General features: G+C 48.7%; 46 protein-coding genes and 4 tRNA genes (2 of these 50 running past the window's edge). 22 read left to right on the top strand and 28 right to left on the bottom strand.

Features of this window, described 5'->3' with window-relative positions; translation table 11 throughout:
* From GRF55_RS05135 to GRF55_RS05115, 5 genes are all read left to right on the top strand, one after another.
* A protein-coding gene (locus GRF55_RS05135) for a glycoside hydrolase family 2 TIM barrel-domain containing protein (RefSeq protein WP_220369445.1) crosses the window boundary here: on the top strand, positions 1-817 show its 3' end. The gene continues 2,321 nt to the left of window position 1, outside the view; the window shows 817 of its 3,138 coding nt (coding positions 2,322-3,138); the start codon falls outside the window, past its left edge; its stop codon occupies positions 815-817.
* A gap of 30 nt (positions 818-847) precedes the next feature.
* Complete coding sequence (locus tag GRF55_RS05130; RefSeq protein WP_220369444.1) at positions 848-3,205, top strand: glycoside hydrolase family 3 N-terminal domain-containing protein; 2,358 nt, start codon at positions 848-850, stop codon at positions 3,203-3,205.
* Positions 3,206-3,603: 398 nt separating this feature from the next.
* Positions 3,604-4,761: an NAD(P) transhydrogenase subunit alpha gene (locus GRF55_RS05125; protein WP_220369443.1), complete on the top strand. Its 1,158-nt coding sequence runs from the start codon at positions 3,604-3,606 to the stop codon at positions 4,759-4,761.
* 66 nt (positions 4,762-4,827) lie between these two features.
* On the top strand, positions 4,828-5,130 hold the full coding sequence (locus tag GRF55_RS05120) for an NAD(P) transhydrogenase subunit alpha (RefSeq protein WP_220369629.1): 303 nt from the start codon (positions 4,828-4,830) through the stop codon (positions 5,128-5,130).
* On the top strand, positions 5,127-6,668 hold the full coding sequence (locus tag GRF55_RS05115; protein ID WP_220369442.1) for an NAD(P)(+) transhydrogenase (Re/Si-specific) subunit beta: 1,542 nt from the start codon (positions 5,127-5,129) through the stop codon (positions 6,666-6,668). The genes GRF55_RS05120 and GRF55_RS05115 overlap by 4 nt, the downstream gene beginning before the upstream one ends.
* A 68-nt stretch (positions 6,669-6,736) precedes the next feature.
* On the opposite strand, the gene GRF55_RS05110 is transcribed toward GRF55_RS05115, so the two are convergent.
* The 8 genes from GRF55_RS05110 to GRF55_RS05080 form a co-directional block, all read right to left on the bottom strand.
* The gene (locus GRF55_RS05110; RefSeq protein ID WP_220369441.1) at positions 6,737-7,327 is read right to left on the bottom strand and encodes a YigZ family protein; all 591 of its coding nucleotides are present in this window, start codon (positions 7,325-7,327) and stop codon (positions 6,737-6,739) included.
* A 116-nt stretch (positions 7,328-7,443) separates the two neighbouring features.
* A complete protein-coding gene (locus GRF55_RS05105; protein ID WP_220369440.1) occupies positions 7,444-7,719 on the bottom strand; it encodes a hypothetical protein in 276 nt (91 codons plus the stop codon).
* Position 7,720: 1 nt separating this feature from the next.
* On the bottom strand, positions 7,721-11,224 hold the full coding sequence (locus GRF55_RS05100; RefSeq protein WP_220369720.1) for a hypothetical protein: 3,504 nt from the start codon (positions 11,222-11,224) through the stop codon (positions 7,721-7,723).
* 1,294 nt (positions 11,225-12,518) lie between these two features.
* Positions 12,519-12,773: a hypothetical protein gene (locus tag GRF55_RS05095; protein WP_220369439.1), complete on the bottom strand. Its 255-nt coding sequence runs from the start codon at positions 12,771-12,773 to the stop codon at positions 12,519-12,521.
* Between the two features lie 10 nt (positions 12,774-12,783).
* Complete coding sequence (locus GRF55_RS05090; RefSeq protein WP_220369438.1) at positions 12,784-16,503, bottom strand: leucine-rich repeat domain-containing protein; 3,720 nt, start codon at positions 16,501-16,503, stop codon at positions 12,784-12,786.
* Positions 16,504-16,760: 257 nt separating this feature from the next.
* Complete coding sequence (locus GRF55_RS11820) at positions 16,761-17,096, bottom strand: four helix bundle suffix domain-containing protein (RefSeq protein WP_370626752.1); 336 nt, start codon at positions 17,094-17,096, stop codon at positions 16,761-16,763.
* The gene (locus tag GRF55_RS11815) at positions 17,096-17,326 is read right to left on the bottom strand and encodes a four helix bundle protein (protein ID WP_370626751.1); all 231 of its coding nucleotides are present in this window, start codon (positions 17,324-17,326) and stop codon (positions 17,096-17,098) included. Before GRF55_RS11815 ends, GRF55_RS11820 begins: the two co-directional genes overlap by 1 nt.
* Positions 17,327-17,452: 126 nt before the next feature.
* Positions 17,453-19,201 carry a phospho-sugar mutase gene (locus GRF55_RS05080; protein ID WP_220369437.1) on the bottom strand — a complete coding sequence of 583 codons (1,749 nt, stop codon included), beginning with the start codon at positions 19,199-19,201 and terminating at the stop codon, positions 17,453-17,455.
* Positions 19,202-19,341: 140 nt separating this feature from the next.
* On the opposite strand from GRF55_RS05080, the gene GRF55_RS05075 reads away from it, so the two are divergent.
* The 7 genes from GRF55_RS05075 (at position 19,342) to GRF55_RS05045 (ending at position 26,643) form a co-directional block, all read left to right on the top strand.
* A complete protein-coding gene (locus GRF55_RS05075; RefSeq protein ID WP_220369436.1) occupies positions 19,342-19,647 on the top strand; it encodes a DUF4491 family protein in 306 nt (101 codons plus the stop codon).
* Complete coding sequence (rlmH, locus tag GRF55_RS05070) at positions 19,637-20,107, top strand: 23S rRNA (pseudouridine(1915)-N(3))-methyltransferase RlmH (RefSeq protein ID WP_220369435.1); 471 nt, start codon at positions 19,637-19,639, stop codon at positions 20,105-20,107. Before GRF55_RS05075 ends, rlmH begins: the two co-directional genes overlap by 11 nt.
* Before the next feature lie 291 nt (positions 20,108-20,398).
* On the top strand, positions 20,399-21,076 hold the full coding sequence (locus tag GRF55_RS05065) for a cell division ATP-binding protein FtsE (protein ID WP_220369434.1): 678 nt from the start codon (positions 20,399-20,401) through the stop codon (positions 21,074-21,076).
* A gap of 6 nt (positions 21,077-21,082) precedes the next feature.
* A complete protein-coding gene (locus GRF55_RS05060) occupies positions 21,083-22,411 on the top strand; it encodes an aspartate kinase (protein WP_220369433.1) in 1,329 nt (442 codons plus the stop codon).
* On the top strand, positions 22,408-23,541 hold the full coding sequence (locus GRF55_RS05055) for a glycosyltransferase (RefSeq protein WP_220369432.1): 1,134 nt from the start codon (positions 22,408-22,410) through the stop codon (positions 23,539-23,541). Before GRF55_RS05060 ends, GRF55_RS05055 begins: the two co-directional genes overlap by 4 nt.
* Positions 23,538-24,656 (top strand): hypothetical protein, encoded by a 1,119-nt coding sequence (locus GRF55_RS05050; protein ID WP_220369431.1) that lies wholly within the window; start codon positions 23,538-23,540, stop codon positions 24,654-24,656. Before GRF55_RS05055 ends, GRF55_RS05050 begins: the two co-directional genes overlap by 4 nt.
* Positions 24,657-24,660: 4 nt before the next feature.
* Positions 24,661-26,643 carry a fructose-1,6-bisphosphatase gene (locus GRF55_RS05045; protein WP_220369430.1) on the top strand — a complete coding sequence of 661 codons (1,983 nt, stop codon included), beginning with the start codon at positions 24,661-24,663 and terminating at the stop codon, positions 26,641-26,643.
* Between the two features lie 320 nt (positions 26,644-26,963).
* Here the strand turns inward: GRF55_RS05045 and GRF55_RS05040 are convergent, their stop codons facing one another.
* Positions 26,964-27,773 (bottom strand): DUF5715 family protein, encoded by an 810-nt coding sequence (locus GRF55_RS05040; RefSeq protein ID WP_220369429.1) that lies wholly within the window; start codon positions 27,771-27,773, stop codon positions 26,964-26,966.
* Between the two features lie 160 nt (positions 27,774-27,933).
* Between GRF55_RS05040 and GRF55_RS05035 the strand changes: the two genes are divergently transcribed.
* Positions 27,934-29,637 carry a glutamine--tRNA ligase/YqeY domain fusion protein gene (locus tag GRF55_RS05035; RefSeq protein ID WP_220369428.1) on the top strand — a complete coding sequence of 568 codons (1,704 nt, stop codon included), beginning with the start codon at positions 27,934-27,936 and terminating at the stop codon, positions 29,635-29,637.
* 17 nt (positions 29,638-29,654) lie between these two features.
* Complete coding sequence (locus GRF55_RS05030) at positions 29,655-30,278, top strand: DedA family protein (protein WP_220369427.1); 624 nt, start codon at positions 29,655-29,657, stop codon at positions 30,276-30,278.
* On the opposite strand, the gene GRF55_RS05025 is transcribed toward GRF55_RS05030, so the two are convergent.
* From GRF55_RS05025 to nspC, 10 genes are all read right to left on the bottom strand, one after another.
* Positions 30,262-30,870 (bottom strand): 4'-phosphopantetheinyl transferase superfamily protein, encoded by a 609-nt coding sequence (locus GRF55_RS05025; protein WP_220369426.1) that lies wholly within the window; start codon positions 30,868-30,870, stop codon positions 30,262-30,264. The two genes, GRF55_RS05030 and GRF55_RS05025, sit on opposite strands and share 17 nt — an antisense overlap.
* Positions 30,871-30,878: 8 nt before the next feature.
* Entirely contained in the window at positions 30,879-32,198 is a 1,320-nt protein-coding gene (gene gldE, locus GRF55_RS05020; RefSeq protein ID WP_220369425.1) for a gliding motility-associated protein GldE, read from the bottom strand.
* Positions 32,198-32,608, bottom strand: a complete 411-nt coding sequence (locus tag GRF55_RS05015) for a single-stranded DNA-binding protein (RefSeq protein ID WP_220369424.1) — start codon at positions 32,606-32,608, stop codon at positions 32,198-32,200. Before GRF55_RS05015 ends, gldE begins: the two co-directional genes overlap by 1 nt.
* A 15-nt stretch (positions 32,609-32,623) precedes the next feature.
* Entirely contained in the window at positions 32,624-33,166 is a 543-nt protein-coding gene (locus GRF55_RS05010) for a hypothetical protein (protein ID WP_220369423.1), read from the bottom strand.
* A gap of 35 nt (positions 33,167-33,201) precedes the next feature.
* Positions 33,202-33,274, bottom strand: a tRNA-Gly gene (locus GRF55_RS05005).
* Positions 33,275-33,350: 76 nt separating this feature from the next.
* A tRNA-Leu gene (locus GRF55_RS05000) sits at positions 33,351-33,434 on the bottom strand.
* Between the two features lie 28 nt (positions 33,435-33,462).
* A tRNA-Leu gene (locus tag GRF55_RS04995) sits at positions 33,463-33,544 on the bottom strand.
* A 75-nt stretch (positions 33,545-33,619) separates the two neighbouring features.
* Positions 33,620-33,692: transfer RNA gene (locus tag GRF55_RS04990), tRNA-Gly, on the bottom strand.
* Positions 33,693-33,872: 180 nt separating this feature from the next.
* Positions 33,873-34,361 carry a hypothetical protein gene (locus tag GRF55_RS04985; RefSeq protein WP_220369422.1) on the bottom strand — a complete coding sequence of 163 codons (489 nt, stop codon included), beginning with the start codon at positions 34,359-34,361 and terminating at the stop codon, positions 33,873-33,875.
* 882 nt (positions 34,362-35,243) lie between these two features.
* On the bottom strand, positions 35,244-36,410 hold the full coding sequence (gene nspC / locus GRF55_RS04980) for a carboxynorspermidine decarboxylase (protein WP_220369421.1): 1,167 nt from the start codon (positions 36,408-36,410) through the stop codon (positions 35,244-35,246).
* A gap of 168 nt (positions 36,411-36,578) precedes the next feature.
* On the opposite strand from nspC, the gene GRF55_RS04975 reads away from it, so the two are divergent.
* The 3 genes from GRF55_RS04975 to GRF55_RS04965 are packed head-to-tail and all read left to right on the top strand — an operon-like array spanning position 36,579 to position 38,711.
* Positions 36,579-37,184: a thiamine phosphate synthase gene (locus GRF55_RS04975; RefSeq protein WP_220369420.1), complete on the top strand. Its 606-nt coding sequence runs from the start codon at positions 36,579-36,581 to the stop codon at positions 37,182-37,184.
* 40 nt (positions 37,185-37,224) lie between these two features.
* Positions 37,225-38,163 (top strand): ribose-phosphate pyrophosphokinase, encoded by a 939-nt coding sequence (locus tag GRF55_RS04970; protein ID WP_220369419.1) that lies wholly within the window; start codon positions 37,225-37,227, stop codon positions 38,161-38,163.
* An 11-nt stretch (positions 38,164-38,174) separates the two neighbouring features.
* Entirely contained in the window at positions 38,175-38,711 is a 537-nt protein-coding gene (locus tag GRF55_RS04965; RefSeq protein ID WP_255563840.1) for a peroxiredoxin, read from the top strand.
* A gap of 100 nt (positions 38,712-38,811) precedes the next feature.
* On the opposite strand, the gene nqrF is transcribed toward GRF55_RS04965, so the two are convergent.
* From nqrF to GRF55_RS04935, 6 genes are read right to left on the bottom strand one after another with little or no spacing between them, the layout of a single operon-like run.
* Complete coding sequence (gene nqrF / locus GRF55_RS04960) at positions 38,812-40,080, bottom strand: NADH:ubiquinone reductase (Na(+)-transporting) subunit F (protein ID WP_220369418.1); 1,269 nt, start codon at positions 40,078-40,080, stop codon at positions 38,812-38,814.
* Positions 40,081-40,087: 7 nt separating this feature from the next.
* Positions 40,088-40,714 (bottom strand): NADH:ubiquinone reductase (Na(+)-transporting) subunit E, encoded by a 627-nt coding sequence (nqrE, locus tag GRF55_RS04955; protein WP_220369417.1) that lies wholly within the window; start codon positions 40,712-40,714, stop codon positions 40,088-40,090.
* Positions 40,715-40,717: 3 nt separating this feature from the next.
* Positions 40,718-41,341, bottom strand: a complete 624-nt coding sequence (locus GRF55_RS04950; protein WP_220369416.1) for an NADH:ubiquinone reductase (Na(+)-transporting) subunit D — start codon at positions 41,339-41,341, stop codon at positions 40,718-40,720.
* Between the two features lie 4 nt (positions 41,342-41,345).
* On the bottom strand, positions 41,346-41,960 hold the full coding sequence (locus GRF55_RS04945; RefSeq protein ID WP_220369627.1) for an FMN-binding protein: 615 nt from the start codon (positions 41,958-41,960) through the stop codon (positions 41,346-41,348).
* Between the two features lie 2 nt (positions 41,961-41,962).
* On the bottom strand, positions 41,963-43,123 hold the full coding sequence (locus tag GRF55_RS04940) for an NADH:ubiquinone reductase (Na(+)-transporting) subunit B (RefSeq protein WP_220369415.1): 1,161 nt from the start codon (positions 43,121-43,123) through the stop codon (positions 41,963-41,965).
* Positions 43,124-43,150: 27 nt separating this feature from the next.
* Positions 43,151-44,494, bottom strand: a complete 1,344-nt coding sequence (locus GRF55_RS04935) for a Na(+)-translocating NADH-quinone reductase subunit A (RefSeq protein ID WP_220369414.1) — start codon at positions 44,492-44,494, stop codon at positions 43,151-43,153.
* A gap of 219 nt (positions 44,495-44,713) precedes the next feature.
* Between GRF55_RS04935 and GRF55_RS04930 the strand changes: the two genes are divergently transcribed.
* Positions 44,714-49,165, top strand: a complete 4,452-nt coding sequence (locus tag GRF55_RS04930) for a translocation/assembly module TamB domain-containing protein (protein WP_220369413.1) — start codon at positions 44,714-44,716, stop codon at positions 49,163-49,165.
* 340 nt (positions 49,166-49,505) lie between these two features.
* On the opposite strand, the gene GRF55_RS04925 is transcribed toward GRF55_RS04930, so the two are convergent.
* Together GRF55_RS04925 and miaA are read right to left on the bottom strand one after the other, a co-directional pair.
* The gene (locus GRF55_RS04925) at positions 49,506-50,441 is read right to left on the bottom strand and encodes a diacylglycerol kinase family protein (protein WP_220369412.1); all 936 of its coding nucleotides are present in this window, start codon (positions 50,439-50,441) and stop codon (positions 49,506-49,508) included.
* A 13-nt stretch (positions 50,442-50,454) separates the two neighbouring features.
* Positions 50,455-51,387, bottom strand: a complete 933-nt coding sequence (gene miaA / locus GRF55_RS04920) for a tRNA (adenosine(37)-N6)-dimethylallyltransferase MiaA (RefSeq protein ID WP_220369411.1) — start codon at positions 51,385-51,387, stop codon at positions 50,455-50,457.
* Positions 51,388-51,501: 114 nt separating this feature from the next.
* Between miaA and GRF55_RS04915 the strand changes: the two genes are divergently transcribed.
* Positions 51,502-52,311 (top strand): RNA methyltransferase, encoded by an 810-nt coding sequence (locus GRF55_RS04915; RefSeq protein WP_220369410.1) that lies wholly within the window; start codon positions 51,502-51,504, stop codon positions 52,309-52,311.
* 101 nt (positions 52,312-52,412) lie between these two features.
* On the opposite strand, the gene serS is transcribed toward GRF55_RS04915, so the two are convergent.
* Positions 52,413-53,702 carry a serine--tRNA ligase gene (gene serS, locus GRF55_RS04910; protein ID WP_220369409.1) on the bottom strand — a complete coding sequence of 430 codons (1,290 nt, stop codon included), beginning with the start codon at positions 53,700-53,702 and terminating at the stop codon, positions 52,413-52,415.
* Positions 53,703-53,915: 213 nt separating this feature from the next.
* Between serS and GRF55_RS04905 the strand changes: the two genes are divergently transcribed.
* The 3 genes in view from GRF55_RS04905 to GRF55_RS04895 are tightly spaced (at most 41 nt apart) and all read left to right on the top strand, a layout consistent with a single transcriptional unit that may run on beyond the window.
* Positions 53,916-55,934, top strand: a complete 2,019-nt coding sequence (locus tag GRF55_RS04905) for a transketolase (RefSeq protein ID WP_220369408.1) — start codon at positions 53,916-53,918, stop codon at positions 55,932-55,934.
* A gap of 41 nt (positions 55,935-55,975) precedes the next feature.
* Positions 55,976-56,416: an RpiB/LacA/LacB family sugar-phosphate isomerase gene (locus GRF55_RS04900; protein WP_220369407.1), complete on the top strand. Its 441-nt coding sequence runs from the start codon at positions 55,976-55,978 to the stop codon at positions 56,414-56,416.
* Between the two features lie 40 nt (positions 56,417-56,456).
* Positions 56,457-57,671 carry the beginning of a transglutaminase family protein gene (locus GRF55_RS04895; RefSeq protein ID WP_220369406.1) on the top strand. Its footprint extends 1,410 nt past the window's final position, so only the first 1,215 of its 2,625 coding nucleotides appear in the window; its start codon is at positions 56,457-56,459; its stop codon lies off the right edge, out of view.

The following is a 57,671-nucleotide window of genomic DNA, read 5'->3' as shown; positions in this document are numbered from 1 at the left end:
GCAGCCGAACTTTTGGCGTGGCCCCACTGATAACGACTACGGAAATGGTCTTCCGGCAAGGTGCCAGATATGGAAAGAGGCTTCCCGCAACTTCAAGATTCAAAGAATTTCGGCAAAGAGCGGTGGACATCAAGCGACCATCGATGTTGATTATCTCCTGCCAACAGGAAATTCTTTCATCGTTCACTACACAATATACTCTTCGGGAGCTGTCAAAACCCACGTGAATTACGAGCCTGCCTCTGCTGACACGCCAGAGATACCACGCGTCGGCATGCGCTTCCGCTTACCACGACAATTCCATCAGGTAGCCTATCAGGGAAGAGGTCCCGAAGAAAACTATGCTGACCGCAAGCATGGAACGCACGTCGGAGTTTATCAAACCACTGCTGAAGAGTTATATTACCCTTATATCCGACCACAGGAAAATGGTCATCACACCGATGTTAGCTGGCTGCAGCTGACTGATGAAAACGGGAAGGGGCTAACCATCTTTGCCGACTCGTTGTTTGAATTCAATGTGTTGCGCAATAGCGTGGAGGACTTCGATAGTGAAGAAACGACTAGTCGCCCCTATCAGTGGAATAATTTCTCTGCAGAAGAGATTAAAAACCGAGACGAAGCAAAAGCTAAGAACAGACTGAGACGACAGACCCATACGAACGATATTATTCCACGCAATTTCGTTGAAGTGTGTATCGATGGAAAAATGATGGGAGTTGGTGGTTACGACTCATGGGGAGCCCGTCCTGACAAACAGTTTATGATACAGGCAGACCGCCCTTTCAACTTTGAATTCACAATCATACCAAGATAAAGACTTAACAATAGAAAAAAGAGAAACATCATGAAACGATTTTTATTATTTTTCGGATTTTGTGTCATCTGTTCCATAACCGTCAGTGCACAAAAAAAGTTTCCTTACCAGGACGCATCACTGCCCGTTGACCAACGGGTGGACGACCTCATCGGCAGAATGACGCTTGAAGAGAAGATTGGACAACTTCGTTGCACACTGGCATGGGACTATTATTCCATACAGGGTAAGAACGTCGTCCCTTCGGAGAAATTCAAGAAAGATATTCGTGAGGGAAATATCGGAATGTTATGGGCAACCTATCGGGCAGACCCCTGGACCCGGAAATCGCTTGAGAATGGACTCACACCTGAGCTGGCAGCTAAAGCCGGCAATGCCTTACAGCGTTACGTGATAGAGAACACCCGACTGGGCATCCCGCTTTTTCTCGCTGAGGAGGCTCCTCACGGTCACATGGCTATCGGTGCCACCGTCTTCCCAACAGGCATCGGCATGGCTGCCACCTGGTCGCCGGAACTGATTGAACGCGTCGGTGAAGTCATCGGAAAAGAGATTCGCCTTCAGGGAGGACATATCAGTTACGGTCCTGTGCTCGATTTGGCTCGTGACCCTCGCTGGTCGCGTGTGGAAGAGACTTATGGTGAAGATCCTGTGCTGACAGGAGAAATCGGAGCGGCGATGGTACGGGGAACTGGTGGTGGATTGCTCCATCGCCCCTACTCCACGCTCGCCACGCTGAAGCATTTCATCGCTTACGGCACCACGGAGAGCGGACAAAATGGTGCTCCGTCATTCATCGGACAACGAGAACTTCTGGAGAATTTCCTTCCACCATTCCGGAAAGCGATTGATGCAGGAGCACTGTCGGTGATGACGTCATACAATTCAATGGACGGCATCCCCTGCACGGCAAATGGCTATCTGCTGAACGACGTCTTGCGCGGAGAATGGAATTTCCGCGGATTCGTCGTTTCAGACTTATATAGTATTGATGTCATGCACAATAACTATCACGTCACCCATAGTTTGCAGGAAGCGGGCATCCAGTCGCTTCAAGCCGGTGTTGATGCCGACCTCGGAGCCAATGCCTATGCTTTATTGGGTGATGCGGTACACAAAAACCTCATCCGTGAGAAGGACATCGACACTGCTGTCCGACGCATCCTTCGGCTGAAATTTGAGATGGGGCTCTTTGAAAATCCATACGTGGAGCCAAAAAAAGCTGCTAGGGAAGTGGGAACGGCACAGGCTAAAGAAGTGGCATTGCAAACGGCACGCGCTTCTGTCACGCTTCTGAAAAATGAACAGCACATCCTGCCATTGAAAAAAGACATGCACGTTGCTGTCATCGGACCAAATGCAGACAACTGCTACAACATGCTGGGCGATTACACGTCTCCGCAACCTGACGGGAAGGTCATCACCATCTTGGACGGAATCAAGAAAAAAATCGGTGCCGAACATGTAATTTATGCGAAGGGATGTGCCGTGCGCGACACGACGGAAAGTAACATTGCCGAAGCGGTTAATGCCGCCCGGAAAGCCGATGCCGTCGTCGTGTGTGTTGGCGGTTCGAGTGCACGCGACTTCAAGACAAGCTACAAGGAGACGGGAGCAGCCATTGCTGATACGAAAACCATTAGCGACATGGACTGCGGAGAAGGGTTTGACAGAGCTACGCTCGGAGTGCTCGGACATCAGCAGAAGCTGATGGAAGCTCTGAAACAGACAGGCAAACCGCTTATCATTGTTTATATTGAGGGACGACCGTTGGAGAAAAATTGGGCTCACCGGAACGGCGATGCCCTGCTGACTGCCTATTATCCCGGCGAAGAGGGTGGAACTGCCATTGCCGATGTACTGTTCGGCGACTACAACCCCGCAGGCAGATTGCCGGTTACGGTACCTGCCAACGTAGGACAAATCCCGGTTTACTATAACAAGAAGGCGCCTGTTCCACACGACTATGTGGAGATGAGCGCCAAACCGCTCTATCCTTTTGGTCACGGTCTCAGCTACACCTCGTTCGAATACAGCCATCTGCAAATCACACCTGCGGCAGACGGGAAACAGTTCACGGTGAGTTGCAATGTGAGAAACACAGGAAACTACGATGGTGATGAGGTGGTGCAACTCTATCTGCATGACGAGATTGCCTCCACCGTACAACCGCTCAAACAGTTGAAACATTTCAAGCGCATCCATATCAAACGGGGTGAAAGCACAACCATCAAATTCCTCCTGACTGATGAAGACTTGTCTGTCATCGGAAAAGACATGAAACCTGTCATCGAACCAGGTGATTTCACCATCATGGTGGGAGCCTCCTCTGAAGACATCCGACTGACGGGAACACTCACGGTCAAGAACGACGGACATGGGAATTAGCCACCCGGCTGCTTTTGCATATTTATGCATAACAGAGGCTTTCGGTCTGTGTTTTGCAAACACCTGAATTTCAGCACGTTAGAATGGGCTTTCCAAAAGTGCCACTTTCGCACTCCAAAAGTGGCACTTTCAGGAGCTGAAAGGGGAACTTTTGCAAGCTAAAAGTGGCACTTTTGGAAAACGAAAGTTCAACTGCATATTTATACACCCATTCCTGTATGTTTATGCAGGCATGTTTTGGGGGTTATTTTCACCGAATTCACGTGATTATTCACATCATTGGGAAACACAAATGTTAATAATATGTTAAATGTATGGTGTAAGCGCTCATGGCAAACATAAAAAGCGTACATTTGTAGCATGAAAAACATCTTATAACTTAATATAAAATTAAACTTATGATTATTGGTATTCCAAAAGAAATCATGCACGACGAAGCTCGCGTTGCATGTACACCGGAAACCGTCGAGAAATTTGTCAAAGACGGCTTTGAAGTATTGGTTGAAAAAAGCGCCGGCGATGGTGCACTCTTCTGCGATGATGAGTACATTCAGGCTGGTGCCAAAGTGATTGACAACCCGCAGGAGATCTATGACAAGGCTGAGATTATCCTGAAGGTGAAAGAACCGCTGTTCAACGAGAAGTTGGGTAAGCACGAGGTGGACATGATGCACAAAGGTCAGTACCTCATCACTTTCATCCACCCTGCCTCACCGGTGAACCACGAGATGGTGAAGAACCTCTCTGCCAAAGGCGTTACTGCCATCACATTGGATGGTATTCCTCGTATCTCTCGCGCACAAAACCTCGATGCTCTGACATCCATGAGTACCTGCGCCGGCTATAAGGGAATCCTGATGGCTGCCAACCACCTCACCCGCTTCTTGCCCCAGATGTTTACCGCTGTAGGTAAGATTGAACCGGCTAAGGTGATGGTTATCGGTGTGGGTGTTGCAGGTCTTCAGGCACTGGCTACGGCTAAGCGCCTCGGTGCGATTACTTATGCTGCCGACATCCGTCCGATGGCTGCCGAGAACGCTGGATCGCTGGGTGCCAAGGTGACAGATACGGGTGTTCCCGCAGAGCTCGCTGTCGGTGAGGGTGGCTATGCCCTCCGTCTGCCGGACGATGTTCTCGTCGTTGAGCGTGAGAACCTGAAAGAGACGATTCAGGAGATGGACATCGTGTTCTGCTCTGCCCTCATTCCGGGCAAGGTGGCTCCTATCATCATCACCGAAGAGATGGTGAAGGGCATGAAGCGTGGTTCTGTCATCGTTGACATCTCCATCGACCAGGGCGGTAACTGCGAACTGACCCCGAAGGGTGGCATTGAAACGAAGCATGGTGTGACCATCATGGGCGTGAAGAATATTCCAGGCGAGCTGCCGACCAGTTCTACTTGGATGTTCTCCAACAACATGTACAACCTCGTGAAATACCTCGTGAAGGACGGCAAGATTGAACTCGACCGTTCTGACGAAGTGGTTGCTAAGAGTCTTGTCTGCATCGACGGCGAACTGGTTCATGCCGGTGCTCGTGAGGCAATGGGACTTTAATCAGTGGAAAATTGACGGGTGAAGGGTTTCATGCCCTTCACCCTTTATTATAACATATGTAATATGATCAACCCTTGGATTTTGATACTCGTTTTCGTGGTATGCACGGTAGCGGGTTATTTCATTATTAAGACGGTCCCCAGCCTGCTCCATACCCCACTGATGTCGGGTATGAACGCCCTGTCGGGTGTCACACTGGTCGGTGCTGTCACTGCTACGGGCTTTGCCTTGCAGAACGGCTCGGGCGTGCTGGCACAGATTTTTGGCGTACTGGCTATCGTGCTGGCTACCGTCAATGTATTCGGAGGCTTTGGAGTGACCCACAGGATGCTCCAGATGTTCAATAAGAAGAAAGGAGACAAGCAATGAGCATCATACAGATTATTCTCAGTGCGTTACTCTCGGTGGCTGTCCTGGTCGGCATCTCAATGATGAGCAAGGTCAAGACATCCGTCAACGGTAATCTCCTCTCTGCACTTGCCATGCTGGTCGGTGTGGTAGCGACACTGCTGTTCAGTGGCGTGGTGTCTGCATGGACCATCTATCCTGCCATTATCATCGGTGCACTCATCGGTAGTGTGATGGCTCGCAAAGTGCAGATGATTCAGATGCCGCAGGTCGTAGCGCTGTTCAACGGACTCGGTGGTGGTGCATCGGCATTTGTCGGCATCCTCTCTGCTTCGGGCATGGGATTCAGCAGCGAGCAACTTTTCGAAATAGCAATGAATGGCTATGAACCGTTCGTACGGTTTACGTCGCTGTTGGCTATCGCCGTCGGTATGATTACGCTTGTCGGAAGCCTTGTAGCTGCCGGTAAGCTTCACCGCGTATTGCCGCAGAAGCCCATCGTTTGGCAAAATCATTCTGCCATCACCATGCTGCTGCTCATACTTACCGTGGCATGTATCATCGCAGGCATCTTCGTCGAAGGTCCTTCCACACTGCTCATCATTGGCAGCATTGTCTTCTCAGCACTGTTCGGACTGTTCTTCTCCATACGTGTAGGCGGTGCCGATATGCCCATTACCATTTCGCTGCTCAACTCCCTCTCGGGTGTGGCAGGTTCGATTGCCGGTATGGCTATCAGCGACATTTTCCTCGTAGCCGTCGGAGGCATCGTCGGAGCTTCGGGACTACTGCTCACACAAATCATGTGTCGTGCGATGAACCGCAGCCTGCTCAAGATTCTCATTCCGCCCACCGTCCCTGCTCCGGCACAGACGAAAGCGGTCGAAACAAACCAACAAGATGAAGAATATAAAAAACAATTAGAAAATAGAGTTATGCAATTAGAAGAAAGAATCAAGAAACTCGAAGCCATCGTCAGCGAGCTTGAGGCTCGTGTGGGTACGCTGAATGCCCAGATGGAAGCAACCCCGGCAACAGCAGAAGAAACCGCTGCAGCATCACCTGCCAGTGTACTCGCTGCCGCCAAAGACGTAATCATCGTACCGGGCTACGGTATGGCACTCGCACAGGCACAACACCTCGTGAAGCAACTTGCTGACACCCTCGAAAGCAATGGTGCACGCGTACGCTTTGCCATCCACCCCGTTGCCGGACGTATGCCGGGACACATGAACGTATTGTTGGCAGAGGCTGACGTGTCTTACGACAAGCTGTTCGAGATGGAAGCCATCAACGACGACTTTGCCAAGACGGATGCGGTCGTAGTCATCGGTGCCAACGACGTGCTGAATCCTGCCGCACGCAATGCAGAGGGAACACCCATCTACGGCATGCCGGTACTCAATGTGGACGCAGCACCAGAGGTCATCATCTGCAACTACGACCTCAAGCCGGGTTATGCTGGCGTGGAGAATCCGCTCTACACCCGCGAGAAAGGCGTCTATCTGGAGCTGGGCGATGCCAAGCAAACGCTTGCAGCCCTCATCAAAGGAATTTAGCAAAAGTCCCTAAGGTCCCTAAAGACCTTAAAGTCCTTAAAAGAGCACTCCCCTAAGAGCTTCGGCTTTTAGGGGAGTTTTGTTATTGCTTTCTGAAGTCGGTTCCTGAGCGTTTCGGCATCATTCTTCCGGATGGCGAGCGTCATCTCGCAGGTGTTGTCGAAGTGTTGCGAGACGATGCGCGGGCTCATCTCCTTGACGATGCGCATCACGTCATTCATCAGCGTATAGTCAAATTGAACGGTGACAATCTCCTCCACCTGCTTCACCACGATTTCCGTATGGGCAATAGCATCGGCGGCAGCGGTGCGATAGGCAACAATCAGTCCGCCCGTACCGAGGTTCACTCCGCCATAGTAACGCACGACGACTATCATGACGTCCGTCAGCTCATGCGAATTGATTTGTCCGAGAATCGGTTTGCCGGCTGTGCTCGATGGTTCTCCGTCGTCGTTCGCCCGAAACTCCGTCCGTTCGGCGCCGAGCATATAAGCATAGCAGACGTGGCGCGCATCATAGAACTTCTTGCGGTAGCCGTCAATCAACTCCTTCACCTCCTCCACCGTCGTCACATGGTGTGCGAAAGCAAGGAACTTACTACGTTTCTCGCTGTAGAAGCCCTCCCCTGTCTTTTCTATTGTCTTATATTCATCCATCAAACTCAATCATTTCTCCTTAAAGTCCCTAAAGACCTTAAAGCCCTTATCGCTAAAAAACTTCACGGATGAAACGAGTGATTCATTTCATCCGCGAAATCATTTATGCGATTGTCTTTTTATCTTTTCGGTGTGAAGCCATACGTCCAATCATCGTCAAAGAATCCTCTTGGCAGCTTGTCGGGATTTGGTTTCGTTGAACTGAAGTTCGGATCCCACAAACCACCGTCATCATCAGAGCCCCAATTCGACTCTTCGTAATCGGTCCGTTTGCCATAGTTTTCATCTGTCCATTCAGTAAATTGACTGGGAGTATAAAGAAGTCGTTTTTCACAAAAAACGATTGTTGATTGCGGACTTATATATTTTTTCCTTTCCATCATCATTCCTTTCATTTTACTGTTTTACAACAACTTTCTTTCCATTAACAATATAGATACCCGGAGCCGGTTTGCCGATCACGCGGCGACCTTGCAGGTCGTAAACAACCTGTTCCGTCTTTTCAGGTTCTGTCACAACGGTTCGGATGCCTGTTACTTCACCATCGCCGAAATAGAACGCGCCACCTTCTTTCGAATTATTGAAGTTGCCAGCTTTCAACGCATCCTCCAAGTCCTTACCAGTGATGAAGCAGCGATGAGCAGCTACCACGGTGCCATTATATCGCCAGAAGCCTAACTTCAGCGATACGTTTCCGTTGCCATCCGGAGCTTTTTGGCGACCCAGAGTCAAAACCGACATTACCCCAACGGGCTTATCTACCAGCGTACCGCTCAGGATATTATCCTCCAGATATGTTTGCATTTCTCCGCCATTCTTCAGGTCCACCCATTTCTCAGGGTATGTTGCCGGATCATATTCAGGTCGATAGATTATGTTCTCTTCATCCACACCATGCAAAACAGGACTCAATGTACTCACATCAATCCCCTCCTTTTCTGCATACGCCTGTGCTATTTCCTGCTGTCTGCTAAAGTCTTCCCAACCTTTAAAGTCGAAGTCCCATACGGTCTTGAACGAATAGAGTCCGGCTGCTGTTTCCGACTTAACAATAACCGGGGTTCTTGCAGGCAGCACCTCGCCTGGCACGCCAACTTCCTTCAATATGAGCTGTGCGTCATAAGGGCTTTCGGGCTGACCTATTTCCTTATAACCTTCTTTAAGACCGGTAACCACATAAACCTTCACGCCATCAGGAATGAGGGCATCGTAGTCGAGATAGATGGTCGAAGAATAATAGTTGGTACCCGTGGGATTGCCCGTAGCACTTTTGGTTGCTGGGTTGATGTTCAGGATATACGGCCAGATATGTGCACGGATTTGGATGTGATTATCCAAGACACCAGATGGCTGACCGTTATTAAACTTAGTGTCGTATTTATAAGTTAACACCTTTCCATAGAGGTCCTGGTCTTTCACTTTTCCACCGTTATCGCTTTTAATTTCATCTTGGGAATGTAGGAAAAGGTGTTCTGTCGTATGTCCGTCAGGACAAACCGCATTATACCCCATCCGTTCGCTAAAATGTTCAAGGGTACCCATAAACGGATTGGCTTCCTCTGCAATCTCATTGGTACCTGCATTGGCATCCTCAATTGATGGGTAGAGTCCTACAGTATTGTCAAGCAGGTGATCAAATCCGCCACCATTAGGCAGCAACATTGCAATCCAGTCTTGCGAGCCGTCTTCAGCTTCTCCCTTTATCGCCTCCACATTCAGGAATCCCACCTGCATCACACCACCAGCCATATTCCAACCCCATTTTGAGCCAGTTTTCTGACCCGTGACAGGAAGTTTTGAGAGATCCAGCGTCAGGAGCATATTGTTCTCACACTGGAACGATGTAAGCCCAGTCAACCCGCTATGTATGTCAAGTGTTTGCAACAGGTTGTCTGCCACCTGTAGCGTGACCAATGCTGAGCCAAGATGTGTCGTATTGACGTTGCTTATCTTATTGGTGAAAACATCTCGAACAATTACCTTCTCATTTCCATTTTCATCTTTCATCCTTGAAGCAGATGCTCCGCCGTTAACCTGTATATTCGCCAATTTTGCGATGTCGGTTGCCGTTCGTCCGGTGCAGGGCATTGTCAAGAAGTCAAGGTCTGTCAGGCGATTTCGCTTGGCATTGAACGAAGTAATGCTGGTGCATCCGCTCAGGTCAACCGTTTCAATCTGGGTCTGCTCAACCCAGAAATGTGTCATTTTGCTACAATCGCGCACGTCAATGGTATGCAGCGGACTATTATAGTTTACAAATCTCGTAATATTGCATCCCTTGGCATAAAACTCCCGCAACGGACTTTCATTGTAGTTTAGTGAACCATCAGCACTTAGCCATATTGCGATGCTGCCTAATCCCGTACCGCTGATATCAAGAACTTCGAGCTGATTATAATAAAACTCACCCTCTGAATGCCAAATAGCTTTTCCCTCTCCAGTAAATTTACCATAATAATTCTTTGTGTCAACACTGCTGTATCCTAAGAAAAGCCCCGTTTCTGAACTTAAAGTTGGAGGAGCATATTTATAGGAAGTTATCTTGGTATGATTAGGAATGCGAAGTTCTTTCGTCGTTGAATTTAAAAGATTGATGGTATTCAAATTCATGGCGGCATTGGTCAAATCCAACTTCTGTACACCTGAATTCATGGCATCGATTGTTGTAAGGTTCGGCAAGGTCTCAGAGCCTGAAGCTGCACCGGTATTGAAGATAACTCCCTTGTGTCCTTCGGTTCCATCGCCCCACTCGACTCCTTTGTCATAGCAATACAAAGTATTAAGAGCACTACAATTCGAGATATCAATCTCATTTACGTTTATGAGAGTGAGAGTTTTGAGGCTTGTTTGGGAGCCTAAATTTACCACCAAATCAGGACTTCCCGTACCTTCTAAGGTAAATGAAGAACCACTGAGATTAGGAAGAGTCACACCCGTTGCGCCAATCACCTTGAGCCAAGTCAAGCCTGAGCACCCACTGAGATCAATATCTTTTTCATCTTCGTTCGTCACATCTATGGTCAGTGGATTTTTATTTTTTAGCAAGTCCGTAACATTGCCTCTACGTATTGCAATAAACCCTGACGGAACGAGCAAATCGGCACCCGACGTTCCCCATGTCATCTTACCATAATCGAAAGTGACTTTCGTCAGACCTGTATATTTCGTCAGGTCCAAAGAGGTAATATTCGTTCCTACGATATTCACTTCTCGCAAATATGGGGAATTGGCTGTTTTTGTTGTCACGGTTGTCAGATTTGCCGAACCGCTCACATCCAATATGGAAACGTTAGATGAGGCGATATTCAGCGAAGTCAGCGCCGTATTTTTTGCCGTCAACGTAAAACCGGCAGTAGAACCAGTGGGAACTGTCCAAGAGGTCAGCGCCGTATTACTGATATCCAGACTCGTTATTTTAGTCTTTGCTGTAGAATTAGTCCATGTCAACGAACCCAGTTTCTTATTCTTTGAAAAGTCGCCTACTATCGATGTTGCACCAGACGAGTTCGCATCCGTAAATGAAGTCAGATTCGGAAAATATTCTATACCTTTATAAGTGAGGTTTGCATTATCACCCCCATTAGTAGCATTAAATGAAAAACTTGTTTTCTCCTGCAACGTACTCCAATAGATTTTACCATCAGTACCAGCATTACACTGATTCCTTATCCAAGGTCTGAAATTAGAATGAGGAACAAAATACAAATTAGCATTAACACCATCTATCTGCATACCAATATCATTATTTGAGGCAACATAGATATACCAACTGCTTTTGTTTTCCAAATCCGTATCATCCGTCAGGTATTTCAATCCCGTATCAGAATCAGTCACCACCGTCTGCGCCAGCATGCTCATCGGCATAATCATCAACAATAGAAAGAGTAATTTCTTTTTCATGCTTTTATATAATTTTAAGTTTATTATTATTCCGTTCTTGTTTTCCCATATATATATTATATAAGATGTGCAAAGGTAAGTAATAAGTTTGGTATGTGAATGTTTTTTTTACAAATTTTCTCTACTTTAAAAGGTTATTTAACCAAATAGAACGTAAGATTAAATATTATTAACCTAATTCCATCGCTAAACGAAGAAAAGAATTAACCTAATTCGGACGGAATTGACACCCCACCCCAACCCCTCCCCTAAAATGGGAGGGGAGCGCCTGACGGAAGAAGATACTAATCACACTCCCCTCCTCTAAAATGGGAGGGGAACGCCTGACGGAAGAAGATACTAATCACACTCCCCTCCTCTAAAATGGAAGGGGAGCGCCTGACGGAAGAAGATACTAATCACACTCCCCTCCTCTAAAATGGAAGGGGAGCGCCTGACGGAAGAAGATACTAATCACACTCCCCTCCCCTGAAATGGGAGGGGAACGCCTGACGGAAGAAGATACTAATCACACTCCCCTCCCCTAAAATGGGAGGGGAACGCCTGACGGAAGAAGATACTAATCACACTCCCCTCCCCTAAAATGGAAGGGGAACGCCTGACGGAAGAAGATACTAATCACACTCCACTCCTCTAAAATGGGAGGGGAACGCCTAGCGGAACAAGATACTAATCACACTCCCCTCCCATCGCCGAGGGGAGGGGTCAGGGGTGGGGTCGCCTGTTCGGGTCGATACATCGATCGCCCCCTACAAACGCCATATTTGAATTAAGAATGATGATTAGAGATTGTTTCCTTCCGTCAGGCGTTCCCTCCCTTTGGGAGGGTTAGGGAGGGGCTCCTTTTCACCCGCATAAACATACAGGAAAGGGCGTATAAATATGCAGTTGAACTTTCGTTTTCCAAAAGTTGAACTTTCACCGTCTAAAAGTTGAACTTTTGCAGCCTGAAAGTTGAACTTTTGCAAGCTAAAAGTTGAACTTTTGGAAAGCACCTCCTAACCCACTGACTAACAACAACTTCCACGCCGAGCAGCAAAACCTCCACCTATGCATAAATATACAAAAGCGAAGTTTTAACCGGAGACTCTAAAGACCTTAAGGACCCTAAGGACTTTAAAGACCCTAAGGACTTTAAAGACCCTAAACTCCTTAAAGACCCTAAACTCCTTAAACTCCCCACCTCCCCCACCGCAAAAAAAATCGCGGATGAAACGAATCGGTGAGTTACTCCCTTTTCGTTTCATCCGCGAAATCATCTATGCGACAGGCTTCCTATCGGCTCAGCGTGAAATTATTCGTCCAATTCGTTTTCAAAAAATGCGTTCGACAAATTGTTGTCATCTGGGTCCGTCGAACCGAAGCCCGAATCCCATCCGCCGCCGTTGCCGTTGCCTTCTTCGTCTTTCCAATCCGACTCGTCGAAGTCGGTCTGTTTGCCGAAGGCTTCATCAGCTCCGGTAGAGCCAGGTAAAATAGTTTCCAACAGGTCCTTATCCATGTATGGAATCGTCTCTATTTCGGGTTTTAGATATCTCTCTTTTTTCATACCGTCATCGTTATTTTATGACAACTTTTCTGCCCATGTTGATGTAGATGCCGGGCTGCGTCGGGCGACCGTTCAGACGGATGCCTTGCGGTGTGTACCAAGCGTCGTCAGCAGGATGTGAATCGTTGTCGATGTTCTTAATTGCGGTGGTCTCGTTGTCTTCAGAGAAATAGAACGTGCCACCATCCAAAGAGGTTGAACCGGTTGCTGCATAGAAATCATCGCCGGTGATGATGCATCGATGAGCAGCAACAGTTGTTCCGTTATACGGCCAGAAGCCTATTATCTGCGTTCCCTTCTGTGTTTCATTTGCCAGCACCAATACCGATCTCCTTGTAACGGTCGTGTCAGCTTTCTCATACATATTGAAGTTTTTATCCTCCAGATCCGCTGTGCTGTATTTCTTTCCTGCGATACCCGTCAACAGGTTTTTCACGCCATCATTCGCAAGTTTGGCCTTGAGTTCGTAGGCTGCTGCAACACTGCGTTCATACTCCGGTCTGATGATTCGCCCGTCTGTTTTCTGCACGCCATGCAGAATCATCGGCATCTCCGTTTCATCAAAACCTTCAATCGTCGCGATATTTTCCCAGCCTTTTATTTCCTTGAAGTCCCATGCCGTCTGAAAGTCATAAAGCCCGGCTGCCTTCTTAGACTTCACGAACACCGGTGTATAAGCCGGCAGGATGACGTTATTTTCAGGTTTGGTCAGGTCAATGCTCGGGTCGCTCAGGTCAACATCGCCTTTACCGAACGGGAGCATGTCAAACTGCTTGTCAACAGCAGTTCCTCCGCCATATATGACTTTCGTTGTATCCGTGACGCCGGTAATGTAATACACCTCAACTCCCTTTGGAATCACTGCGTCATAGTCGAGATAGATGGTGCTTGAATAATAGTTAACTCCCCTTGCCTTGGACTGAGTTGACAAGGTCCTGTGATTCAGGTTCATAATATAGGGCCAGATGTGCACACGGACGTCTATATGCGCGTCAAGCGTATCGGCTTCATTAATTTTTATACCTGTCGGCTTGCCGTTTTCTATCGTCTGGTTATAGCCGGTGTTATATCTGTATTTCAGAACTTTTCCGTAGAGATCCTGGTCTTTGTATCCCATTTCATTCTGCGAATGCAGGAAGATGTGCTCTCCCGTGTGACTCGGATCAAATTTGGCATCCAGAAACTCCGTTGCTCCGGCATGCTTTGCCAGGGAGTCGGTCTCTTCCACCTTGCACATCCAAGGATCTGCCTCGCTTGCGATTTGGGCAGAATCTTTCAGCTCACAATAGAGGTTTGGGTACAAGCCCAAGGTATTGTCCATCTTATGGGTATAGCCCTTTGTCGGCAAGTTGAGTGCCACCCAGTCTTTTGCACCTGTATCGAGCGCTACACCGTAATTGCCTTTTATCGTCTCCACATCCAGGAAAGCCACCTGCGGACTCCATTGACCATCCTCCAGATCTGTATGATTCAAAGACGAGAGGTCCATGGTCAGAATCATGTTGTTTTTCACGGAGAAATGTGTCATGCCTGAACCAAGGTTGCTGATGTCCAGATCGGTAAGAAGGTTGGCTTCGCAGTATAATCCCTTGAACGTTCCGTTTTTCAAGTGTGAGAGGTCCAGTTCTTTGATGCGGCTGGTGATAAGCATCGGCTCGCCGTCATATTCCCTGACAACTCGGTTCCTGTCTGTTAAGATCGTATATGAACCGCCATTTACATGCAAGAATCCCAGAGCCTCGATGGCAGCCTGCGAACGCCCTTCACTGGGTTTCAGAAGAAAGTCCATCGTCTCCCAGGGATGGCGGTCTGCGATGAATTTATAGAGACTTCCGCAATTTGACAGCTGCACGTCACCATTACCGGTCAGGCGACCTTGGTTGATAGCAATCTTCTTCAAGTTGGTGCAATCATTGACAATCAACTTGTTCAGCATGCTGTTCTGGCATGCGATATGCTCTATGGCGGTGTTTCCCGTCAGGTCCAGCTCCTCCAAAGCCACATATATTTCATAATCCTCTGCGCCACCAATCTGTCCCGGGTTCAAGCGCAGAATGGAGAGCCATGCATCCAGATCTTCATCGTACTCTGTCTGCAACCGCAATGCATTGCACCGTTTCAGTCTCAGCACACGAAGTTTGTTTCCTTCACTGAAGAAGGTCTTTCCTTTTTCAGGGGCAGTGATTGACTCCTTGCCATCTCCAGTGAGTGCCGGATAAAGACTGAGCGTGGACAAGCTTGCATGATCAGACAAGTCGAGCAACTCTAATGGTGCCCACCAAGACTTGAAGTCCTCAAGGTTTGGAGCCTCGTTATGCGACAAGTCCACCGTTTTGATTCCTGAATTAGAAATATTCAACAACTTCAGGGCACCATTGTCTGCCGACAGTTTCAACTCTTTTGTGGAATCACCATTACAAATTAAATTGACCAAACTTTTACATTCTGATACATCAACAGATTTCACATCAATCACATCAAGAAATTTCAATTGTTTCATACCCGAGAAATCAACCTTAGCGATATTGGGGCTACCTGTCAATCTGACTGTAAGCGCACCTGTCAGATTTTTAGGCAAAACAAGACCACCGCCGGCGGTCAGCTCTACACCTCGCAGATTAGAGAAGGAAGAAAGATCCAAGGTTCCACCTTCCTCCGGCGAGCCAGTCCAATCCCTTATAACCCAGTTTTCTTCATCTGCACTCAAAATCAGATTTCGCGTCGGTGCATCACCATCGTTCGTCTGTCGGAACCCCGTACCGTCATATTTCATATAGCCTCCGGTTCCAACCAGACGGATATAGTCTGACAAATCCCACGGGTCGGCATAACTGTAATTGCCTGAAAGATATGTCCCGGTATTGCTGACATCGAGATATTTCAAAGAACCAGTGTTGGTAGGCAAGGTCAATTTTGATGTAAATTGTGATGATGACACATCGAGTTCTTCCAAATAGGCATACCTTGCAAGATCCAACGTGGACAGCCCCGAAACCCCGGACAGGTACAGGAACTTCAATTGATTATCATTATCAGGCAGTGTCAGCGACGTGAGGTTCAACCCGTTGGCTGTAAGCGATTGCAAGTTACTGCACGAGCTGACATCCAACGATGTAAGACCGGAATTGGTCACATCCAAGACTCTCAAACCTCTCAAGCTATTGAAATTGATGCCAAAAGATGAAATATTTATATCCCGCGCAATAAAGTTTGCAAGCGTATTTACCGAGCCCGAAGGGATAGACAAACTTGTCAATTTTGTATTGCTGATATTCAATTGAGACAATCTAATCGTTGGCTGCGTAAAGGTCAAGGTCTCCAACTTTGTATTTTTCGACAAATCCAACTTTACAGAAGCAGCACCGGATGAATTAATAAGTAATTTTTTCAGATTGCGAAAATACTCTATCCCTTGATAATCATCAAAATTCTTCCATCCAGACGGATCTAGCTCCTCAATAGCATCAAGATCCGTCTTATACCATTTAGGATTATTGTTGTTCCACTTCCCCCGAAAATTACCTCGCATACCTGGACCCGGGATAAAATGGGTATGAGCGAATACTCTGCCATCCTCAGTGGTGATATTACCAGAACCTGCAACCCAGATGTATGGTCCTTTTCCATCTTGGTCATCAAGATATTCCAGACCATCAATCGTTACGACAACGGTTGCCATCACGCTCATCGGCATAAGCATCAGCAACAAAAAGAGTAATTTCTTTTTCATTTTCTGTATGATTTTAATTTGTTCTTATTCCGTTTTTGTATTCCCTATATTATATAAAGATGTGCAAAAGTAAATAATAAGTTCGATACCCAAACAGTTTTTTACAACTTTCGGTAATTTTGAAAGGTTATTTAACTAAACGGGTGGGCTATTAAGGATTATTAAGAAAATAACTGGGAGGACTGGGAAGGCTGGGAATCTTGTTTGAGGTCGTAGTGCTCTCAGGACTCCCAGCCTTCCCAGAGCTCCCAGTCTTCTCACCCTTTATTCCTATCTCGCCATTGTTTTCTTGCTTGCGACATTTGTTCGCGGATGCCGCCATGCCGGAGAAAGTCGGCTTTAAGTTTTTCGATTAGTCTTTGTAGAAGATAGTCGGTCTGGTGGATGAGAATCAACGCGATATTTGCCACCGTCTCATCGTCACGCATCTTGCAAACCTTCAGATAGTCAGCCGGACGGCTGTGTGTCTTGCACCATTCACGCGCTGACTGGCATCGCGGATCGTCAGTCAGCCACGGCACCCTGTCGTGTGTACGCAGATAGTCCTCATAATCTTCCTGCAATTCACGAAGACTTGCCTTTGCCACATTCATCAATTTGATGTTGTTTCCATCGAGGTGGTGCCTGCCTCATTTCCTTCAGCGATATTCTGTTTCCCCGAGCGCGCTGCCTGTTTCATCTGATCGACTGTACGGTCGCCTGTTTTCGGAAGGTAGTGCTCAATAAAATAGCAAGTCAAATCATAAATGCATTCCGCCTTCTGAAAGACGACCAACTTTTTGTAGTCGCCTTTCGAACGGAGAAAATCATTGGCTTCAAACATTGTTTCTGGTTTTAATAATTAATGGGAAGTCTGGGAGGGCTGGGAAGTCTGAGAATTCTGAGAATTCTGGGAATCTCGCTTAAATCGTAGTGTTCTCAGGGCTCCCAGCTCTCCCAGTGCTCCCAGCTATACTCCCAGTTCTTTCCTGATTTGCTCTATCTTCTCGCGGCTGGCGGCGAGGCAGCGCTCATAGCAGCCGGCGCAACGCATGGTGGAATCTTTCACCTCGAGATAGAATTTGATCTTCGGCTCGGTACCCGATGGGCGGACGCTCACTTTCGTACCGTCCTCGCAGAACCACTGGAGCACATTGCTCTTGTCGGGCATCGCGAGTTGCTCGGTGGTGCCGTCAGCCTTCCGCATCTCGAGATTCTGGAAGTCTTTCCACACCACGACTTTCGAACCGCCGAGCTGCTGCGGCGGAGTGTGACGGAAGTTCTCCATCATCTGGCGTATCTCGTCGGCACCTGTCTTTCCGGGACGCACAACGTTGATGGTATATTCATGTGAGAACCCGTACTCAAGATAGATATCCATGAGCAGGTCGTAGAGTGTCTTGCCCTGATCTTTTGCGTAGGCAGCAATCTCGCAGATGAGACAGATGGAGGCTGGTGAGTCTTTGTCGCGCACCTTGTCGAAGGGCAGGAATCCGAACGACTCCTCACCGCCACCGATATATTTCTTCACACCTTCCGACAGGCGTATCTCGTTGGCAATCCACTTGAATCCCGTGTAGCAGTCGCGCAGCTCCACGCCGTTTTTCTTGGCAATCTCGGCGATGACCTCTGTGGTGACGATGGTCTTCACGAGGAATTCATTGCCCTTGAGCTGTCCGAGTTTCTTCTTGTTGGCGATGATATACCAGCAGAACATCATGCACGTCTGGTTGCCGTTGAGTATCTCCCACTCCCCTTTCGCATTGCGGCAGACGATAGCGAGGCGGTCGGCATCGGGGTCGCTGGCGATGACAAGGTCGGCATTGAGTTTCGTTCCGAGCTCCATGCCCATTGTCATGGCTTCCGCATTCTCAGGATTGGGTGACACGACGGTCGGGAAGTTGCCGTCGATGACCATCTGTTCGGGCACCACGTGGATATTCTGGAATCCCCATGAGCGCAGTGCCTCGGGAATGATGACGCGACCGCAGCCGTGCAGCGGCGAATAGACAATGTTCAGGTCTTTCTGACGGAGAATCACTTCCTGGTCAACCATCGCCTCTTTCACTGCCTGCAGATAGTCCCAGTCCATCTCGCCGCCGATAATCTGAATGAGGTCTTTGTTGCCCTCGAACTTCACATCGCCGATTTTCACCTTGTTCACTTCATCGATAATGCCTTTGTCATGCGGTGCAAGCACCTGCGCACCATCGTCCCAGTAGGCTTTGTAGCCATTGTATTCCTTGGGGTTGTGCGACGCCGTCACGTTCACTCCCGCCTGACAGCCGAGGTGGCGAATGGCGTAGGAGATTTCGGGTGTCGGGCGGAGACTCTCGAAGAGATAAACCTTGATGCCGTTGGCAGAGAAAATGTTGGCAACGGTCTCGGCGAAGAGCCGTCCGTTGTTGCGGCAGTCGTGTCCCACCACCACACTGAGGTCGTTGCGCCCTGCGAAGGCTTTATTGATGTAGTTGGCAAAACCCTGCGTCGCCATTCCCACGATATAGATATTCATGCGGTTGGTACCGGCACCCATGATGCCACGCAGTCCACCCGTTCCGAACTCAAGGTCGCGATAGAACGCATCAATCAGTTCGGTCTTGTCACTATTGTCAAGCATTGCTTGCACGGCTTTTCTCGTTGCTTCGTCAAACGCTGGCTGAAGCCATTCTTTTGCTCTTGCCTCACACTGGGCAATCAGTTGTTCGTTGTTCTCCATAATCTATTGTTTTTTAATAATTAAAGTCTTTAGCGTCTTTAAGGTCCTTAGAGTCCTTATTCTATGCAAAGATAGTGCTTTTTTCAGATGTAAGAAAGCAAAAGTACAAAAAAAGCATTATCTTTGCAGCAAAAAAATATATGGAGATACATCTGACCGGCATCATCATTGCCGTTTCCACCTTTCTTATAATAGGGCTTTTCCATCCGTTGGTCATCAAGGTGGAATATCACAGTGGCACGCGCTACTGGTGGGTTTTCCTCGTGGCTGGCATCATCAGCATCATTGCTGCCCTGTTCGTGGAAGCGGTGATTGTCTCATCCCTACTGGGCGTTTTGGGTGCCTCGCTGATATGGTCCATCGGCGAACTGTTCCACCAAAGAATACGGGTGAAGAAGGGGTGGTTTCCCATGAATCCGAAACGTAAGCACGAGTATGAAGACTGAGCTCATCGCGGTCGGAAAGACTGTCAACCCGCACATCAAGGAATGTATTGCCGACTATGCCTGTCGCATCGGTCATTACATGCCGTTCAGCATGAGCATCATCCCCGAACTGAAAAGCACCAAAAATCTTTCAGAAGAGCAACAGAAAAAACTGGAGGGCGAACTGATTCTCAAACAGTTGCAACCAACGGACACGGTCGTTCTTCTCGATGAGCACGGGAAAAGTTTCCGCAGCATCGACTTTGCCAAATGGCTTCAACAGAAGCAAGCCGTCAGTCGCCGCCTCGTCTTTGTGATTGGCGGTCCTTACGGCTTTTCCGAAGCGGTCTATCAGCGGGCAAACGAGAAGCTCTCACTCTCACCCATGACCTTCTCCCATCAGATGGTGCGACTGATTTTCACCGAACAGCTCTACCGCGCCTGCACCATCATCAAAGGCGAGCCGTACCATCACGAGTAAATTTTTATCCTTAAGGACTTTAAAGACTTTAAGGACCTTAAAGACCCTAAGGACTTTACACCATAAAATAAAATCAACTTTATTTTGTATTGTTCTCGCTAAATCGTAACTTTGACCATTGTCCAAATTACTAACGCTCGGAAAAATGCAAATAAATTTGCTTTTTCACTCGCTAAATCGTAACTTTTTATAACTTACTCACGCTCGACAATAAAAAAGAATGTGATTCTTTTTGTATTGTTCTCGCTAAATCGTAACTTTGCAAACGAAAAGAATAACAAACTATTGAATATGGCACTGATAGAATATAAAAACGTCAATATCTCGCACGACGAGAAATACGTGCTGAAAGACATCAACTTCACGGCAGAGGAAGGACAACTGATATATGTCATTGGTAAAGTGGGAACGGGAAAGAGTTCGCTGCTGAAAACATTCTACTGCGAACTGGACATTGACAGCTGCGACACTGCCACCGTGCTCGGACGCGACCTGACCACCATCCGCAGAAAAGAAATTCCCGCACTCCGCAAGGAGATGGGCATCATCTTCCAAGACTTCCAACTGCTGCACGACCGCAGCGTGTTCAAGAACCTAGAGTTCGTGCTGAGAGCTACCGACTGGAAAGACAAAAACGACATCAGAAGCAGGATTGAGGAAGTGTTGCAACAAGTAGGGATGGAAAGCAAAATCGAGAACATGCCGCACGAACTCTCGGGCGGTGAACAACAACGAATCTCCATCGCACGTGCACTGCTGAACAACCCGAAAGTGATTCTTGCCGACGAGCCGACCGGTAATCTTGACCAAGAGACTGCCGACAATATCTTCGAACTGCTCAAAAGCATCAGCGAACAGGGAACGACCGTCATCGTCACTACGCACAACATGGCGCTGCTGGACAAGTTCCCCGGCATCGTCTATGAATGCGAAGACGAACTGATGACCATGAAAAGTGAAAAGGAGTAAGAAAGAATGAAAGTCATGAAATTCGGGGGAACCTCTGTCGGCTCCCCAGAACGCATCAAAAACGTGGCGGCACTGGTCACCAAATCGGGAGAGCAGACGTTTGTCGTCCTCTCAGCCATGTCGGGCACGACCAATGCGCTGGTAGAAATCTGCAACCACCTGTACAGAAAAGAGAAGACACAGGCAAACAAACTGATTGACACACTGGAAGAGAAATACCGCAACCACATAGATGAACTCTATGAGAGTGAGACGTGGCGCGAAAAGACACACGCCTATGCTCGGGAGGTTTTCGAATATCTCCACTCGTTCACCAACGATATTTTCACAAGTTACGAGGAGAAAAACATCCTGGCGCAGGGTGAACTGCTCAGCACGACGATGATGACCAACTATCTCACTGAGCAGAACATCAAGGCGATGCTCCTGCCGGCACTCGACTTCATGAAGACCGACAAATACGGCGAGCCCGACCAACCCTATATCAGGAAAAAGCTTACCGGACTGATGGACACCCATCAGGGATACCAAATCTACGTCACGCAAGGATTCATCTGCCGCAATGCCTTCGGAGAGACCGACAATCTGCAGCGCGGAGGCAGTGACTACACGGCATCGCTCATCGGGGCGGCGCTCCAGTCAGAAGAAATACAGATATGGACCGATATCGACGGAATGCACAACAACGACCCGCGTATCGTGGAAAAAACAAGTCCTGTGCGCCAACTGAGTTTTGAAGAGGCTGCCGAACTCGCTTTCTTCGGAGCCAAAATCCTCCACCCCACTTGCATACAACCGGCGAAAGACAGCGGTGTGCCCGTGCGTCTGCTCAACACCATGCAGCCAGAGGCGGAAGGGACGCTCATCAGTCAGGAGACCTGCACGGGAACCATCAAAGCCATTGCTGCCAAAGACGACATGACTGCCATCACTGTCCATGCAGGGAAAGGGACACCCGTCAGCACATTCCTCAAACAGGTGTTTGACGCCTTTGAACACTATCAGACACCGATTGACATCGCGTGCACCTCACAAGGAGGAGTCACCCTGAGTTTCAACGACAACCGCCACCGTGACGACATCGTGGAGGAACTGAAAAACATCGGCACCGTCGAGACAGAACCCGACTGCTGCGTCATCTGCGTAGTCGGCGACCTGTTCTCTCAAGAGGCTGGCTACGATGCCGTCATCCTCAACACGCTGAGAGACATTCCCGTCAAGATGGTCTCCTACGGCGCATCGGAACACAACATCTCCCTGCTGGTGTCTATGACCGACAAGAAAGAAGCACTGCAACGATTGAGCAACACCCTATTCTATCACACAGAACCATGACAACAGAACTCATCATATCAGCAGCGGCACTGATTATCCTGGCAGCAGTCACACCGCTGTGCAACATCTTTTTCAGAAAGATAACAGCAGTCCGGCAAGCGGATGAAACGCCGGAAATGCCCAAAGTGTCGGTACTGCTGACAGCGTTTGGGCATTCCGAACAACTCGAAAACCATCTGCCAGCCTTTCTCACACAGGAGTACGGAAACGACTATGAAGTGATTGTCGTTGCAGAAAAAGGCGATGCCGAGACGGAAGACGTATTGAAACGAGTTGCCGACAATCCGCATCTATACATTACCTTCATTCCCGACTCATCAAGATATATGAGCCGGAAGAAACTGTCTGTCACGCTCGGAGTAAAAGCTGCCAAACACGAATGGATTATCATGACTGACCCGTCAACGGCTCCCACCGACAGCCACTGGCTTCAGAGCATGGCAGCCCATTTCACGGAGAAGAACAATCTCGTGATGGGCTATACCCAATATGAAGCCGACACCCCATCCTACTACCAGTTTGAGCATTTCCGGACAGCCTGCTATCTCATGCGGAAAGCCCGAAAAGGAAGGGCATTCAGGACGAACATGCCCCTGATAGCTTTCAAGAAAAGCGAGTTCCTCGAAAGAAATGGCTTCCAAGGAAACCTCAAATACATCCGCGGAGAATATGACTTCATGGTAAACAAGTATGCCCAGCGAGGCATGACCGCCGTCGCCACTGCCCCAGAGACACGGCTGACGGAAAGTTGCCCATCGCTCAAGACGTGGCGGAACAAACACATCTATTATCAAGAAACAAAGAAACATCTGGAGAGGCGGTTCATGCCCAGACTGACCTACCGATTCGACATGGCGATGATGTATCTGAACTATGTCGCCATACTGGGAGCGCTGACCTACTCATTGTTTACACAAGAATGGCTGCTCACCGCAGCGGCAGCGGCTGCTCTCCTCATCACCATCATTCTCAGAACAGTCATTGCCCGGAAAGCCATGCGCCGCTTCGACCTCAGCATACCCGCATGGAAAGTCACGCTCTATGAGCTGCGACTGCCCTGGACCTATCTTTTAGCAAAAATAAGATATTTAAGAGCCGACAAATACGACTTCATCAGCCACAAACTATGAAAATCCTGCATGTCATCCCCCCTTATTACAAAGACGACGAGGTGCTCGACAACGCCTTGTCGCTAATCGGACGCATGCTGGATTCGACAGAAATTCACGTAGCGGCTTTTGAGGAAGACATGCAGAAAGTTGCCACCCTGCCCATTACCTGCCACACCATCTATCACCGACATCCGCTGACCGAGTGGATATCGGTGCCGTCACAATATATCAAGATTCTCTATCAAGTGATGCCCGACGTGGTACACATACATGGAAGTTGGAATCTTTTCGGTGCCAACGTGGAGAAATGGTCGCGAAAGAGGGGTTTCAAGGTGGTCTTGTCGCCACACGACCGGCTCCGAAAACATGTTTGGAACTTAGGCTTTTTCAAAACAAGGCTATTGCCCACCGTCTGCTATCAGTGCAACATGGTGCGCCACTGCTGCGCCCTGCATGCAGGCAATGAACAAGAGAGGGACAACCTTGCCGCACTCAAGTGGAACCGCCACATTACCATGGTGCGACACGACCAGCTACACCTGATGCAGGCGTTCTACCAGAGAGTCATCGACCGCGACATTCATCGACAAATGTCGGTGGACGAGCGACAGAGCGTATGCTATCTGTTGCACACGGCACTTTCAGGAGACCTGCGTCAGACCGACCGTCTCCCCACGAGCGTCATGGAACGACTGAGCGCAGAACAGTGGAGACGCATCTTCATCTATACACAAAAGGAAGAGGTGACAGACCTTATCCTGAAAGGTATCGAGATTCAACAGTTACAAATCCCCTACCGCCATCCTGTCAGTGCACCGCCGACAGAGAGCAGCACCCATCTGAATAGGGAGAACGGAATCGTCGGCATGTTGGCAGATGTACGGAAGCATGTGAAGAAACGCACCGTCACCCTGCGCCACCTGTCCGACCTATACCAGACATTCATACAACTCGACTGCGACGAGGACGAGCTATGCCGGGAGCTCAAGGAGAAGAAAATGGCACGCTTCACAGCCCGCATGGAACAAGTACTCTCGGAAATATTCTTCCTCACGGAAGGATTCATGCCCGTCAGACAACGAAACGACAACCATACAGAAAAAATAAGAAAAAGTATCATCCTAAAACCTTAACACTATGAAAAAGAAGTATGATATCGAAAAAGACTTGGCGTATCTGGAACTGCTCTCACAGTCGTTCCCGACCGTAGCAGCGGCAAGTACGGAGATTATCAACCTGCAAGCCATTCTCAACCTGCCCAAAGGGACTGAGCACTTTCTGGCAGACATTCACGGAGAGTATGAGGCTTTCCAACATGTGCTGAGAAACGCTTCAGGAAACATCAAGCGAAAGGTGAACGACCTGTTCGGAAACGAATTGCGCGAGGCTGAAAAGCAAGACCTCTGCACGCTCATCTACTATCCGGAACAGAAGCTGGAACTGATAAAAGCGTGTGAGAAAAACATGAACGACTGGTATCACATCACGCTTCACAAACTGATTCGCGTGTTGCGCGACGTTTCCAGCAAATACACCCGCTCGAAGGTGAGAAAATCACTCCCGAAAGACTTCAGCTACATCATTCAGGAATTGTTGCACGAGCGCACCGATGACGCCAACAAGTCGGGATATGTCAGTGCCATCATTGACACCATCATCAACATCGGGCGCGCCGATGAGTTTGTCATCGCCATTGCCGGCGTCATCCACAAACTCGCCATCGACCAACTCCACATCCTGGGCGACATCTACGACCGAGGACCGGGTGCCCACCTGATTATGGACCTGATGGAGGAATACAACTCATGGGATATCCAGTGGGGAAACCACGACATCGTATGGATGGGAGCATGTGCAGGAAACGATGCCTGCATCTGCAGCGTGATACGCCTCTGCCTGAGATATGCCAACCTGACGACACTGGAAGAAGGCTACGGCATCAACCTCGTGCCACTTGCCACCTTCGCCATGGAGACTTACGGAAATGATCCCTGCGAGGAATTCATTCCTAAATATAGCGCAGAAAGCAGCAACATGGACGAGAAGACCCAGCGACTTACCGCCCTCATGCACAAAGCGATTGCCATCATGCTTTTCAAGAAGGAAGCACAGCTTTATGAAAAGTATCCGGAGTGGGACATGCAAGACCGAATGCTGCTCAACCATATCGACTACAAAAAAGGAACCATCATGCTCGAGGGAAAGAAATACAAGCTGAGCAGCAACAACTTCCCGACCATCGACCCGAAGAATCCCAACCAGTTCACACCCGACGAAGAGATACTGATGGAGAAACTGCACCGCTCATTCACAAAATGCGAAAAACTGCAGCGCCACATGCGCACCATCCTCGCACACGGCTGCATGTACACCATCAGCAACAATAACCTCCTCTTCCACGCATCGGTTCCCCTCAACGAAGACGGAACGCTCAAAGAGGTGGAAGTATTCGGAAAGAAATACAAAGGAAAAGAGCTGCTCCACCAGACGGGCATGCTGATACGAACTGCCTTCCAGAAAGGTGCCGACCCCGCGGAGCGGAACTATGCCATCGACTACTTCATGTATCTATGGTGCGGAAAAGACTCGCCGCTGTTCGACAAGTCAAAGATGTCCACGTTCGAGCGTTACTTCATTGAGGATAAAAAAACCTTCCACGAAGAAAAGGGCTACTATTACAAACTGAGGGACAACGAAGCCGTATGTGACTATATTCTCGACGCGTTCGGCATCAAAGGAAAGAACCGGCACATCATCAACGGACACGTTCCCGTGCACGTGGTGAAGGGAGAAACGCCCATCAAAGCCAATGGAAAGCTGATGGTGATTGACGGCGGTTTCTCACAAGCCTATCACAAAGAAACAGGTATCGCGGGATATACGCTCATCCATCACAGCCGCGGATTCCAACTGATTCAGCACCAGCCGTTTACAAGCACGGAAGAGGCTATCAAAAATGGTACCGACATTATCAGCACCACGCAGATTGTGGAGATGGCATCGCACAGAATGCTCGTTGCCGACACCGATAAGGGAAAGGAACTCAAAAAGCAGGTGGAATATCTCCAGGAACTGCTGTACGCATACAGACGCGGCATCATCAAGGAAGTGGCGCAATAACCCACTGCCCTTGACCGCAAATCATATAAATTCTGTAACTTTTCACTGCGCCCCGACAGCTCGTTTGTCGGGGCGCAGTAATTGTATATTTATACAACGGCTAAGGATTCGGAAGACGATTTGTAAACACCTGTATTTCAATAACTTAAATATGGCTTTCCAAAAGTTCAACTTTCGCGTCCTGAAAGTTCAACTTTTGCAGCCTGAAAGTTGAACTTTTGCAAGCTAAAAGTTCAACTTTTGGAAAACGAAAGTTCAACGGTATATTTATACGCCCATTCCTGTATGTTTATACAAGGGTTCAGTTGGTGAAAAAAACATCAGCGCACCGTGATGTGGAAGCAGCCCTGCTTGACCTCATACTTGATGTAGCACCTGCCCGACTTGCGCATGTCGTCCAGCACTTCGCTCAGCACCCACTTCAGTGTGTCGTTAGAAACCTTCCTACCCACATAAATGCCGGGAGCCGAGACCGCCTCATAGCGGTTGTAACCGATGTCGAACGTCGTGCCATACATGTGGCAACTATTCTCCGTGGCATTCTTGTTGTGACGACGCAGACGCTCCACGTCAGCCTTGCTGCGCAAGACGCTGGTGACCACGAAACGATGGAGAGGCACGCCCTTTACCTGAAGACTGTCGAAGAAACTGTGCCCGATGTCCTGTAAGAGCAATGCCGCACGAGGAACGAGATAAGGAATGCTGCTATACAGTTTGTCCACCTTGTAGTAAGGATTGGCTGCGATATAGACCAGTTCCATCTTCCGCCGTTCCGCCTCTCCCCTGTCAGCCACCGGCCGAACGCCATGCTGCCGGGCGGCTTCCATCTGCACATCGTTCGAGTCGGGGAACGCTGCAGAATAGCTCGGGACACTGTATATCGGATGTTTCACAAGGTTTCCGTCAGCATCCTCAAAACGGGTTGCTGACGGGAACAGTGACTGTACGGAAGACTTGACGGAATCCACCGATGCCACCTCCTGGACCTCGGAGAGCGTATCCTGCACGGACACCAGAGGGACACCCGGCGAATAGGATGATGAAACGCGAGGAAAGATGCAGCGCACCAGTGCCAGTATCAGCACCAGCACCCCAAATCCCTGCAGATATCGTTTTCCTCCGGAAGTCATCGTCTTTTCTTTTTATTTCTGCCCACAAAATTACGAAATAAATAAAACAACAGACAACAAACGACAAAATATTTTTCCCACAGAAAGAAAAATAACCAATTCGTTTTGTTTTATGAGCGATTTGCACTATCTTTGCAGCATAAGTGAAGATAAGAACAATATGGACAAACAAGAAATCAAAACGAATGAAGAAAGACAAAGCCTCAGCTTTGTTGAACAAATGATAGAGAAAGACCTTGCCGAAGGAAAGAACAACGGACGCATACAAACCCGTTTCCCGCCCGAACCGAACGGCTATCTCCACATAGGACATGCAAAGGCCATCTGCATGGACTTCGGCATCGCAACAAAATATAATGGCGTATGCAACCTGCGCTTCGACGATACCAACCCGAGCAAGGAAAACAACGAATACGTCGAGAATATCCTCAACGACATCCATTGGCTGGGCTTCCAGTGGGGAAACGTCTATTACGCATCCGACTACTTCCAGCAACTCTGGGACTTCGCCGTGTGGCTGATTGAAAAAGGACTGGCTTACGTGGACGAACAGACTTCGGAACAAATAGCCGAACAAAAAGGCACACCGACAGAAGCCGGCACCAACTCCCCCTATCGCGACCGTCCCGTCGAGGAAAACCTCGCCCTCTTCAAGAAGATGAATACGCCTGAAGCCGTGGAAGGCTCCATGGTGCTGCGTGCCAAACTGGACATGGCAAATCCCAACATGCACTTCCGCGACCCAATCATGTATCGAATCATACATACGCCGCACCATCGCACCGGAACGAAATGGAACGCTTACCCGATGTATGACTTCGCACACGGACAGAGTGACTACTTTGAAGGAGTGACCCACTCCATCTGTACGCTCGAATTTGTGCCCCACCGCCCCTTGTACGACAGGTTTATCGACTATCTGCAGGAAAAAGACCAACAGCACGACTACCGTCCTGTGCAGATTGAGTTCAACCGCCTCAACCTCACTTACACCATCATGAGTAAGCGTAAGTTGCTGGCACTCGTCGAAGAGAAGAGAGTGAACGGGTGGGACGACCCCCGAATGCCGACCATCAGCGGCATGCGGCGCAGAGGCTACTCGCCCGAAGGCATCAGAAACTTCATCAACTCTATCGGATATACCAAGTTTGATGCACTCAACGACATGGCACTGCTCGAAGCAGCCATCCGCGAAGACCTCAATGCACGCGCCACACGAGTGTCGGCTGTGCTCAATCCCGTGAAACTTGTCATCACCAACTATCCCGAAAACGAGACCGAGGAAATGGTTGCCATCAACAACCCGGAGAACGAGGCTGACGGCACTCATACGACAACCTTCTCAAAGACCTTGTGGATTGAGCGTGACGATTTCATGGAAGACGCACCCAAGAAATTCTTCCGCCTGACACCCGGAAAAGAAGTGAGGCTGAAGAACGCATACATCATCATGTGTACGGGCTGTAAGAAAAACGAAAAGGGAGAAATAGAGGAAATCTATGCGGAATATGATCCGGAAAGCAAGAGCGGAAGAGAAGGTGCAAGCCGCAAGGTGAAAGGTACACTGCACTGGCTCTCTACCGAACATTGCAGAAAAGCCGAAGTAAGAATCTACGACCGACTTTTCAACGTGGAGAATACCGCTGTGGAAGGTCAGGATTTCCACGAACTGTTAAATCCCGACTCGCTGCAAGTCATGACCGAGTGTTATGTAGAACCCTATGCTGCCGAACGGAAAGCCGGCGAGTATCTGCAGTTCCAACGAATCGGCTACTTCATGGCAGACATTGATTCCACACCCGAACATCCGATATTCAACAAGACTGTCGGGCTGAAAGACTCGTGGGCAAAAATCAATAAATAACAAACGAATCAATAGTCATGAACTGGATTTCCACCCTGCTTGACAATCTCAACTACGGGACAATCACCTTCTTGATGATGCTTGAAAGCACGGTCGTCCCCGTACCGTCCGAACTGGTGGTTTCTCCTGCGGCATACCATGCGGCTGCGGGAAACCTGAACATCTTCCTCGTCATTCTTTTCGCTACAATAGGAGCAGACCTGGGGGCTACCATCAACTACGTCGGCGGATATTATCTGGGACGTCCCATTATCTATAAGTTTGCCAACAGCCGTTGGGGACGTCTATGCTTGCTGAATCAAGAAAAAGTAGAAAAAAGCGAGAAATACTTTTATAACCACGGCATGGTGGCAACAATCAGCGGACGACTGATACCGGGCATCCGCCACTTGATTTCCATCCCTGCCGGAATAGCCAAGATGAATTACTGGAAATTCCTGCTATATACGACAATCGGAGCAGGTGTGTGGAACTGCATCTTGGCAGCGTTGGGATGGTACGTGCATACTATCGTGCCGGCAGACCAACTGGAAAGCAAGCTCACAGAATATGGAGACTACATCAAATGGGGAATCATCGCACTGGTTGGAATCGTAGCGGTTTTCTTCGTAGTAAGATATTGGATTAAAAAGCGAAAGTAAGCACATAATCTTTCGCTACACGGTAATAGACCGGCAACATTTCGCCCGTAGTCAGGTTCTCCCCCTTGACGGTTCCGCTATCCGCCACGGCGAACGGTTGCAGCCGCATATCAAAATACCCCAAGGGTGTCTCCGAGAAATACTTGTAAAGAGTTTCCTTCGTGCTCCAATGCAGAAGTTGGCTGAGAATGGTATCGGCTTCTTCGTCTGGACGGATAAACTTATGAGCAATTCGCTGCACCCTGTCACTCTGATATTCTATATCCACGGCAACCGTCCGCTTTCCGGAAAGAATCACCGCCGCATATCCTTTCGTATGGCTGATACTGATATGCTGTCCGCTCTCCAGGCATGGCTTTCCCGACGAAAGATGCCCAACTCTCAACCGGCGATTGCCCGTCATCAGTGCCAGCAACAGATGCACACAAAGAAATTCCTTCTTCCTCGCCTCTGCCCGATAATGCCTGTCTAGCTCATCCCTATAAGTCTCTAAAAAAGGATATTGCTGATACAATTCATCCGCTGTCTCTGTTATTTTCCACAATCCTAAAGAGACATCTTCTGCTATTGTTTCAATCGAAATTAGCGGCATCCGGCTCTCTAATTATTTTCATCAACATTGCGGATAACGACCTTCACGCGTGAAATTCTGCGCTCTTCGATTCCCAGAATTTCAAAACTGTAATGGTGATAGTCTATCTTCTCATGAATTTCCGGGAAGTCTCCTTTCAGTTCAAGCAAGAGACCGGCAAGCGAATCAGCTTCCCCTTCCACTTCAGAGAATTCGTCATCATCGATGTCGAGTATCTTGCAGAAATCGCTCAGTAGGGTCTTTCCTTCGAAGATATAAGTATTCTGATTGATGCGGGTGTACGTCCTTTCCTCCTCATCAAACTCATCGTTTATCTCGCCGACAATCTCCTCGAGAATATCTTCAAGCGTAACGATACCGCTCGTTCCCCCAAACTCATCAACGACAATCGCAATATGCACTTTGTTCTCTTGGAACTCTCGCAACAAATCGTCAATCTTTTTTGTCTCCGGAACGAAATACGGCGGACGAATCAAACTCTGCCAGCGGAAGGTTGCTCCCTTATCAAGGTGGGGCAACAAGTCCTTGATATATAAGATACCGCGAATATTGTCCGTCGTGTCTTGATAGACGGGGATGCGGCTATAGTTATTCTCAACGATACATTTCAGCACGTCGGGGAAAGGACTCCGGATGTCCAAGTCGACAATATCCTGGCGACTTGTCATAATCTCCTTCGCGGTCTCATCACCGAAACGGATGATGCCCTCCAGCATACTCCTCTCCTCCTTTATCTCTTCATTGTCGGTCAACTCCAACGCCTGCTCCAGGTCATCCACACTCAAGACATGTTGTTCCTTGTGAGCAACCCGCTTCGTCAAAAGACCGCTCTTCATCAGCAGGTTCTCGACAGGCCAAAACAACTTACGGGCAATCAAAAGCCCATTCACCGTGCGACGGCAAAAAGCCAAGGGAGACTGGCGGCTATACACCTTCGGAATAATCTCGCCAAACAACAGGAGCAAAAAAGTAAGCAACACCGTGACACACAGGAATTGAAGCCACGCAGCATCCCCGAAATCCACCACCTTCGCAAAGATATAATTGCAAAGCATGATGATAGTTACGTTCACGAAGTTATTGGTAATCAGGATGGTTGCCAGTGTCCGTTCGCTCTCCTCTCGAAGCATCCTAATGTTCTTGTCGGTAGCCGACTTGCTCTCTTCCAATTCGCCCAAGTCACTCGGCGAGAGACTGAAAAAAGCCACTTCCGAACCACTTGCGAAAGCGGACAAGACTAAAAGGACAACTGCCAAGACAGCTGCAATAATCACTCCCGAATCAGGAGCAACGAACTTAACAAACAAGAGAAGTGAAAGTGTATCCATCAAAATGGCATCTTATCGTTATCCGGCTGATTCTCTTCAGTTGTTGCCGTCGGTTCTTCAGCAACCTTTTCCTTTCTGTCCTGCTTTGGCGACAGCAACTCCATCGCGTCTGCAAGAATCTCAGTCACCGTAACACGTTTTCCTTTTTGATCATCGTAGGTCCTGTAACGAATACGCCCTTCTATATACAATTTATCACCTTTATGGACATATCGCTCAGCTATTTTTGCAAGCCCACGCCACATAATGATATTATGCCAATCCGTATGGTCGGGCACCTGTGTCCCGTTTGCCAATGTATAACCACGTTCCGTCGTTGCCAATGAGAACATGGCACAAACCTGCTCGGAGTCATAATATCTGACTTCCGGCTCTTTCCCGACGTTACCTATCAGCATTACCTTATTCATACGTCTCCAAAGAAATTATTTCCAATATCCCAAATACTTATATCTGAAGTTTTTTCCTTTGACAGAAGGGAACTGGCTGCGACTGTCAACGCGTCCTCGCAGATGCTCAACGATCCTGTCATAACAATCTTGCGGCGAATTGGCTTTGCACTGGGCAACAAACCGAGTGTCGCGATACTCAAATTTTCCCGTTGCAGGAATCATCACAACCCGCTTAAAATCGAGTGCCCCTTCGTACCATCCCGGACGGTCGTCAACCAGGCGCGACAAGGCCGATGCTGCTGCCTCGCGACTCTCCCCTGCTATTGTCGGACGCACAGCCTTCTTCTGCTTGAAGTCGAGCATCGAGGCTGCCTCTGTCTTTATAATAATAAAGTACACGCGCGGACGAATCTTATAGCGTTTGGGATAATACACGTTGCTTGCGGCATAGTCCCTAATATCCGCTTCAAGATGCTCATCCATGTCAATTTCGGGGATTGAACTCAAAAAACTAATTGCATCATCGACATTAAAAACCAATGTCTCCTTATCAAAATACCTCAAATATAAATTCATCTGCTGTCCTGATTGTTTTTTCTATTCAAAAAAAGAGCGGCAAACGAGGCTCGAACTCGCGACCCCGACCTTGGCAAGGTCGTGCTCTACCAACTGAGCTATTGCCGCATTGAGTTTTGGGATTAATTGAGAAAGGGTTCATGAAAAATCAGAAAATCTTTCCCACCAACCGAAAACAAATGTGTGAAGAGGAGGAGACTCGAACTCCCACGTCGCAATTGACACTACCCCCTCAAAGTAGCGCGTCTACCAATTCCGCCACCTCTCCATCACAATAACATTCCGAAATCATTGGGTGCCCAGAACAGGACTCGAACCTGCACGCCTCGCGGCACACGCACCTGAAACGTGCGCGTCTACCAATTCCGCCACCTGGGCAAATTTTCTTTTGAACGACTAAAGTCAAAACCCAAAACGGTTTTACAAACATTCAAAAGATTGTTTCAGAATGTGAGCGGCAAACGAGGCTCGAACTCGCGACCCCGACCTTGGCAAGGTCGTGCTCTACCAACTGAGCTATTGCCGCAAAATCCCTGATTTCTCAAGGGCATTTCTCCAAATGCGGTGCAAAGATAATCGTTTTTTTCGGAACTCACAAACTTTTTGCACTTATTTTTTCGTGATTTAGTTCCATATAATATATAAGGTAGCTATAACACCTTTTATGATAGCAGGTTAAAACATTATCTCCAAACTACTCATTTCTCTAATCTTGTTGTATAAGAAAATCGCTTAGTGGTTCCCATTTATAACCTGCAAACCTGCCACGATTTATATAAATCATGTTATCTTTAACGTCTTCAACCGTATATTCCTGCTTTGTCATTCTTGAAATAACAACATCTCCCTTTGTAACAGAAACTTTTTCTTCCTGAACAGCAGGAGTATCAGTTGTTGAATTGTTATTTTCTTTTCCAACTTCAGGAGAAACGAGTTTCAAGGGCATAGTTTCTTGAATGGCCTTTAGCCGAAGAGAAATGTTAGCAATTACATTAAGTACAGCCCATGAAGCCAGAGCACTAAGCATTATTCCTATGCCAGCGCCAAGTCCAATGGCGTGGTCTTCAACACCAAACATAAAAATCAAAGCAGCAAAAATACCACCTATTAGGAGAATGATGGCCACTGTCTTTAATATACTTTCTGGATTTTCCGATATATTCGGCACTTTTACTTCAACTTCGTTTTGTTCCATAATTTAATTATTTTTAGTTTGTAATCCTTCATATGATAAGCAGGTTAAAACCTGTATCACATCATTTTCTGATGCAAAGATAATCATTTTTTTGAAAACAAAGCGCTTCGCTAAATGATAAATACGTTTAGGCGATTTCTATCTAAGAATGGGTTGCTATTTGTAGGGGCGGATCGGTGTATCCGCCCGATTTGTTTCTGCGGGTCGATACATCGATTGACCCCTACACACACATGGATTACAATTTATAGATAATAATATAAAGAGGGCTTCCTTCTTCTAATTGTTAAAATGTCAAGATTTCACCCGAAAAATGCTTACAAACGGGACGGGAGTTTTTGAATAGATATACGGCTATTTCCGAATAATTATGCAAAACGTGCATATTTTTCACCGAAAAACGGCGAAAATTGCTTCCAAAAGTGCCACTTTCGGGCTTCAAAAGTGCCACTTTGGGAATGCGAAAGTGGCACTTTTGCAAGGTCAAAGTTGAACTTTCGCAAATCACGTCCGCATGTTTTTGGTATAAAATATGCTTTTCGTGCTTCTAATCCGCTGATTTTCAGAAAACTTTTCGCAGGAGCGCTTAAAATGCTTCCGCCCTCGCCACAGTCCACCGACTTAAATATACAGCCTCTGAGCGCGTTATTATTTGTAAAGAAACCTTAAGAGCCCCTCCCTAACCCTCCCCCAAATTGGGAGGGAATGCCTGACGGGAGAAAAGCTTCGATAATTAAGAATTAAGAATTAAAAATTAAGAATTAAGAATTATGATTAGGTTTTTCTACCTAAAAATGTTTATCCTTCGTAGGGGTCGATCAATGTATCGACCCGCAAAGAAAAAATCTGTATAATCTGCGGTTAATGGGAAGGTTGAGAAATTCAATCCATTCGCGAAAGATAATCGTCATAGGTGTATTCGCGCAACAATTCCAGTTGTCCGTCGGTACGAAGGAAGGCGATGGCTGGATGAGCGACTCCGTTGAACATGTTTGTCTTTACCGTTGTGTAGTGCAGCATGTCTTCGAAGATGATATTCTCCCCTATCTGCAGTTCGTGTGCAAACTGCCAATACCCCATGAAGTCGCCCGACAGGCAACTGTTGCCTCCGAGCCGATAACAGAAATCTTTTGTTGGAAGGTCTTCCACGGCATCTACCTGCGCTGCACCGGTGACTGCGGGCTGATAAGGCATTTCCAGACAATCGGGCATGTGGCATGTGAAGCTCACGTTGAGAATCGCCGTGCGTATTCCTTTATCCTCCACCACGTCAACGACTTGCGCCACAAGGTCGCCCGTCTGCCATGCGAATGCGCTGCCCGGCTCGAGAATGACCTGCAGGTGGGGATAGCGTTTCTTGAACTCCCTCAATGTCGCTATCAGCAGTTCCACATCATAGTCTTTGCGCGTCATCAGATGTCCGCCACCGAAGTTAATCCACCGAATCTGGGAAAACCATCGTGAGAACTTTTCCTCAATATGCGCCAGCGTCCGCACAAAGACATCAGCACCGCTCTCGCAATGGCAATGGCAATGGAATCCCTCCAGGTCGTCGGGCAGGCGCTCGGGCAGCTTGTCTGCCGTCACGCCGAAACGTGTTCCCGGAGCGCAGGGGTTGTACAGTTCAGTTCCCACCTCGCTGTATTCAGGATTGATGCGCAGTCCCAACGAGAGTGCAGGGTTCGCAAGCCGTGCCTGCTCATGGAACCGTTCATACTGCGAGAGGGAGTTGAAGGTGAGATGGCTGGAATGGCGGGCAATCTCTTCAATCTCGTGCTCCTCATAAGCCGGTGAATAGGTATGGGGCGGTCGTCCGAATTTCTCAACTGCCATCCGCAGCTCGTTCAGGGAACTGGCTGTTGTCGAATGGACATATCTCTGGAATACGGGAAACGTCTTCCACAGCGCATACGCCTTGAACGCCAGGATGATTTCCACATCAGCCCGCCGCGCCACGCTCGCTATGAGTTCGAGATTACGGAGCAGACGAGCCTCGTCCAACACATAGGTCGGACGCCGAATGTCGGTATATGGATGATTAGCTTCCATTTCTTCAAACAACAATATAATCTCATGCAAATTTAAACATAATTTCCGAGATTATATGCCAAGCACATCAATAATTTTCATTTTTCAAGAAAAGGAACGATAATTATCTCGGATATTATTGTGTGTTTGCTATATTTTTTATACATTTGCACTTGAAAAGCATTAGAGATGAAACTCATAATCATGACAAGCCCCACATACTTTGTGGAAGAAGACAAAATCCTCGAAACACTCTTCGAAGAAGGGATGGAAATGCTTCATCTCAATAAGCCTGACTCCTCCCCTGTATATGCTGAGCGTCTGCTGTCGCTGCTGCCGGAAGAATATCACAAGAAGATTGTTGTCCATGACAATTATTACCTGAAGAACGAATATGGGCTCGCCGGCATTCACCTGGACGAAGCCGATGCCGAGGCGCCGCAAGGCTACAAGGGCAAGATATCACGCACGTGTCGGTCTCTCGAAGAACTGAAAAGCGCGAAGAAACAATCGAAATATGTATTTCTGAGAGACGTTTTTGACAGCATTTCCGACGCCAACGGGAAAGCATCGTTCAGTTATGACCAACTGAAAGAAGCCGCTCACAGAGGGCTCATCGACAAGCATGTATATGCGCTGGGAGGAGTGCGCCTGGAAAACATCAAGGTGCTGAAAGAACTGGGATTCGGAGGTGCGGTCATCTGCAACGACCTTTGGACAAGATTCGATATTCACAACGAACAAGACTACAGGAATTTGATTATTCATTTCACGAAATTGTATAAAGCCATTTAATGAAACTCCACATTATATAACTAAAAACAACAAAAGAGCAATGAGTGAGCAGAACTCCTTTATCGTGTTTTCTGGCACAAGTACCCAATACTTGGCAGAAAAAATTTGCAACAGTCTAGGCTGTCCTTTAGGAAAACTACAGATCACCAAATTCTCTGACGGAGAGTTTGTTGTGTCGTATGAAGAATCTATTCGCGGACGCGACGTGTTCCTTGTTCAAAGCACCTTCCCCAACTCCGACAATCTGATGGAATTGCTCCTGATGATTGACGCTGCCAAAAGGGCATCAGCACGACAGATCAACGCCGTGATACCCTATTTCGGATGGGCACGGCAAGACAGAAAGGACAAACCGCGCGTCAGCATCGGCGCGAAACTGGTTGCCGACCTCCTCTCAGTGGCTGGTGTCAACCGCGTGATTACCATGGACCTGCACGCCGACCAGATACAAGGATTCTTCGACGTTCCTGTTGACCACCTGTATGCCTCAGGCGTCATCCTGCCGTATCTGCAGAGCCTGAAACTCGAAGACATCTGCATCGCATCGCCTGACGTAGGCGGCTCGAAACGTGCCAACGCATACGCAAAATACCTCGGTTGCCCGTTTGTCATCTGCAACAAGACGCGTGCCCGTGCAAACGTGGTGGAAAGCATGCAGATTATCGGCGACGTGAAGGACAAGAACGTCATCATAGTGGATGACATGGTTGACACAGCAGGAACAATTACGATGGCAGCCGACGTGATGAAGGAAGCTGGCGCAAAGAGTGTGCGCGCATGTGCATCCCATTGTGTCATGAGCGGACCGGCGAGCGACCGCGTACAGAATTCCGCCCTCGAGGAAATCGTGTTCACCGACTCTATCCCCTACTCCCACCGCTGCGCAAAGGTTAAGCAACTGTCGGTTGCCGACATGTTTGCCGAAACCATCCGCCGTGTGGTAGATAACCAGAGTATCAGTTCGCAATATCTTATATAATAATAAGGTGTATGATTGACAGGAAATTGATCGGGATGGCACTTGCTGCCATCTTGTTCGCTTCGTGCAAACAGGTGCCTAAGCAGACGGAGACGACCGAACAGGCACAAGAGGAAGTGGCTGAAAGTATCAACCGGATTGATGATTTCAGCATGAACACCCCCGAGGGGACAACCATCTCTGCCCTCGATGAAATCAGCAAGCACAAGCTCACCATCATCGACTTCTGGGCAAGCTGGTGCGGACCCTGCCTCTACGAGATGCCTCGGGTGGCTGAACTCTACAACAAATACAAGGATAAGGGATTGGGCATCATCAGTATCTCGCTGGATACGGATGAGACCAGTTGGAAAAATGCCATCAAGGAGTTGAACATGTCATGGACGAACGTCTCTGAGCTCAATGGCTGGGAAAACACCGTGGCACGGGCATTCAACGTGTATGCTATTCCTCACACGGTGATTGTTGCTCAAGATGGGATCATTTTGCAAAACGGACTGATAGGCAACGACCTAATCAATTACATCGAGAAACAATTCAGCAAATAAAAAAAGCGAGCCGACTGAGGTGTTTTACATAAACATTCCTCAGTCGGCTCGCTTTTTGGTTTTCTATACGGAGTGCCTTTCTTTACGGCACTCTGTTTCATTATCCGAAATTGTCGAACATGATGCTTTCGGGTTCTACGCCCAACGAGTCGAGCATGCCCTGCACGGCTTTCGACATCGGACCGGGACCACACATGTAATATTCGATATCCTCTGGTGCCTCATGGTCTTTCAGATAGGTTTCATACATCACCTGATGCACAAAACCAGCCGTGTATTTCACGCCAGCCTCGTCTGCTTTCGGATCGGGACGGTCGAGCGCAAGGTGGAAATGGAAGTTCGGAAACTCTTTCTCCAACTCCAGAAAGTCTTCCACGAAGAATGCCTCGACGAGCGCACGTGCGCCATAGAAATAGTGCATTTCGCGGTCGCGCGTGTTCAGCGTTTTAGTCATGTGCATGATTTGTGCTCTCAGAGGAGCCATTCCGGCACCTCCACCGACCCATATCATCTCCTTTTTAGAATCGAAGATGGGATGGAAATCGCCATAAGGACCACTCATAATCACCTTATCGCCCGGCTTACGTGAGAAGATGTAACTGGAGGCGATGCCCGTCGGCACATCCTGGAAGCCCACTTCGGGCTTTGGTTTGAACGGTGTCGTTGCGATGCGCACAGTCAGCGTGATGCGATCGCCCTCTGCCGGATAGTTTGCCATGGAATAGGCGCGAATTGTGTCTTCCGGATTGTGAGCCTTCAACGAGAAGATATTGAAGTTCTCCCATGACGGCAGATAGTCTGGACCGATATCGTTCTTATCGAAGTCCTTGTCATAGTCGATGCAGTCGTATGCAGGAATCTTAATCTGAGCGTACGAACCGGGAATGAAGTCCATGTGTTCACCTTCGGGCAGTGCGACGATAAACTCCTTGATGAACGACGACACGTTCTTGTTGGAAATGACCGTACACTCCCATTCCTTAACACCCATGACGCTCTCGGGCACTTTGATTGTCAAATCGCCCTTCACCTTGCATTGGCAACCCAATCGCCAGTGGTCTTTTATTTCCTTACGGGTGAAGTGCGGACGCTCGGAATCGAGAATCTCTCCGCCTCCCTCCAGAACCTGCACCTTGCATTGACCGCAAGAGGCTTTTCCTCCACAGGCTGACGGAAGGAATATCCCGTTCTCGTTGAGCGTTGCCATCAGGTTATTGCCTTGTGGGACGTTGATGGTCCGCTCACCATTGATTTCAATATTGACATTTCCACTCGGGGAAAGGTATTTCTTGGCTACGAGCAAAATGACTACGAGCAGAAGTATCGTTGCCAGAAATACGATTATGCTGTATAATATAAACTGTACCATACCTTATTTATATATTAAGTCCGGAGAAACACATCATTGCCATTGCCATCAGTCCGACAGTGATAAAGACGATGCCAAGTCCCTGCAAGGGTTTAGGAACATCGCTATACTGCATCTTTTCACGAATGGCACCCAATGCCACCACTGCCAATGTCCAGCCCAAGCCCGAACCGAAACCATAGACGATGGCATCCCAGACACTGGTGATTGCCTGAGAATTTTCGGGATCCAACAGAATGCGCTGCTGCATGAAGAGCGAGGCACCCATGATGGCACAGTTGACTGCTATCAAAGGTAAGAAGATGCCCAATGCAGCATATAGCGAGGGAGAATATTTCTCCACCGTCATCTCAACCAACTGCACCATGCCCGCTATCACCGCGATGAAAAGGATGAAACTGAGATAGCTCAAATCAACTCCTTCTATCAGGCAATCGGGACCAAGCACCTTCGTCTGAAGCAAATAATTGACAGGAACAGTAACTGTCAACACAAAGGTCACAGCCAAGCCCAATCCTACCGAAGTCTTTACCGTCTTCGAAACGGCAAGGTATGAACACATGCCAAGGAAGAAGGCGAAAATCATGTTGTCGACAAATATCGACCGAAAGAATAAACTTATTGCGTGTTCCATATCTTATTTCTCCTTATAAAAATATGCACGATGCACCCAAATCACACAACCGACGAGGATGAGTGCCATTGCGGGCATTGTCATCATACCATTGTTCATATAGCCAGCCTCATAGAAACTGTCGGGAAGTATCTGGAATCCCAGCAGCGAGCCGCGTCCCAGAAATTCACGCACACCTCCTACGATTACAAGTATCATGGCGTAACCGATTCCGTTGCCCACTCCATCAAGAAGCGATGGCCACGGCTTGTTCATCATAGCAAACGCCTCCAGGCGTCCCATCAGAATACAGTTGGTGATAATCAATCCAACATAAACGCTCAGCTCCACACTCACGTCATACACAAACGCCTTGAGCACTTGCGAGACAATGGTCACCAACGCTGCCACCACAACCAGCTGCACCACGATACGGATGCGGTTGGGGATGGTCTTGCGAATCAGCGAGATAATCACATTGGAAAACGCCGTGATGACGATTACGGCAAGTCCCATCACGATTGCAGGCTTCAGCTGTGCCGTAACAGCCAATGCGGAACATATACCTAAAACCTGATTAAGAATCGGGTGGTCAAGGTTCAACGGGGTTGTCAGAACCTCTTTATTTTGTTTACTGAATAATGCCATAATACTATTCCTCCTTCAATTTAGAAATATAACCATCCAACCCATTGCGAAGCATGTCGTGAACTCCATTTGACGTCAGCGTGGCACCGGTGATGCAATCGACCTCAGAGGCTGCATTCTCAACCTTCTTCACCACACCGACAGCGAGTTCGCCGCTTTCGGAATAGATTTTCTTGCCGATAAACTTCTCCTGCCAAGCCTGCGAATCTTTTATCTCAGAGCCCAAGCCAGCCGTCTCGCTCTCATGGTTGAAATAGACGCCAAAAATGGTGTTCAGGTCATCATCAACAGCCACATATCCGCTGATGCCTCCCCACAGTCCCATTCCTTTCAATGGGAACACATACTTCTTGTTGCCGGCTTTGGTCTCACAAAGATAATAGGTGCTGCCGTCAATTTCCTCTTCTGACTTGACAACCCTTCCATACATCGCTTCCGCCTCTGCCCCATCAAGATTTCTGAGGTTCAGCGAATTGAGTATCTGCTTCTTCTGGTCAAGCGCCACGTTCGCGTCCTGCATAGGCTTCAACGCCTGATAGACGAATGCCAGCAGGAATGCAACGATGACTACAAGTATCGCACTATATATAATAATGTACGCATTATTGTTTGTATTCAGTTTCATTTGGAACCTCCTCTCTTCATTCGTTTCGAGATATTACGCGCTACAACGAAATGGTCGATGAGCGGTGCAAACATATTTCCGAAGAAGATGGCAAGCATCATACCTTCGGGATAGCCAGGGTTCATTACGCGCACGATAACTGCCAGAGCTCCGATGATGAAGCCATAATAGTATTTACCGGTCTCCGTACGTGCACTTGTTACCGGGTCGGTTGCCATAAACACAGCTCCGAAAGCGAATCCTCCCAGAATCAGATGCTCATAGAACGGTATCGGGGTCATATCTGCCTGCGAGAAAATCAAGCCTGCAACGGCACCGCCGACAAATACACTCAGCATGGTTTTCCAAGAAGCAATGCCCGTCCAGAGGAGAATCACGGCACCAATGGCGATAGCGATGATACTCGTTTCACCGATACTTCCGGGAATGAAACCTGTTATCATATCGCAAATGCTATATTCTGTCGGCATGTTGGCACCAATCTGTCCTAACGGGGTTGCTGCCGTGAAAGTATCGGGAAGCGTATTTCCCAATCCGAAGATACTTTCGTCTGCCACCCAAATCGTGTCTCCCGTCATTTTCGATGGGTAGGAGAAGAACAGGAACATGCGTGCGGCAATCGCCACATTAAAGATATTCATACCTGTTCCGCCGAAAATCTCCTTGACGAAAATGACCGAGAATGCACATGCCAATGCCAGCATCCAAAGCGGACAACCGATTGGAATAATCAAGGGGATGATGATTCCCGAAACGAGATAGCCTTCCTGAATCTCTTCCCCTTTCCATTGTGCCCACGCAAACTCTATACCCAAGCCTACGATATAGCTCACAAGAATCTTTGGGAGAACTGCCAGGAAACCATAGAAGAACACTTCGAGGAAAGAAGCGTTTGCCAATGTTCCGGCAGCCATGTAGTTCTGATATCCCACATTATACATACCAAACAACATCGCCGGCATCAGCGCAATCACGACGATACTCATAATGCGCTTCGAGTCAATGGCATCATGAATGTTCGTTCCGCTTTTTGCCGTAGTGTTCGGCACATACAAGAATGTTTCCATTCCGTCAAAAATGCTCTGGAAAGCATGTAGTTTGCCGCCTTCCTCGAAGTTCGGCTTCACTTTATCAAGATAATTTCTTAGCTTTTTCATAAGTTCTAATCGTTTATCATTCAATTCCTAAGCATTTTCTTTACGCAACATGTCCAGACCTTCGCGAACTATCCGCTGCAACTCCAATTTCGAGGAGTCCACAAACTCTGCCAGCGCAAAATCTTCCGGACTTACTTCATAGATACCCAATTGTTCCTGCCTATCAATATCACCGGCAATGATTGCCTTAATCAGATATTCAGGATAGATGTCCATCGGGAACACGCGGTCATATTCACCGCTCATAATCATGTGACGCTCACCGCCTTTCACGCGAGCATCCAGCGTATATTCCTTTTTCTTTCCGCACAGCCAACTGAAATAGCTCCTGTTTGTCGAGAAATCTTTTGTTCGGGGAAGTATCCAGCCGAACATCTCGTCACGGTCATTGCCCTCAGGTATCGCTGTTATCTCGGAAGTGTTTGCACCGATATAATCTTCAGCCGTCGTTTTCATTCCTGTCAGGGGATTGCCCTTGATGAGACGGACATGCTCGCCTGACGGCTCATACACGGTGCTGATGCGCTGACCAACCAACACATCAGCATAAGCAGGCTCGCTCACCTCGCTGCCTGCAATGGCTATCGTGCGACGCAGATCCACTTTGCCCGTATTGAAGAGACGACCGATGAAGATGACGGCTGTCGGAGCGACGGTCCATACCACCTCGCCCTTATTGACGGGAGAAAGATGATTCACCTGAACGCCGACATTACCAGCCGGGCAGGGACCGTCGAAGACTGTGACCTCGACATCTTTTGCGTTCAATAAAGCGGCTGAGGTTTGTCGCGCACCGACGCCCAGATAGGTCTTGGCAATCTTAGACAGCGCCGTCAATCCTGCTTGCCAATCTGCTTCATTTCCTTGCAGTTCATACTCAAAGTCTGCTGCCAAAGGCATGTCACGCAATGCACTTACGAAAACAGCTTTGGGCTGCACTGTCGGCTCGGCTGAGATGGCATAAGGCAACTGATTGATATAGCCGAACAAACCTGCTTCCATCAGTTTCTGGCAAACAGCATTTCCGTCCATCTCCGGGAGATTCATTTTTCCGAAATCACGGAATTCCGGTTCCTTGTCTGCCTTCACCTTTACACACAAAACTTTCCGGCGTTCGCCACGCACCACATCCGTGACAACGCCACTTACAGAAGATGCAAATCTCACTTCAGGGAAACGCTTGTTGACAAACAAGGCATCACCTGCCAGCACACGGTCTCCAACATCAACAACAACCTTTGGCTTCACACCGACGAAATCGTCAGGCACAAAACCAAAATCATCTGAAAATGCTGGCTGAATCTTACGCATATCGGCTGTTCCCTTCAAACGGATATCCAGACCTTTACGCAATTTTATCACATTCGCCATAATATTTAAATACTAGTATTCGTTCACGATATTGGGTGCAAATTTACTAAAAAATAAGGACGTTGACAAAAAAATGAGGCATTTTCAAATGACAATAATAGCGTTTCGGTAAAATAACTTAAATTATTTTGCACTTCAAAGGCTTTGCATTATCTTTGCAGTGGCTATTTGAAATAATGGAAGAAAAGCGTTTCCTAATGATGGAGACCGACCGAAAGGATGAAGAAATTAAGTCGAATCAAACGCATCATCAACATTGCATTATGGACCCTCATCGGTTCATACCTTTTGTTGATGATATCCATACAAATACCTGCCGTACAACGTTTTATAGGAAACAGGATTGAGAGCACGCTATCCGACAAGCTGGGCACTGAAGTCAAGGTCGGGAAAGTCAGCTTTGGCTTTCTGAACCGCCTCGTCATCGACGATGTCGTCATCAAAGACCAGCAACACAAAAAGATGCTCAGCGCTTCCCGACTCTCAGCCAAACTGGATCTCATCGCATTGATAAAGGGTACGGTTGACATTTCGTCGGCACAGATTTTCGGACTCCATGCCACCTTATATAAAAAGGATGCAGCGAGTCAGCCCAATTTCCAATTCATGCTCGACTCGCTCAAGTCTAAGGAAACGGACGAGGAAAAGAAGACAGAGATTCACATCAACTCGCTCGTTATCAGACACGGCAACATCAAATACGACCAACTTGATGCCCCGCAAACCACAGGCATCTTCAACCCGAAACACATTCACGTCAACGCACTAAGCGCACACCTTACGCTTGACCAACTTTCAGACGATTCGCTGTCACTCAAGGTCAAGCGACTGGCATTCAAGGAACAAGCTGGACTGGACGTGCAGAACATCATCTTCAAACTGTCGGTGGCGAATCAAGACGCAAAGCTCCGGAATCTGGAAATAAAACTACCACACAGCCATATCCAGATTCCTGAACTCACAGCACAATCCTTATCCACCAAAAAGTCGTTCAACGGAAGAATCAACCCATCGGAAATCGGCACCGATGACTTGAAGCCACTCCTCCGAAACTATGTGAATCCACAATTGCTACCCTCTTCCCTGACCCTATCCGGCACATTTAGCGGTGATAAAGATGGCATTCAGATAGCACAAATGGCACTTTCGTCGAAAGACGGAGAATTAAAGCTTCAGGGAAATGGCTACGCCAACCAGTTGAACACGACTCCCAAATGGTATGCAAACATCCGTCAACTATCGGTCAACTCACGCTTGCTGAAAGAATTTGTGCCCTCAGCCCCTGCGCAGATAGCGTCGCTCGGGAAAGTCAACTATCAAGGCGAAATCAGCAATCGGGACGGAAACAGCCTGGCACTTAACGGCATCTTGCAGACGGACATCGGAAAAACCAATGCCGACCTGAAACTGCGAGGCAACCTGCTCAGCGCCAAGATATCGACAGACGGCATCAATCTCCGGGAGCTACTCAACGACCAACGCCTCGGAACGCTTGCCACCCAGATGAACATAGAAGGCGATTTGAAGAGGAATGATTTCAAGCTGAAAGGAGATGTCAGCCGGTTCGACTACGAGGGCAATACCTACAAGAATATCGACATCGACGGTGTCTATCACAATCAGGCTTTTGCCGGAAAGTTCTCCATCAACGATGAGAACGGCTCTGCGAGCATGGACGGAACGATTGACTTCTCTTCCAAGATTCCGGAAGCCAACCTTACGGCGAAGGTTCACCAGTTTAACGCTGCCATTCTCCGTCTGGACAAGAAATGGAATACCGCAAAAGTGAGCTTCGACACGAAAATCAACCTTCAGGGAAAGTCGCTCAACAAGTTGACCGGAAGGGTTGAACTGAACAATTTCACATTGCAATCGCCGGAAGAACAGTACCAGATGGAGCAACTGATCATAGAAAGTCTTTCTGAGCGTGGCAACCAGAACATCGACATTCATGGCGACTTCGGCAACATACAGATTGTCGGCGACTACGATTACAGCACTTTGGCACACAGCATTACCAACGCCATCAAAGACAAGCTCCCCACCCTGCCGGGACTTCCCGCAACAAAAAACATACGACCCAACCAGCTCTCGCTCAATGCCAACATCACAAAGACCGACTGGCTGAAAGCATTCTTCGACATCGACCTACAACTCAAACGCCCGATGACCGTCAACGCTTCTATCAACGATGAGAAGAAGGCGGTGGACTTGACGTGCATCCTGCCCGAGTTTACATACAACGACAACCAGTACAACCAAACGGAAATCGTTCTGAAAACCGTTGACGACACGCTGAAACTGGACGGCTCGACAAAAAAACTGATGAGCAACGGCAATTTCTTCGACTTTGCGATATCTGCCAAAGCTGCCGAGAACAATACCAAAGCTGATTTCATCCTGGACAACCATGACGAACTGCGCCACCTGAAAGGTGTCATTTCTACTGAGACACAATTCTTCAGGAACGAACAGGGACAGCCCGCAGCCCACACCATCATACACCCCTCCCAGTTGTCGGTCAACGAAGCGACGTGGAACGTGGAGCCTTCGGATATCGTTTACAGCGACAAACATCTCATCATCGACCATTTCGCCATCCAGAACGGAGAACAGCACGTCATCGTTTCGGGAATAGCCACAACAGAGATACAAGACACAGTCAACATTGACCTGAAGAACGTTGATATCGGTTTCTTCTCCGACATTCTCAACGTGGATGACGTGTTCTTCGGGGGAAGTGCCTCAGGGAAAGCCACGCTCGCATCGGTCTTTGCGAACACTACAGCAAACGCTGCGCTAAGCATAGAGGACTTCACCTTCGTAGATGGAAGGCTGGGAGCATTGCGCGCAACCGCCGACTGGAACAAGACCGACAACACCATCAACATCCACGGTGTGGCAGACGATGGTCCGCTGGGGCAGACACTCATCAACGGAGACATTGCCCTTACGCCGGAAATCCTCACCCTCAACTGCGACTTGAACAACACGAGGATTGAATTTCTGGAGAACTACTTGAAGGGCGTCATGCACAAGATGGATGCGCGGGCAACAGGAAGCCTCCGCATCTTCGGACCACTCAAGAACATTAACATCGAAGGGGAAGTCGTGGCTAACGGAGATGTCGGCATAGAACCCCTCAACACGACATACACCCTGCACAACGATACGATACGCCTTCTGCCCGACCACCTCATCTTCCGCGCAGACAGCGTGTTCGACAAGAACAAACATCTCGCCGTCGTCAACGGAGATATCTACCACACATGCCTCAAAAACTGGATATACGACCTCAACATCGAGGCTGACAACGTGCTGGCATTCGACGTCAAAGACTTCGGCGATGACAGCTTCTGCGGAACGGTCTATGCCACAGGCACCTGCCACATCAGCAACCAGACCAACGAGGTCGTACTCGATATCGAGGCGACGCCACAAGAAAATTCCATCATCAAATATAATGCGGACAGTCCCAATGCCGTAAAGAAGCAAGAGTTCATCCATTGGCATGACGTCACGGAGAAGAATCCGCTTTTCTACAAACCGCTGGAGATTGCCATCGCGAAAGAGGAGACGGAAACGGCTACCACGTCGCAAAACATATCCATCCCAACCAACCTCCACATCAACTTCCTCATCAACACCACACCCGACCTGACACTCCGCCTCATCATGAACGAAGAGAGCGGCGACTATATCGACCTGCACGGCAATGGCGTGCTCCGAGCCACCTATTTCAATAAAGGAAGCTTCGACATTTTCGGCAATTACATCATCGACCACGGGGTGTATAAGATGACCATACAAAACATCATCAAGAAAGACTTTGAATTCCAAGAAGGCGGAACCATCGTCTTCGGTGGCGACCCCTACGAAGCGACACTCAACCTTCAAGCCGCCCACACCATCAATGGCGTCAGTCTCTCCGACCTCAACATCGGACGCTCGTTCTCATCCAACAACATCCGTGTCAACTGCCTGATGAACATCACCGGAACGCCAAGTGCACCCAAAGCCGACTTCGACCTCCAACTGCCAACCGTCAGCAGCGATGCGCAACAGATGGTGCGCTCGCTCATCAACAGCGAAGAGGAACTCAACCAGCAAGTGATTTACCTCCTGACCATCGGACGCTTCTACACGCAGGGTGCCAACAACGCCAACCAAGACGGCACCTCTCCCAGCCAGGCAAGTCTCGCCATGCAAAGTCTGCTCAGCGGAACACTCAGCCAGCAAATCAATACGGTCTTGGGAAGTGTGGTGAACAACAGCAACTGGAACTTCGGAGCCAACATCTCGACCGGAACGGAAGGATGGAACAACGCCGAATATGAGGGCATCCTGTCCGGACGACTGCTCAACAACCGACTGCTCATCAACGGACAGTTCGGCTACCGCGACAACCCCAACGCCACCACTTCGTTCATCGGTGACTTCGATATCCGCTACCTGCTCTTCCCCAATGGCAACCTTGCCGTCAAGGTTTACAACCAGACAAACGACCGCTATTTCACACGCAGTTCACTCAACACGCAGGGCATCGGTCTTATTATCAAAAAAGACTTCAACAATTTCCGTGATTTGTTCGGACGGAAGAAGAAAAAGACATCGCAAGCCACACCCGACAGCATACCGGAAATGCCGGCAGATTCCCTCAAACAAGAATAGGACTCACTCGCTTCGTCATCCGACAGCTGAACTTTCATCAACCAAAGTCGCACGGAATTGGTTGACGGGAGTGCTATTTTTGGAGAACGACAGCCCTTGTATAAACATACGGAAAAGGGCGTATAAATATGCAGTTGAACTTTCACTTTCCAAAAGTGCCACTTTTAGCTTGCAAAAGTTCCCCTTTCACCTCCTGAAAGTGCCACTTTTGGAGTGCGAAAGTGGCACTTTTGGAAAGCCCATCCTAACGTTCTGAAATTCAGTGGTTTACAAAACACACACCAACAGCCCCACTTATGCATAAATATGCAGAAGCAGCAAGTTGGCAAAACACAGGATGCTATCCCGGTATGAGGAAATTGATGACCTCCTGCTCTACTGTCACCTTGAACGGTCCGACCGGTGTCGCCAACAGTCTTCCGTCAAGACTGACCATTGCGCGCTCTGCCTTGTCGAAATAGACCTCGCGCGTGCGGTAAGGGTGCACGTCTTTGTGGTTCAATATCTTTCCGTTATACAGCAGATAGAAGCCCTCTATCAGCTTGGTCATCTCCGGATGGGATATGACAGAGACGTCCAACAAGCCATTATAGGGAACGGCATTGGGGGTCATGCCGTATGCCGTAGCGTTGCCGACACACACCGCCATGACTTTCCGGTTGATGGTATCGGAATTGATTCGCAATTTCATCTTATAGTCCAGTCGCTGGAAAATCATCATCAGCGATGAGGGGATGAACGAAAGCGTCTTCGAACCGAAATATCCGCGCGTCTTACGGCGAAGATTCATCACCGCAGCCACCAGCCCGACGTTCATGCTGTTGAGGAAATAGCGGTGGCAACGCTCGTTGTTCTTGTTCGTATATCGGATACATCCCAGGTCTATCTTCCTCGTGCGGTGTTTCTTCAACCACGCGACGGTCTGCTCGACTTCGCTCTCCTTGAAGTCCCAGAACTTGGCAAAGTCGTTGATTGAACCGTTTGGAATAACTCCGAGTGCGATGCTCTCACGCACCGACTTTTCCGCCTGCATCAGACAGTTCACCGCATCGTTCAAAGCAGAGTCGCCGCCGACGATTACCAACGTCTTGTAGCCATTGTTAATCATCATGGTCACAAGGCGTTCCACACCTGCGGAGTTTTCACTTTGCACCAAATCGAAGTCGATTTCGTGCGCACGAAGGCTCTTTTCTATCTTCTCCCATCGTTTCTGCGGACGGAAGGCATTTTTCGGGCAATAGATGATTCCCCACTTCTTGTCGATACTGCTACTCATTGCTATACATTATTTATATATATGAAAGGGCTTGACTTATTTTCTCGTCCATCGGCAACATGGCGTCTATCCAATGTATTGTGAATCCACGCCGTTCCATTCCCCGGAACCACGTCATCTGCCGCTTGGCAAACTGGTGGATGGCAATCTCCAACCGCTGGAACATCTCGTCGAAGGTGATTTTTCCCGTGACATATTCCGTGACATAGCGATATTCCAACCCGTAATACGTCAAGTCTTCAGGAGAGATTCCTTCATCCAAGAGGCTGCGCACCTCGTCTGCCATGCCTTGTTCCAAGCGCTCTTTCAGTCGCGCGGTAATCTTTTTCCGGCGCTCTTCGCGGTCAATGTCAACGCCGAGAATGACGGAGTTGATTTGCGGAAACGACCGTTCCATGCACCTGCCTTCATCCTTGTCGCGCTGGGCAGCGAGCACTCCCATCTCTATCTCGATGGCACGAATGGCGCGTTGCGGTGTGTCAACGTCCGAACGGTTGTGCATCGCAGAGCCTGTCTGTCGCTTCAAGTCGCGCAACATCTCGGTCAGTTCGTCCAACGACTTGTCCGAAAGACGCTCCCTCAATGCCGCATCTTGGGGCACGGGCGACAGTTGATAACCCTTCAGGACTGACTCTATATACAACCCCGTACCGCCACACAGCAGCGGGAGCCGGTTCCGCCCGCGAATCAAATCGTAGGCAGCAAGGAAATCGCGCTGATATTCAAACAGATTGTATTTCGTTCCCGGCTCGCAAATGTCTATCAAATGGAAAGGAACGCGTTGCCCTTCAACACAATAGTCGTCCAAATCCTTACCTGTCCCAATATCCATACGCCGATACACCTGTCGGCTGTCTGCGCTGATAATTTCCGCATTCAGCTTCAGTGCAAGGGCTACAGCCAAACGAGTCTTACCGCTTGCCGTAGGACCAAGTATGGTAATCATGTCGTGCATTCTAACGGCAAAGTTAATTAAAAGCCGAGACAATACAAAAATTATTAAGGAAAAATCGTTCGTTATTGCTCGCTTTGTGCATAAAAAGCGTACCTTTGCAACAGCATGGCTAACATCATAGAAATATCGTCACTGAACGTCCCGGGCGTGGAAGTGTTTCATTCGCTGACCGAGGCACAACTACGCAACCGCCTGCACATGGAAGACGGCATCTTCATAGCCGAGAGTCCCAAAGTCATCAAGGTGGCACTCGCCGCCGGATATGAACCCCTCTCCGTCTTGTGTGAACGCCGACACATCGAAGGCGACGCGGCAGAGGTGCTCCAGCGCTGCGAAGGAGTCCCTGTATATACGGGAAGCCGCGAACTGCTCGCACAGCTGACGGGCTACACACTCACGAGAGGCGTCCTGTGTGCGATGCGGAGAAAACAACTTCCCGACGTGGAAACGCTGTGCAAGGATGCCCGTCGCATCGTTGTCATCGAGGGAGTGAGCGACACGACGAACATCGGCGGAATATTCCGCTCGGCAGCGGCGCTTGGGATGGACGCTGTATTGCTCACAAAAGATTCGTGCGACCCGCTGAACCGCCGTGCCGTCCGCGTGTCCATGGGGAGTGTATTCCTGATACCCTGGACGTGGTTGGACGAACCCGCAACGAGTTTGCACCAATACGGTTTCAAGACAGCAGCCATGGCGCTTTCCGAACAAGCCATCGCGCTCGACGACCCTCGCCTGAAAGACGAAGAACGCCTGGCTGTCATTATGGGGACGGAAGGCGACGGTCTGCCTGAAAAGACCATTTCCGAAGCCGATTATGTCGTTCGCATCCCGATGTCCTACCACGTAGATTCGCTCAACGTGTCGGCAGCGGCTGCCGTAGCTTTCTGGGAATTGCGCAAACACAACGTTTAGCCGTCGCAAACATGCCGTTTACGATGCTTTAACATGCCGTTTAGCAATAAAAAAGCCTGTCTTCTTTCTGCGAAGACAGGCTTTGTCATATACTGTTTGTATCAGAAATTCTTATCGTCGAGTATTTCGAAACCACAATAGGGCACGAGGCACTTCGGTATGCGAATGCCTTCCGGTGTCTGGTTGTTCTCGATAATCGCAGCAACGATGCGCGGCAATGCCAATGCCGAACCATTCAAGGTGTGGCACAGTTCTATTTTCTTGTCCTCGGCACGGCGATAACGGCACTTCAAGCGGTTTGCCTGATAGCTCTCGAAGTTGCTGACGGAAGACACTTCCAGCCAACGCTCCTGCGCTGCACTCCACACTTCAAAGTCATAGCATATCGCACTGGTGAAACTCATGTCGCCACCGCAAAGACGTAAGATGCGATAAGGCAGTTCAAGTTGCTTCATCAGACCTTCCACGTGAACAAGCATCTCGTCGAGACTTTCATACGAGTGCTGCGGAGTGTCTATGCGCACGATTTCAACCTTATCGAACTGATGCAGACGATTCAATCCTCGCACATCCTTACCATACGAGCCCGCCTCTCTGCGGAAACATGCCGAGTAGGCACAACGCTTGATAGGCAATTCACTTTCATCGAGAATCACGTCGCGGAAGATATTGGTCACGGGCACTTCCGCCGTAGGTATCAGATAGAGATTGTCCATGTTGACATGATACATCTGCCCCTCTTTGTCGGGTAATTGTCCCGTACCATATCCCGAAGCTTCGTTCACCACGTAAGGCGGCTGAACTTCCAGATAGCCGCTCTTGCGCGCCTCTTCGAGGAAGAATGCCTCCAATGCGCGTTGCAAACGTGCCATCTTACCTATATATATCGGGAAACCGGCTCCCGTCACTTTCACACCGAGGTCGAAATCTATCAGATTATACTTCTTGCACAAGTCCCAATGGCATTGCGCATCGGCTCCCAACTGAGGCTTTACTCCACCCTCTTTCACGACCACATTTGCCGAAGCGTCAGCCCCTTCAGGAACGAGCTCGCAGGGAATATTGGGAATGGCGCAAAGCAAATTCGTGAGTTCCTGCTCAGCCGCATCCATTTTCTCTTGCAGCGTCTTGTCCGCCTGTTTCAATGCAGCCACCTGTTCTTTCACCTGCTCTGCCTGCTCTTTATCGCCCTGTTTCATCAACTGTCCGATTTGAGCAGCCAACAGCTTAGCGTCTTGCTTGGTTTTATCCAGTTTTTGCTGGGTTTCACGACGAAGTCTGTCCACTTCCTGAACCTTTTCTATCGCCTCTTTGGCACCCTTGAAATGTTTTTTCTCCAATCCGCGAATCACGCGATCCGTTTCTTCATTGATAAGTCTAAGCGTAAGCATAATATTAAATTTGAATCAGAATTCTTTTTTTTGACTGTGCAAAATTACAAAAAAATCTGTCATTACCTACAAAGAAACGAAAGTTTTCCTATTTTTGAAGATTATCAAACAATTCATATGCGAAAATTTCGCTGATTCAATTTAATTCATTACCTTTGCATGGGTAAGATAGGAACACAATTATTAAGGAATAAGAAAACAAACAATATCATTATGAACAGCAAAGACCTTATGACACGGGCAGCAGACAACATACGCATTCTCGCTGCTTCGATGGTGGAAAAAGCCAAATCCGGACATCCTGGCGGCGCTATGGGCGGTGCCGATTTCATCAATGTGCTTTTCTCCGAATTTCTCGTTTATGACCCCGAAAACCCGACGTGGAGCGGTCGCGACCGTTTCTATTTAGACCCGGGGCACATGTCACCCATGCTTTACTCAGCTCTCGCCTTGCAGGGCAGATTCACTATCGACGAACTGAAAGCATTCAGACAATGGGAATCTCCGACACCCGGACATCCCGAACGCGACGTGGAACGAGGCATTGAGAACACCAGCGGACCGCTCGGACAAGGACACACTTTCGCCGTCGGAGCTGCCATTGCGGAAAAGTTCCTCGAAGCACGCCTTGGACACACCATGATGCAACATAAAATCTATGCCTATATTTCCGACGGAGGCATTCAGGAAGAGATTTCACAAGGTGCCGGTCGCATGGCAGGACTGTTGGGACTGAACAACCTGATTATGTTCTATGACTCGAACGACATACAGCTCTCTACGGAATGCTCGGTCGTGATGGAAGAAGACACCGAAGCCAAGTACAAGTCATGGGGATGGAATGTCCTGAACATCAACGGCAACGATGCTGACGAGATTCGACAGGCGCTCCAAGAGGCTATCGAGGAGAAAAGCCGACCGACACTCATCATCGGAAAGACCGTCATGGGAAAAGGTGCTTTGCAAGCCGACGGCTCATCGTATGAACGGACAATTAAGACGCATGGTGCACCGCTCGGTGGCGATGCCTACATCAACACGATAAAGAACCTTGGTGGCGATCCCGAAAATCCGTTTGTCATCTTCCCTGAAACCGAAAAACTCTATGCCTGCCGCAGAGAAGAACTCAAACACATCGTGGCTGAGCGAAAGAACGAGGAGGCAGAATGGACAAAAGGTCATCCGGCACAAGCCGCGCAAATGCAAGAGTGGTTTGAAGGGAAGGCACCGAAAGTGGATTGGAGTGCGCTCATTCAGAAAGAAGGATGTGCCACCCGTGCTGCTTCGGCAGCTTGTCTCGGAATACTCGCCGAGCAGGTTCCGAACATGGTGTGCTCATCTGCCGACCTGTCCAACTCCGATAAGACCGACGGGTTCCTGAAAAAGACCCACGACCTGCAACGCAACGATTTCAGCGGTGCCTTCCTGCAAGCAGGAGTCAGCGAACTGACGATGGCGTGTGTGTGCATCGGTATGTACCTGCATGGCGGAGTGATTCCCGCATGCGGAACATTCTTTGTATTCTCCGACTATATGAAGCCGGCAGTACGAATGGCGGCTCTCATGGAAGTGCCCATCAAGTTCATCTGGACGCACGATGCCTTCCGCGTAGGTGAAGACGGTCCGACGCACGAACCGGTGGAACAGGAAGCACAGATACGACTGATGGAAAAACTGAAAAACCATCACGGGAAAGACTCCGTGCGTGTTTTCCGTCCTGCCGATGCCGACGAGACGACCGTTTGCTGGCAAATGGCGATGGAAAACATGGAAACACCGACGGCGCTTGTCCTCTCACGGCAGGACATCAGCAAGCTTCCTGCAGGCACCAACTATCAAGAAGCGCGCAAAGGTGCCTATATCGTTGCAGGAAGCGACGAGCAGTATGATGTGATACTCTTTGCTTCTGGTTCTGAAGTGGCGACACTCGTTGCCGGAGCCGAACTCTTGCGCAAGGACAACATCAAAGTTCGCATCGTCAGTGTTCCGTCAGAAGGACTCTTCCGTCAGCAATCAAAGGAATACCAAGAAATGATTCTGCCCGCTGAAGCGAAGAAATTCGGATTGACCGCCGGACTCCCTGTCACGCTCGAAGGATTGGCAGGCAGCAACGGACGTGTATTCGGACTCACCAGTTTCGGCTTCTCCGCACCCTACAAAGTGCTCGACGAGAAACTCGGTTTCACCGGTGAGAACGTCTATCGGCAAGTGAAAGACTTCTTAGGTAAGTAACAAAAAGAGACAAATATCAACAAACAAAAAACATAAATATCATGGAAATCAAGACAGTTGGAATTGCCTGCGACCATGCAGGTTATGCGTTAAAAAAATTTGTGATTGAGTATTTGGAAAAGCACGGTTATCCTTACAAAGACTACGGCACATGGAGCGACGTGAGTGTGGATTATCCAGACTTCGGACATGCCCTTGCTGAAGGTATCGAAAGCGGTGAAGTCTATCCCGGTATCGGCATTTGCGGAAGCGGCGAAGGCATTGCCATGACGCTGAACAAGCACCAAGGTGTACGCGCCGGCTTGGCATGGATTCCCGAAATTGCACACATGATTCGTCAGCACAATGATGCCAACGTCCTCGTAATGCCCGGACGCTTCATCGACAACAAGACGGCTGAAAAAATCATGGACGAATTCTTCAAGACGACATTCGAAGCAGGACGCCACCTGAAGCGCGTAGAGAAGATTCCCGTAAAATAATTTCAGGCAACACAAATTCATTCATAGATTACTTTTACAAATGAAAAAAAAGATTTTTATATTCACCATTTGCCTCTCGGTCATGATGGGTGCTCAAGCGCAGAAAAGCAAGCATTTCATCTCCGATGACAACTATCGGGAAAAGACTGAGAAAGCATTTAACGAAAAAATGCAACTCATTGGCAAACAGTTTTTTGACACAAAGAAACTGAATGCAAATGAAAGAGAGTTGGAAGCACTCAAATTCCTCTATGCCTACATGGCTTTAGCGGATGCGACCGACTATCCCACCTCATTCTTTTATGACAATGTGAAGTGCTCATTTACCGCCCAAAAGGAAATGCCTTGGGGTGTAAAGATTCCCGAATTGTTGTTCCGCCATTTCGTTTTACCCGTGCGTGTCAACAACGAGAATCTTGACGAGAGCCGCATGGTGTTCTATAAAGATCTGAAAGAACGCGTAAAAGGCATGTCGATGAAGGAAGCCATCCTTGAAGTGAACCATTGGTGCCACGAGAGGGTGACCTATCAGCCTTCAGACGCCCGCACCTCTTCCCCACTCGCTTCCATCCGCACCGCCTATGGACGATGCGGCGAGGAGTCGACCTTCACGGTGGCAGCCCTCCGCTCCATCGGTATTCCTGCCCGTCAGGTCTATACTCCGCGTTGGGCACATACCGATGACAACCACGCGTGGGTGGAAGCATGGGCAGATGGTGAATGGTATTTCCTTGGTGCCTGCGAGCCGGAAGCCGTGCTGAATCTCGGATGGTTCAACGCACCGGCATCAAGAGCCATGCTCATGCACACACGTGCCTTCGGCGACTACAACGGTCCCGAAGAGGCAGTTCTCCGCACCAACAACTATACAGAAATCAACCTCATCGACAATTACGCCACGACCGAACGCATCGACTTCCGTGTGGTAGATACCGACGGGAAAGCGGTGAACGGGGCACGTGTGGATTTCAAAATCTACAACTATGCGGAATATTACACCGCCGTGACGAAATATACAGATGAGCGAGGAGAGACATTCCTCACGGCAGGTCTTGGCGACCTGATTGTATGGGCGTCACACGAAGGCAGATACGGTTTCACGAAAGCATCATTCGGGAAGGACAAACACATCACCATCACCTTGTCGCGTTCACAAAACAGCGACCTCACACAACGGGTCTTCCCGGTCGAAGAGTTCGACATTGTGCCGCCACCAGAGAAGGTCAACCTCCCCGACGTGCCCGAAGATATGCAG

Source organism: Prevotella sp. Rep29, assembly GCF_019551475.1.
Classification (GTDB): domain Bacteria; phylum Bacteroidota; class Bacteroidia; order Bacteroidales; family Bacteroidaceae; genus Prevotella.
The sequence above is the reverse complement of the archived record's forward strand: the minus strand, read 5'-3'. Positions and strand labels throughout refer to the sequence as shown.

Bases quoted from the DNA above. Each gene is read 5' to 3' on its own strand.
- GRF55_RS05010 (WP_220369423.1), bottom strand. From the start codon at position 33,166: ATGAATTTATATTTGAGGTATTTTGATAAGGAGACATTGGTTTTTAAT.
- GRF55_RS04965 (WP_255563840.1), top strand. From the start codon at position 38,175: ATGATTGACAGGAAATTGATCGGGATGGCACTTGCTGCCATCTTGTTC.
- GRF55_RS04950 (WP_220369416.1), bottom strand. From the start codon at position 41,341: ATGGCATTATTCAGTAAACAAAATAAAGAGGTTCTGACAACCCCGTTG.
- nqrE (WP_220369417.1), bottom strand. From the start codon at position 40,714: ATGGAACACGCAATAAGTTTATTCTTTCGGTCGATATTTGTCGACAAC.
- gldE (WP_220369425.1), bottom strand. From the start codon at position 32,198: ATGGATACACTTTCACTTCTCTTGTTTGTTAAGTTCGTTGCTCCTGAT.
- GRF55_RS04930 (WP_220369413.1), top strand. From the start codon at position 44,714: ATGAAGAAATTAAGTCGAATCAAACGCATCATCAACATTGCATTATGG.
- GRF55_RS05075 (WP_220369436.1), top strand. From the start codon at position 19,342: ATGGAGATACATCTGACCGGCATCATCATTGCCGTTTCCACCTTTCTT.
- GRF55_RS05130 (WP_220369444.1), top strand. From the start codon at position 848: ATGAAACGATTTTTATTATTTTTCGGATTTTGTGTCATCTGTTCCATA.
- GRF55_RS11815 (WP_370626751.1), bottom strand. From the start codon at position 17,326: ATGTTTGAAGCCAATGATTTTCTCCGTTCGAAAGGCGACTACAAAAAG.
- GRF55_RS05025 (WP_220369426.1), bottom strand. From the start codon at position 30,870: ATGCCGCTAATTTCGATTGAAACAATAGCAGAAGATGTCTCTTTAGGA.
- GRF55_RS04935 (WP_220369414.1), bottom strand. From the start codon at position 44,494: ATGGCGAATGTGATAAAATTGCGTAAAGGTCTGGATATCCGTTTGAAG.
- serS (WP_220369409.1), bottom strand. From the start codon at position 53,702: ATGCTTACGCTTAGACTTATCAATGAAGAAACGGATCGCGTGATTCGC.
- GRF55_RS05050 (WP_220369431.1), top strand. From the start codon at position 23,538: ATGAAAATCCTGCATGTCATCCCCCCTTATTACAAAGACGACGAGGTG.
- GRF55_RS05090 (WP_220369438.1), bottom strand. From the start codon at position 16,503: ATGAAAAAGAAATTACTCTTTTTGTTGCTGATGCTTATGCCGATGAGC.
- GRF55_RS05055 (WP_220369432.1), top strand. From the start codon at position 22,408: ATGACAACAGAACTCATCATATCAGCAGCGGCACTGATTATCCTGGCA.
- GRF55_RS05015 (WP_220369424.1), bottom strand. From the start codon at position 32,608: ATGAATAAGGTAATGCTGATAGGTAACGTCGGGAAAGAGCCGGAAGTC.
- GRF55_RS04985 (WP_220369422.1), bottom strand. From the start codon at position 34,361: ATGGAACAAAACGAAGTTGAAGTAAAAGTGCCGAATATATCGGAAAAT.
- miaA (WP_220369411.1), bottom strand. From the start codon at position 51,387: ATGATTACCATACTTGGTCCTACGGCAAGCGGTAAGACTCGTTTGGCT.
- GRF55_RS05030 (WP_220369427.1), top strand. From the start codon at position 29,655: ATGAACTGGATTTCCACCCTGCTTGACAATCTCAACTACGGGACAATC.
- GRF55_RS05080 (WP_220369437.1), bottom strand. From the start codon at position 19,201: ATGGAGAACAACGAACAACTGATTGCCCAGTGTGAGGCAAGAGCAAAA.
- GRF55_RS05060 (WP_220369433.1), top strand. From the start codon at position 21,083: ATGAAAGTCATGAAATTCGGGGGAACCTCTGTCGGCTCCCCAGAACGC.
- GRF55_RS05065 (WP_220369434.1), top strand. From the start codon at position 20,399: ATGGCACTGATAGAATATAAAAACGTCAATATCTCGCACGACGAGAAA.
- GRF55_RS05095 (WP_220369439.1), bottom strand. From the start codon at position 12,773: ATGAAAAAAGAGAGATATCTAAAACCCGAAATAGAGACGATTCCATAC.
- GRF55_RS04915 (WP_220369410.1), top strand. From the start codon at position 51,502: ATGGCTAACATCATAGAAATATCGTCACTGAACGTCCCGGGCGTGGAA.
- GRF55_RS11820 (WP_370626752.1), bottom strand. From the start codon at position 17,096: ATGAATGTGGCAAAGGCAAGTCTTCGTGAATTGCAGGAAGATTATGAG.
- GRF55_RS05115 (WP_220369442.1), top strand. From the start codon at position 5,127: ATGAGCATCATACAGATTATTCTCAGTGCGTTACTCTCGGTGGCTGTC.
- nspC (WP_220369421.1), bottom strand. From the start codon at position 36,410: ATGGAAGCTAATCATCCATATACCGACATTCGGCGTCCGACCTATGTG.
- GRF55_RS04975 (WP_220369420.1), top strand. From the start codon at position 36,579: ATGAAACTCATAATCATGACAAGCCCCACATACTTTGTGGAAGAAGAC.
- nqrF (WP_220369418.1), bottom strand. From the start codon at position 40,080: ATGGTACAGTTTATATTATACAGCATAATCGTATTTCTGGCAACGATA.
- GRF55_RS05125 (WP_220369443.1), top strand. From the start codon at position 3,604: ATGATTATTGGTATTCCAAAAGAAATCATGCACGACGAAGCTCGCGTT.
- GRF55_RS04925 (WP_220369412.1), bottom strand. From the start codon at position 50,441: ATGAGTAGCAGTATCGACAAGAAGTGGGGAATCATCTATTGCCCGAAA.
- GRF55_RS04970 (WP_220369419.1), top strand. From the start codon at position 37,225: ATGAGTGAGCAGAACTCCTTTATCGTGTTTTCTGGCACAAGTACCCAA.
- GRF55_RS04905 (WP_220369408.1), top strand. From the start codon at position 53,916: ATGAACAGCAAAGACCTTATGACACGGGCAGCAGACAACATACGCATT.
- GRF55_RS05040 (WP_220369429.1), bottom strand. From the start codon at position 27,773: ATGACTTCCGGAGGAAAACGATATCTGCAGGGATTTGGGGTGCTGGTG.
- GRF55_RS05105 (WP_220369440.1), bottom strand. From the start codon at position 7,719: ATGAAAGGAATGATGATGGAAAGGAAAAAATATATAAGTCCGCAATCA.
- GRF55_RS05035 (WP_220369428.1), top strand. From the start codon at position 27,934: ATGGACAAACAAGAAATCAAAACGAATGAAGAAAGACAAAGCCTCAGC.
- GRF55_RS05045 (WP_220369430.1), top strand. From the start codon at position 24,661: ATGAAAAAGAAGTATGATATCGAAAAAGACTTGGCGTATCTGGAACTG.
- rlmH (WP_220369435.1), top strand. From the start codon at position 19,637: ATGAAGACTGAGCTCATCGCGGTCGGAAAGACTGTCAACCCGCACATC.
- GRF55_RS04940 (WP_220369415.1), bottom strand. From the start codon at position 43,123: ATGAAAAAGCTAAGAAATTATCTTGATAAAGTGAAGCCGAACTTCGAG.
- GRF55_RS04900 (WP_220369407.1), top strand. From the start codon at position 55,976: ATGGAAATCAAGACAGTTGGAATTGCCTGCGACCATGCAGGTTATGCG.
- GRF55_RS05100 (WP_220369720.1), bottom strand. From the start codon at position 11,224: ATGAAAAAGAAATTACTCTTTCTATTGTTGATGATTATGCCGATGAGC.